The 45488-nt window shown below is 60.9% G+C and carries 41 protein-coding genes, 1 tRNA gene and 1 pseudogene; 18 read left to right on the top strand and 25 right to left on the bottom strand.

The window, feature by feature from the left end; genetic code table 11:
- Nucleotides 1–279 precede the first annotated feature (279 nt).
- From NKJ90_RS29945 to NKJ90_RS29975, 7 genes are all read right to left on the bottom strand, one after another.
- A complete protein-coding gene (locus NKJ90_RS29945; protein ID WP_023757832.1) occupies nucleotides 280–1101 on the bottom strand; it encodes an MBL fold metallo-hydrolase in 822 nt (273 codons plus the stop codon).
- Entirely contained in the window at nucleotides 1098–1907 is an 810-nt protein-coding gene (locus NKJ90_RS29950; RefSeq protein WP_023757831.1) for a TatD family hydrolase, read from the bottom strand. The genes NKJ90_RS29945 and NKJ90_RS29950 overlap by 4 nt, the downstream gene beginning before the upstream one ends.
- The gene (gene metG, locus NKJ90_RS29955; RefSeq protein WP_023757830.1) at nucleotides 1907–3457 is read right to left on the bottom strand and encodes a methionine--tRNA ligase; all 1551 of its coding nucleotides are present in this window, start codon (nucleotides 3455–3457) and stop codon (nucleotides 1907–1909) included. Before metG ends, NKJ90_RS29950 begins: the two co-directional genes overlap by 1 nt.
- A gap of 140 nt (nucleotides 3458–3597) precedes the next feature.
- Nucleotides 3598–4653, bottom strand: a complete 1056-nt coding sequence (locus NKJ90_RS29960) for a DNA polymerase III subunit delta' (RefSeq protein ID WP_352487497.1) — start codon at nucleotides 4651–4653, stop codon at nucleotides 3598–3600.
- Nucleotides 4650–5324: a dTMP kinase gene (gene tmk / locus NKJ90_RS29965; RefSeq protein ID WP_023757828.1), complete on the bottom strand. Its 675-nt coding sequence runs from the start codon at nucleotides 5322–5324 to the stop codon at nucleotides 4650–4652. The genes NKJ90_RS29960 and tmk overlap by 4 nt, the downstream gene beginning before the upstream one ends.
- Nucleotides 5325–5466: 142 nt before the next feature.
- Nucleotides 5467–6633, bottom strand: a complete 1167-nt coding sequence (locus NKJ90_RS29970; protein ID WP_023757827.1) for a D-alanyl-D-alanine carboxypeptidase family protein — start codon at nucleotides 6631–6633, stop codon at nucleotides 5467–5469.
- A 103-nt stretch (nucleotides 6634–6736) separates the two neighbouring features.
- The gene (locus NKJ90_RS29975) at nucleotides 6737–7963 is read right to left on the bottom strand and encodes a septal ring lytic transglycosylase RlpA family protein (RefSeq protein ID WP_023757826.1); all 1227 of its coding nucleotides are present in this window, start codon (nucleotides 7961–7963) and stop codon (nucleotides 6737–6739) included.
- A 466-nt stretch (nucleotides 7964–8429) separates the two neighbouring features.
- Here NKJ90_RS29975 and NKJ90_RS29980 point away from each other — a divergent pair, with 466 nt between their 5' ends.
- The gene (locus NKJ90_RS29980) at nucleotides 8430–8633 is read left to right on the top strand and encodes a hypothetical protein (RefSeq protein WP_032907011.1); all 204 of its coding nucleotides are present in this window, start codon (nucleotides 8430–8432) and stop codon (nucleotides 8631–8633) included.
- 500 nt (nucleotides 8634–9133) lie between these two features.
- On the opposite strand, the gene NKJ90_RS29985 is transcribed toward NKJ90_RS29980, so the two are convergent.
- Complete coding sequence (locus NKJ90_RS29985) at nucleotides 9134–9298, bottom strand: hypothetical protein (protein ID WP_023757824.1); 165 nt, start codon at nucleotides 9296–9298, stop codon at nucleotides 9134–9136.
- 462 nt (nucleotides 9299–9760) lie between these two features.
- On the opposite strand from NKJ90_RS29985, the gene NKJ90_RS29990 reads away from it, so the two are divergent.
- Nucleotides 9761–9850: transfer RNA gene (locus NKJ90_RS29990), tRNA-Ser, on the top strand.
- A gap of 170 nt (nucleotides 9851–10020) precedes the next feature.
- On the opposite strand, the gene NKJ90_RS29995 is transcribed toward NKJ90_RS29990, so the two are convergent.
- The 4 genes from NKJ90_RS29995 to NKJ90_RS30010 form a co-directional block, all read right to left on the bottom strand.
- Nucleotides 10021–10975, bottom strand: a protein-coding gene (locus NKJ90_RS29995; RefSeq protein ID WP_502904955.1) for an IS630 family transposase whose coding sequence is annotated in 2 segments (ribosomal slippage) — nucleotides 10021–10635 and nucleotides 10637–10975 — 954 coding nt in all. Because the reading frame shifts where the segments join, the coding sequence is not laid out codon by codon here.
- A gap of 220 nt (nucleotides 10976–11195) precedes the next feature.
- Nucleotides 11196–11846, bottom strand: a complete 651-nt coding sequence (locus tag NKJ90_RS30000) for a class I SAM-dependent methyltransferase (RefSeq protein ID WP_032907009.1) — start codon at nucleotides 11844–11846, stop codon at nucleotides 11196–11198.
- Nucleotides 11843–13876 carry a glycosyltransferase gene (locus NKJ90_RS30005; protein WP_050589480.1) on the bottom strand — a complete coding sequence of 678 codons (2034 nt, stop codon included), beginning with the start codon at nucleotides 13874–13876 and terminating at the stop codon, nucleotides 11843–11845. Before NKJ90_RS30005 ends, NKJ90_RS30000 begins: the two co-directional genes overlap by 4 nt.
- Nucleotides 13877–13889: 13 nt before the next feature.
- Nucleotides 13890–14648, bottom strand: a complete 759-nt coding sequence (locus tag NKJ90_RS30010) for a TylF/MycF/NovP-related O-methyltransferase (RefSeq protein WP_023757820.1) — start codon at nucleotides 14646–14648, stop codon at nucleotides 13890–13892.
- A gap of 152 nt (nucleotides 14649–14800) precedes the next feature.
- On the opposite strand from NKJ90_RS30010, the gene NKJ90_RS30015 reads away from it, so the two are divergent.
- From NKJ90_RS30015 to NKJ90_RS30055, 9 genes are all read left to right on the top strand, one after another.
- Nucleotides 14801–15724 (top strand): class I SAM-dependent methyltransferase, encoded by a 924-nt coding sequence (locus NKJ90_RS30015; protein WP_023757819.1) that lies wholly within the window; start codon nucleotides 14801–14803, stop codon nucleotides 15722–15724.
- A gap of 164 nt (nucleotides 15725–15888) precedes the next feature.
- The gene (locus NKJ90_RS30020) at nucleotides 15889–16686 is read left to right on the top strand and encodes a sterol desaturase family protein (protein WP_023757818.1); all 798 of its coding nucleotides are present in this window, start codon (nucleotides 15889–15891) and stop codon (nucleotides 16684–16686) included.
- Nucleotides 16687–16809: 123 nt separating this feature from the next.
- Entirely contained in the window at nucleotides 16810–17616 is an 807-nt protein-coding gene (locus tag NKJ90_RS30025; protein WP_023757817.1) for an alpha/beta fold hydrolase, read from the top strand.
- A 102-nt stretch (nucleotides 17617–17718) separates the two neighbouring features.
- On the top strand, nucleotides 17719–18378 hold the full coding sequence (locus tag NKJ90_RS30030; RefSeq protein WP_023757816.1) for a DUF2161 domain-containing phosphodiesterase: 660 nt from the start codon (nucleotides 17719–17721) through the stop codon (nucleotides 18376–18378).
- Nucleotides 18379–18470: 92 nt separating this feature from the next.
- Nucleotides 18471–18878: a DUF930 domain-containing protein gene (locus NKJ90_RS30035; protein ID WP_032907007.1), complete on the top strand. Its 408-nt coding sequence runs from the start codon at nucleotides 18471–18473 to the stop codon at nucleotides 18876–18878.
- A gap of 182 nt (nucleotides 18879–19060) precedes the next feature.
- Complete coding sequence (locus NKJ90_RS30040; protein WP_023757814.1) at nucleotides 19061–19720, top strand: TerC family protein; 660 nt, start codon at nucleotides 19061–19063, stop codon at nucleotides 19718–19720.
- Nucleotides 19721–19859: 139 nt separating this feature from the next.
- Entirely contained in the window at nucleotides 19860–21173 is a 1314-nt protein-coding gene (gene rimO, locus NKJ90_RS30045; protein ID WP_023757813.1) for a 30S ribosomal protein S12 methylthiotransferase RimO, read from the top strand.
- A 96-nt stretch (nucleotides 21174–21269) separates the two neighbouring features.
- Nucleotides 21270–22385 (top strand): acyltransferase family protein, encoded by a 1116-nt coding sequence (locus NKJ90_RS30050; RefSeq protein WP_023757812.1) that lies wholly within the window; start codon nucleotides 21270–21272, stop codon nucleotides 22383–22385.
- A 66-nt stretch (nucleotides 22386–22451) separates the two neighbouring features.
- Complete coding sequence (locus NKJ90_RS30055) at nucleotides 22452–22931, top strand: GNAT family N-acetyltransferase (protein ID WP_352487498.1); 480 nt, start codon at nucleotides 22452–22454, stop codon at nucleotides 22929–22931.
- Between the two features lie 137 nt (nucleotides 22932–23068).
- On the opposite strand, the gene NKJ90_RS30060 is transcribed toward NKJ90_RS30055, so the two are convergent.
- From NKJ90_RS30060 to NKJ90_RS30095, 8 genes are all read right to left on the bottom strand, one after another.
- Nucleotides 23069–24136, bottom strand: coding sequence for a BMP family ABC transporter substrate-binding protein (locus NKJ90_RS30060; RefSeq protein WP_023757810.1), 1068 nt, complete (start codon nucleotides 24134–24136; stop codon nucleotides 23069–23071).
- Between the two features lie 50 nt (nucleotides 24137–24186).
- Nucleotides 24187–25161 carry an ABC transporter permease gene (locus NKJ90_RS30065; RefSeq protein WP_031259678.1) on the bottom strand — a complete coding sequence of 325 codons (975 nt, stop codon included), beginning with the start codon at nucleotides 25159–25161 and terminating at the stop codon, nucleotides 24187–24189.
- Entirely contained in the window at nucleotides 25161–26291 is a 1131-nt protein-coding gene (locus NKJ90_RS30070) for an ABC transporter permease (RefSeq protein ID WP_031259677.1), read from the bottom strand. Before NKJ90_RS30070 ends, NKJ90_RS30065 begins: the two co-directional genes overlap by 1 nt.
- Nucleotides 26288–27865 carry an ABC transporter ATP-binding protein gene (locus NKJ90_RS30075; protein WP_023757807.1) on the bottom strand — a complete coding sequence of 526 codons (1578 nt, stop codon included), beginning with the start codon at nucleotides 27863–27865 and terminating at the stop codon, nucleotides 26288–26290. The genes NKJ90_RS30070 and NKJ90_RS30075 overlap by 4 nt, the downstream gene beginning before the upstream one ends.
- Nucleotides 27866–28043: 178 nt before the next feature.
- A complete protein-coding gene (locus NKJ90_RS30080) occupies nucleotides 28044–29021 on the bottom strand; it encodes a quinone oxidoreductase family protein (RefSeq protein ID WP_023757806.1) in 978 nt (325 codons plus the stop codon).
- Nucleotides 29022–29043: 22 nt separating this feature from the next.
- Nucleotides 29044–29862 carry a phosphatidylcholine synthase gene (pcsA, locus tag NKJ90_RS30085; protein ID WP_023757805.1) on the bottom strand — a complete coding sequence of 273 codons (819 nt, stop codon included), beginning with the start codon at nucleotides 29860–29862 and terminating at the stop codon, nucleotides 29044–29046.
- Nucleotides 29859–30473: a DUF1326 domain-containing protein gene (locus NKJ90_RS30090; protein ID WP_023757804.1), complete on the bottom strand. Its 615-nt coding sequence runs from the start codon at nucleotides 30471–30473 to the stop codon at nucleotides 29859–29861. The genes pcsA and NKJ90_RS30090 overlap by 4 nt, the downstream gene beginning before the upstream one ends.
- A gap of 14 nt (nucleotides 30474–30487) precedes the next feature.
- Entirely contained in the window at nucleotides 30488–31384 is an 897-nt protein-coding gene (locus NKJ90_RS30095; RefSeq protein WP_032907045.1) for a DUF2182 domain-containing protein, read from the bottom strand.
- A 111-nt stretch (nucleotides 31385–31495) separates the two neighbouring features.
- On the opposite strand from NKJ90_RS30095, the gene NKJ90_RS30100 reads away from it, so the two are divergent.
- A complete protein-coding gene (locus tag NKJ90_RS30100) occupies nucleotides 31496–32704 on the top strand; it encodes a UbiH/UbiF family hydroxylase (RefSeq protein ID WP_023757802.1) in 1209 nt (402 codons plus the stop codon).
- Nucleotides 32705–32879: 175 nt separating this feature from the next.
- A complete protein-coding gene (hspQ, locus tag NKJ90_RS30105) occupies nucleotides 32880–33203 on the top strand; it encodes a heat shock protein HspQ (RefSeq protein WP_023757801.1) in 324 nt (107 codons plus the stop codon).
- Between the two features lie 64 nt (nucleotides 33204–33267).
- Here hspQ and NKJ90_RS30110 read toward each other — a convergent pair whose 3' ends face one another.
- The gene (locus tag NKJ90_RS30110) at nucleotides 33268–33897 is read right to left on the bottom strand and encodes an invasion associated locus B family protein (RefSeq protein ID WP_023757800.1); all 630 of its coding nucleotides are present in this window, start codon (nucleotides 33895–33897) and stop codon (nucleotides 33268–33270) included.
- A 232-nt stretch (nucleotides 33898–34129) separates the two neighbouring features.
- On the opposite strand from NKJ90_RS30110, the gene NKJ90_RS30115 reads away from it, so the two are divergent.
- A complete protein-coding gene (locus NKJ90_RS30115; protein WP_023757799.1) occupies nucleotides 34130–35950 on the top strand; it encodes an extracellular solute-binding protein in 1821 nt (606 codons plus the stop codon).
- Nucleotides 35951–35966: 16 nt separating this feature from the next.
- A complete protein-coding gene (locus NKJ90_RS30120) occupies nucleotides 35967–36647 on the top strand; it encodes a DsbA family oxidoreductase (protein WP_023757798.1) in 681 nt (226 codons plus the stop codon).
- Between the two features lie 36 nt (nucleotides 36648–36683).
- On the opposite strand, the gene NKJ90_RS30125 is transcribed toward NKJ90_RS30120, so the two are convergent.
- Nucleotides 36684–37130, bottom strand: coding sequence for a hypothetical protein (locus tag NKJ90_RS30125; protein ID WP_023757797.1), 447 nt, complete (start codon nucleotides 37128–37130; stop codon nucleotides 36684–36686).
- A 600-nt stretch (nucleotides 37131–37730) separates the two neighbouring features.
- Between NKJ90_RS30125 and NKJ90_RS30130 the strand changes: the two genes are divergently transcribed.
- Both NKJ90_RS30130 and mgtE read left to right on the top strand, forming a co-directional pair.
- Complete coding sequence (locus tag NKJ90_RS30130) at nucleotides 37731–39623, top strand: ABC transporter ATP-binding protein/permease (RefSeq protein ID WP_023757796.1); 1893 nt, start codon at nucleotides 37731–37733, stop codon at nucleotides 39621–39623.
- Between the two features lie 270 nt (nucleotides 39624–39893).
- Nucleotides 39894–41250, top strand: a pseudogene (gene mgtE, locus NKJ90_RS30135) (magnesium transporter).
- A gap of 63 nt (nucleotides 41251–41313) precedes the next feature.
- On the opposite strand, the gene gor reads toward mgtE, so the two are convergent.
- The 3 genes from gor to rpiA all read right to left on the bottom strand — a co-directional run bounded on the left by gor (nucleotide 41314) and on the right by rpiA (nucleotide 44139).
- Entirely contained in the window at nucleotides 41314–42705 is a 1392-nt protein-coding gene (gene gor, locus NKJ90_RS30140) for a glutathione-disulfide reductase (protein WP_023757795.1), read from the bottom strand.
- A gap of 116 nt (nucleotides 42706–42821) precedes the next feature.
- Nucleotides 42822–43421, bottom strand: coding sequence for a DUF2059 domain-containing protein (locus NKJ90_RS30145; RefSeq protein WP_023757794.1), 600 nt, complete (start codon nucleotides 43419–43421; stop codon nucleotides 42822–42824).
- Nucleotides 43408–44139, bottom strand: coding sequence for a ribose-5-phosphate isomerase RpiA (rpiA, locus tag NKJ90_RS30150; RefSeq protein WP_023757793.1), 732 nt, complete (start codon nucleotides 44137–44139; stop codon nucleotides 43408–43410). The genes NKJ90_RS30145 and rpiA overlap by 14 nt, the downstream gene beginning before the upstream one ends.
- 398 nt (nucleotides 44140–44537) lie before the next feature.
- Between rpiA and NKJ90_RS30155 the strand changes: the two genes are divergently transcribed.
- Nucleotides 44538–45221 carry a phosphoglycolate phosphatase gene (locus NKJ90_RS30155; protein WP_352487499.1) on the top strand — a complete coding sequence of 228 codons (684 nt, stop codon included), beginning with the start codon at nucleotides 44538–44540 and terminating at the stop codon, nucleotides 45219–45221.
- Nucleotides 45222–45488 lie beyond the last annotated feature (267 nt).

A 45488-nucleotide genomic window follows, 5' to 3' on the forward strand; every position in this document is an offset into this window, starting at 1 on the left:
AGTTGGCCAGAGCATGAGCTGTGAAAGTCGGGGACTGTCGCATCTCTAAATTGCTCAAGTGTCGCATCTCTATATAGCTGCTACAACAGAAAGTCGCATAAGATAGATTATGGAACTTTCGCGTTGAGGTAAGGCTGGAAGAAATAATAGCCCGATGTTTTTCATACGCTGACGGACAGCCGCTTTTCGCCGTCGAAGCCGATCCAAGCCGACAAGATGATCTACCAGCCTTCGCCGCATACATTGCTGTCTGCACGGCATCGGTGTGAAGAGCCGTTCCTATTGCGCTGAGTCGTAAGGGATTTCGATCACCATTCCATCATAGGCCGGCTCGACATTGGCTGGGGTCTCAGCCATGACCGCGGCGTAGTCGAGCGGCACATGCATATGCGTCAGCACGGCGTTTTTTGGTGCCAGCCGCTCGACCCATTCAAGCGCCTCGCCAAGTGAGAAATGGCTTGGGTGCGTCCGGTACTGCAGCGCGTCGATGATCAGCACGTCGAGGTCGCTCAGCCGTTCGGCTGTGGCCTCCGGAAAGCCGCTGATATCAGGGCAATAAGCGAGCGCGCCGACGCGAAAGCCGAGCGATATGATGTCGCCATGGATCTGCGGCAACGGCTCGAGGGTGAGGGCACCCCCCTCTCCTTCGATGACCAATGCCCTGGCGTGATCGATGAGATGCGGCTTGACGATCGGCGGATAGGAACTGCCCTGCGGCGTCTCGAAACAGTAGCTAAACGCCTCCCGCAGCCGAAGCATTGTTGCGCTGTCGGCGTGGATATCGATCAACTGGCGCTGATCGAGCACGAAACCACGCAGGTCGTCGATACCGTGAATATGGTCGGCATGTGGGTGCGTATAGACGACCGCATCGATGCGCCTGACGCCGGCCAGCAGCATCTGCTGGCGGAAATCCGGCCCGGTGTCGATAACGACGGTTGTGCGGCTGCCATTGGCCGCGATCCGCTCGACCAGTGCGGCGGTGCGCATGCGGCGGTTCTTCGGATTGTCCGGATCGCAATTGCCCCAGTCGCCGGTGATGCGCGGCGTGCCTGGCGACGAGCCGCAGCCGAGAATGGTGAGGCGCAGCCGGTCGGTCATCGTTCAGGTGCTTTGCTCGGCCAAGCGGGAGGTCGCGGCATCTTGCCGAACAGGCGGAAGAAATTGTTCGTTGTCAGCGCGGCGATTTCAGCCTCGCTGACGCCGATCGTTTCGGCCAGCACCTTGGCGGTATGGGCGACATAGGCCGGCTCGTTGCGCTTGCCGCGAAACGGCACGGGCGCCAGATAGGGCGCGTCGGTTTCGACCAGCAGTCGGTCATGCGGCACATCGGCGGCAATGGCGCGCAACTCAGCCGAATTCTTGAAGGTCAGGATGCCTGAGAACGACACGTAACCACCGAGCGCAACACCGATTTCAGCAAGCCGGCGCCCTGAGGAAAAGCAATGCAGGATGAACGGGAAGGCGCCCTTCCCTGTTTCGTCTTCGAGGATGGCTGCCATGTCTTCATCGGCATCGCGCGAATGGATGACCAGCGGCAATCCTGTCTCACGCGCCGCGGCGATGTGATTGCGAAAGCCCCGTGCCTGCACATCGCGCGGCGCCTTGTCGTAGAAATAGTCGAGCCCGGCCTCGCCGATCGCCACCACTTTTGGATGAGCGGCCAGCCGTACGAGCTCGACCGACGTCACGTCCAATTCTTCCGCGACATTGTGCGGATGGGTGCCGACCGAACAGTAGACATCATCGAAAGTTTCGGCGATTTCAATGACTTGCTGGAATCGCTTCACACGGGTCGAGATCGTCACCATTCGGCCGATCCCGGCCGCCTTGGCGCGCGCGACAATGGCCTCCCGCTCCTCGGCGAAATCCGGAAAATCCAGATGGCAATGGCTGTCGACGAGCATCAGATGTTCGCGTCCGGCTGTTCGACATAACGCGGAAACACGCCTTCCGGCGGGGGCAATGCGGTGCCAGGCACCAGCGCATGATCCGCGTGGACATGTGCGAAATCGCGGCGCTCCGCCGGCACTGCCAGCAGGTCGAGCAGCTTGTTGGCCGATCCCGGGACGAAGGGCTGACACAGCAGCGCCACGCGACGCACGACCTCTGCGGTCGTCCACAGCACGGTTTCCATGCGCGCCGGATTGGTTTTCTTCAACGCCCATGGTGCCTCGCCGGCGAAGTATCGGTCGGCCTCCGCCACCACGCCGAAGATTGTCGCCAGCGCCAGATGGATAACCTGCTCGGCCATCGCCTTGCGCGCACTGTCCAGGGCAGCGACGGTCCGATCCAGGATCCCGCTATCGGCATCCGTAAGGTCGCCGCGCTGCGGCACCACGCCGTCGCAGTTCTTGGCGATCATCGACAGCGAGCGCTGCGCCAGATTACCGAGGCCGTTGGCAAGGTCGGCGTTTGTGCGATTGACGATCGCGTCATGGCTGTAGCTGCCATCCTGGCCGAACGGCACCTCGCGCAGGAAGAAGTAGCGCACCTGGTCGAGACCATAGTGCTCGACCATTGCGAATGGATCGACGACGTTGCCAACCGATTTCGACATTTTCTCGCCGCGGTTGAACAGGAAGCCATGCGCGAAAACGCGGCTTGGCAACTCGATGCCGGCCGACATCAGAAAGGCCGGCCAGTAGACCGCATGGAAGCGGACAATGTCCTTGCCGATGATATGCGTGGCCGGCCAATACTGCCATTTCCCGGCCTTTGTGTCGGGATAGCCGGCGGCGGTGATGTAATTGGTCAAGGCGTCCACCCAGACATACATCACATGCTTGTCGTCGCCTGGCACTGGCACGCCCCATTTGAAGGTCGTACGGGAGATCGACAGATCCTTCAGCCCGGACTTGACGAAGCTCAGCACCTCGTTGCGGCGTTCGGTCGGCCCGACGAAATCAGGCTGGCTGTCATAAAGGGCCAGCAATTTGTCCTGATAGGCAGAAAGCCGGAAGAAGTAGCTCTCTTCTTCATTCCATTCGACGGGCGAGCCAAGCGGTTCGCGCCGCACGCCATCCTCGCCGAGCGTCGTCTCACCTTCGTCGAAATAGGCTTCCTGGCGAACCGAATACCAGCCGCTATAGCGGTCGAGATAGATGTCGCCATTGGCGGCCATCGCTTTCCAGATTGCCTGGCACGATTCATAGTGTCGCGGTTCTGTCGTGCGAATGTACTCGTCATTCGAGCCGCCCATCGCCTCGGTCATCTCGCGGAAAATCGCCGAATTGCGATCGGCGAGCGCCAGAGGCGTAATGCCTTCCTTCTCGGCCGTTTGCTGCATCTTGAGGCCATGTTCGTCGGTGCCGGTCAGGAAAAAGACGTCCCTGCCGTCCAGGCGCTGGAAGCGAGCCAGTGCGTCGGTTGCAATGACCGTATAGGCATGACCGATATGCGGCTTGCCGTTCGGATAAAAGATCGGGGTGGTGATGTAGAATTTGTCGCGTGACATGAATGAACCGTCATGAATGTCTGAAAGGAAAGGCGTGGCGGTGGATATCGCATCGGGGGGGCGATTGCCATCCCGCTGCCATGCATGCCGTCCAAAAGTGGCCCCGCTTCCAGGGGCAACGGCATGCATCAAAAAGGCCGTCACATTCGCATTGCAGAATTCAGGCGGTCGATCATGGTCAAGGCGTGTTGCTTCTTGTCGAGATTGTAGGTGTCGGTCTCAGATATAGCGTCCAGCGCCTCATGCCAAGTGTCCGACAGGGTTTTGGCCCGCGCGAGGTCGCCCGCCAGCGCCGCCTGGCTTGCCGCGTCCGACAAAAGGTCAAGCGCCCGGCGGTTGAAGATATCGAACTGGATCGCCTGGTCGCGGCCGGCGACGGCTTCGGCAAGGCGGAAGGCGCCGCCGACATCGCTCTTTCTTCCGGTAACGAGAGCGTCGAGCGTGGAAGCGATCTCCAGCCCGCCATACTGCGTCAACAGGATGGCATTGCGCGCGCTACCCCCTGCCCGGCCGACCAAAGCCGCCCGCGCAGCCGGATCGTCAGGCGGCAATGGCTCAGTCGTTTCCAGCACCGCCATCAGGTCGTCGGCGTCGAGTGGCGTCAATCGCACCACCTGACAGCGCGACCGGATCGTCGGCAGCAGGCTGCCCGGAGCATGGACGATCAGGATGAACAGCGTTCGTGCCGGCGGCTCTTCAAGGTTTTTCAGCAAGGCATTGGCGGCATTGGTGTTCATGTCATCGGCCGGATCGACGATGACGACCCTGTAGCTGCCGTCATGCGAGGTCAGCGACAGGAAGCGGCTCACCTTGCGGATTTCATCGACGGTGACGACTGTCTTGAAACTCTTGGTCTTGTCGTTAAGCGGCCGGGTCAGATGCAGGACGGAAGGATGCGCCCCGGTGGCGATCTGGCGAAACAGCGACGACGCCGGATCGGGCGTGGCAAGGCTTTCCGGCGCCAGCGCGAAATCAGGGTGCTTCAGGAGATGGTGTGCAAGATGGAAGGCAAGCGTCGCCTTGCCGATGCCGATCGGTCCGGAGAAGATCAGCGCATGCGGCAGCTTTCCCGCGCGATAGGCGGCGGTGAGCATATCGGCGGCCTGCCGGTGTCCGACCAGGCGTGGCGTTTCGGATGGTTCGGGCACGCCGTCCAGTGTGTCGTGCTGCTCCGGCGCGATACGTTCGAAGATCATGCTGGCGTCGCCCGCATGTTGCGCGCCGGCGTTCTTGACGCCAGCGCCGCGAACACGGCAGCGGTGACGACATTCTCGACCGCATCCGGCTCGGCGGCCGCGTCGATCACGATACAGCGCTCTGGCTCGGCCGCGGCGATCGCCAGGAACGCTTCGCGGCGGGCCTGATGAATCGCCAGCGTCTCTTTTTCGAAGCGGTCGGCGTCTGCGTCGGCGCCGCGTCGCAGTGTTGCGCGTCTCAGGCCTTCGGCCGGATCGATGTCGAAGATCAGCGTCAGGTCGGGCATCATGCCATTGATGGCGACCTGCTCCAGCGCATTCATGAACGCTGGATCGATGCCACCGGTGACGCCCTGGTAGACGCGGGAGGAATCCAGGAAGCGGTCGCAAAGCACGATGGAGCCACGCTCGACCGCCGGTCGGATGACCTGTTCGACATGGTCGGACCGCGCCGCCGCAAAAAGCAGCGCTTCCATCTTCGGCCCAAACGGTTCGGCGGCCCCCGAAAGCAGCACGTGCCTGACCGCTTCGGCACCCGGCGAGCCGCCTGGCTCACGGGTAAGGAGGACATCGTATTTCTTGGCGCGCATCTTCCTGGCCAGCCGCTCGATCTGCGTCGACTTGCCTGCCCCTTCGCCGCCTTCGAAGGTGATGAAAAATCCGCGTGCCAACCGAGAGGCCTTCTTGTCCATGCTTGAATGGGCTTGTAGCGCTCTAGATAGTCCGCGTTCGACGAAACGTCCATGCCGTCGATTTTTTGCTTTTATGCATGTCGCTGCCCCAAAACCGGGGCGACTTTTGAGCGACATGCATTTAGCGCAGCCAGCCGACCGCCAGCTCCTTGACAGCATCGAGCGCGCGCTGCGGCAGCGTGCCGACGCCGATCGATTCGGCTGCGAAAAGCGGCGTCTCCTGACTGAGCGTATCGCCGATCCAGACCCGCAACGCCCCCACCGGCTGCCCCTCTTCCACGGGTGCGGCGACCGGGCCGTTGTAGACGATCCTGGCCGTCAGCTTGTCGCGGTTGGTGATCGGCAGGAAGATGTCGATCGGGCCCTTGGCCTTCAGCATCACCCCCGATTTGGCGCCGCCGAAAACCTGGGCTTCTCCAACGATCTCATCCTTTGCGAAGATTTCGGTCTTCTCGAAGGAGCGAACGCCCCAGTCGAGCAACTTTCGCGCCTCCTCGGCCCGCTCCTTGTCGCTGGCGAGCCCGCTCATCGCAGCGATCACCCGAGTGCCGTTATGGCTGACTGAACCGACGATGCCGAAGCCTGACGTCTCGCTGGCGCCGACCGCCAGGCCGTCGGCGCCGATATCCATCGCCAGCAGTGGATTGCGGTTCCTCTGTGAGATCTTGTTCCAGGTGAAATCCTTCTGGCCATAGTAGCGATAGAAATCCGGATAATCGCGCCACAGGTGCACGGCCAGCTGCGCCAGTTCACGCACAGTCGTCTGCTGGCCATCCGCCGGCAGGCCGGTCGAGTTGATGAAAGTCGATGTCTTGAGGCCGATCTGGCGGGCGCGCTCGGTCATCTGCGCGGCAAAACTGTCCTCGGACCCGGACATGCCTTCGGCGATGACGATGCAGCCATCATTGGCCGCCTGCACGACCACGCCCTGAATCAGGTCCTCGAGCCGGACCGCCGACTTGAGCTTGGCGAACATCGTCGATGTTCCCGAAGGCGCGCCACCCTTGCGCCAGGCGTTTTCGCTGACCACGAACGTATCGTCGAGCTTCAGGCGGCCCGACTTGATGGCGTTGAACACCACTTCCATGGTCATCAGCTTGGCCATCGAGGCCGGTGGTATCGGCTTGTCGGCATCCTTCGAAAACAGCACCGTCCCGGTCTCGGCATCGATCATGAAGACCTGCGTGGCCTTGGTCTCGAACAGCTGCGCACGCACTGGAGCCTGCGAAAACAGCAGCAGGCCAAAAACCAGAAGCCCGGCCAGAGGCTGGAGCAAGCGCAATTGCATGATATTCGACCCATTGGCCGGCCCGTCCGGCAAGCCCGCAAAAAGTATCAGGCCTTTTGCGGGCCGGATCAACCGCACAGCGGAAATCCGGCCTGGCCTCCGCTCAGTTGCGCACAGCCAGCGCATCCGGCGCGCCATGCGACCATGCTGCCTGCAGCAAATCATCCAGATTGCTGTGGCCGTCGGGATAGAGATTGACCGAATACCAATCCTCGCCATCGAGTTCCGAACGCTGGATCTCGATCTTGCCGAATGCGGCAAGCTGAGCGGCAATGCGCTTGGCCTCCGCTATACCCTCGAACGAACCGGCAGCGACGTAGTCGGTAGCCGAACCCTGCGGCTGTCGCTTCCATGATTGAAGGACATCGGCCGGCGACATACCATCGCCACCCAGTGCGGCGAACGCATTGGAGGCGCGTTCGACCCGCTCGTCCGCATAGGACAGCGAGGCCACGGCAAACGGAGATTGCCGCGGCAAATTGATTTCCGGGCGCTCCGGCACGATCGGGCCGAATTCGGGCAGCGTCAGATCGACGTAATCCGGCGCCTGCGCCGACATGTCCGGCTGGGCGACACCGGAATCGGTCAACTGACCCGGAAACGGCATGGCGGCAGCGCCGGCAGGCAGGCTTGGCGACGGTCCGTTCATGGCCACCATGACGCCGGTCGGCAATCCATCCGACGGATCCGGCGCCCTGTTGCCGGGGTGGTAGGAGGCCATCAGATACTGGTCGTCATCACCGTCGAGCGGTGCACGGCCGACATATTCGACCTTCACTTGAGCGGTGCCGGTGTTGGCGTAGTCAAGCATCTGGGCGGCGCGCTCCGACACATCGATGATGCGGCCTTCGTGATACGGGCCGCGATCGTTGACGCGAACGATGACCGAACTGCCGGTCGCGAGATTGGTGACGCGCGCATAGCTTGGCAGCGGCATGGTCGGATGCGCCGCCGTCAGGTGGGTCATGTCGTAGACTTCGCCGTTGGCGGTAAGCCGGCCGTGGAAGGCGTCGCCATACCAGGAAGCCAGGCCGACCTTGGCGTAGCGCTTGTCTTCCCGGGGGTAATACCACTTGCCGCGAACCTGATAGGGTTTGCCAAGCTGGTCACGGCCGCCGCCGCGTTGCATGCGCCCGTTCTTGGAGAACACGCGCGGGCTTGCCTTCACGCCATATTCGGATTCGGAAAAATATTCTTTGGAGCGGGTCTTCTTGTAGAGCATCGCTTTCGGCTCATGCTGCGACGCGCACGCCGCCAGCAAGGCGGCCGAAACGGCAAACAACGCAACTGTGGTAGCGCGACGAAGGCGCGGGTGCGTCGCAGCCTGCATTTTCCTGATGTCCCCTTCAGTCTCGACCTAGGACGCCGCGTTCAAGCATCAGAGGATGCCAAAACACTTACTCGACGAATATAAAAGACGCCTTGAACCCCGATCCCTTGTGCGCAGGAATTGTTTATCACGATATTAACCGATTGTGGCCAGAACCGGGCAAGATTGTGACGCTGCCGCCATGCCGACCACCCCGAAAAGTCACGGCTTTGCGTCGCTGCCTACGCGGCCCACATTGTCGACGCAATGAATGGCGAAGGCGCCGGCCTCATGGTTCGGACGTGGCCCAAAGTGACCACCTCCTTGCCCGACGGCGAGGCCGGCGTCATCGACAACAACAAGATGTAGCCGGGGCGGAGTTATATCGTTTTACACAACCCCTAATTGCTAGCTCGCGGGACACACCGGCTGTTAATTTAGCCTCAGGGCGAGGAGGGAAAGGTAGCGAACCGGGAGGATATAGCGCATGAATTACGATTTCGGCATCCATCGTTCTGAAGAGGATCAGCCTTACGAAGTTACCTCTTTCGCCAAAAAACATGGCTTGACGTTACGCGCTGCGGACGCCGTTCTTTTCGCCAAGGGCCCATCACGAACGGCCTGCGATGCGGCAGCATTGGCTTTCCTCTGTGCAGTCGCCGCACAAGCCAAGAAACAATCGACGCGCTAGCCTTCCGCGACCACGACTCGGCTCGATTTGTTTGGCCGGCGCCATCTCCAACCTGACTAGGTTGCCGGCCATTATCGTCTTGCTGAAGTCGCAAGCCGCTCCCTTTCCAGAAAGTGGCTTGTGGCTAACTGCGGCACGCGACCCTCGCGGCCGTAACAAGTCCAGGCCGCATCGACAGACCGCTTAATCGAAGGCCCGCCGCCTCATTTGCGAGGCGACGGGCCCTTCCCCACCCACAATCGCCTCGACGCAATTGCGGTGCCAAATTGATTGACCCATTATGGGTCACTAACCGCACCAGTGCTCGCCTCCCTTCCGCGATCACACCATAGGCTAACGCGATCTCGCAGTTCACAATACGACTACAAGCGGTCGATTCCTTAGGGATGTAGCCACTCCAAAAGCCCGCCGCAGGTCGCTCCCGTGGCGGGCTTTTCATCGATTAGGGGTTCGGGCCGGATTGCGGGCTTCCCATTGGATCGCCTATTGGGGCGGCCCCCTTAGCGCTTCTTCGGCTTCGGCGTAATTTCTTGAACTCGCACCTTGTCGCCGATCTCCTTGGCCATCGCCAGGGCTTTGGCCTTGTCCTTGGTGGTCAGCACGGTCCGCCAATGCGGTTTCTCGAACACGCTGACAACGTAGGTTGTTACCGGCGTGTCTTTCATCTTATGCCCTCCCCGGAACCCGCGCCATTTGCGGAGCCGATCGGACCTTGCGCATCCCGATCTTCAGCAGTGATGGGCTGAGCATCGCCTGCCGCAAGCACAACCGTTAGAGATCGCTAATGTTCCGTTAAGCCGTTTTGGCTCGCTCGAATGTTGGCTTCCAGTCCTGATTGCGCACCCTCTGTTGGCCTTCAGGAATGCATGTGAAGAACACCGGCCGGCCCGCGGCCTTACACGCCAAGCAGCCGAAGAGCCCGACCACGCAATCCGTCGGTACGCTGAATATTTATGCGCCCATGATGCCGGGCAGTTGGAAGGCACCGCAGCGGTGGTTGACGCAGCCCTCAATGCCGCACTACAGGAATGAAGCACGAACCAGTCGGCAACGCCTTCGGTGCCAATCCGGTGCCAACAGGTCAAAACCGGCCGGACGAGCAAGCCTAAGTGATGAAAAATCACGATGGAGGAATGGCCGAGCGGTTTAAGGCACCGGTCTTGAAAACCGGCGTGGGTGCAAGCTCACCGTGGGTTCGAATCCCACTTCCTCCGCCAGTCAACTTGTCCAGCCCGGAGACATGGGTAACAGTCTGTACCTAAGTGTGAGCTTTCAGAGGGTTGTCCATTCGGACCCTCCGGTGAGTGCTGCAGCTTGGTAACTCCAGTCTCCTCGGTCCGGTCCGAATGGACAACCCTTGAAAGCTCACAACTAGAGCGGCGGACTTTCATGTGAGTCCATACCCTGCGGCTGCGAAGTAATTTCTGCATTCTGTTGGAGAGAAGAGATTGCAGATATCGCCAATGGCCTGCCACAGGGCGTCGATGGTTCTGATGGCCTTTGCGCGCAGGTGCGCCTTGAGCTTGGCGAATGCCATTTCGATGGGATTGAGATCTGGGCTGTAGGGCGGCAGGAAGAGCAGCCATGCGCCTCTGGCCCGGATCGCTGCCTCGGCGGCCGGGCTCTTGTGGGCAGCGAGATTGTCGAGGATGACGACATCGCCCTTTGCCAGCGTCGGAGCGAGCTGCGTTTCGACATAGGTTTCGAAGATGCGCCGGTTCATCGGCATGTCGATACCAAAAGGGGCCGTGAGCCCATGACAGCGCAACCCGGCGATGAAGGTCTGCGTCTTCCAATGCCCGAACGGTGCCTTTGAGCGCAGCCGATGGCCCTTTAGGCAGCGGCCGCGCAGACGTGTCATCTTCGTAGTGGTCCCGGTTTCGTCGATGAACACCAGCCGATGTGGCTTAAGCCGCATCCGCGGCTGACGCCTGGTCTGCCACTCCTGCCGCGCCTTGCTGACGTCGGGACGATCTTGCTCGCTGGCCAGCAGCGTTTTTTTTTAAGCGATAGCCATTCCTGATGAGCCAGCGCGAGATCGAGGCAGGAGCGACCTGGACGTCTGTAGCAGCGGCCAGTTCGGCGGCAAGCTCCGGCATGGTGATGTCATCCTTCTCGGCCACAGGGCCAAGCAGGAACGCTCGATGCGGGTCGAGCTTGGAATGGCGGCGGCCACCGCTGGCCTTGGGCGCAAGGCTCTCGGTCTTTCGATAGTTCCTCATCAGGATCACGACAAACGAAACCGACACCCCAAAATGTGCCGCCGCCGCAGGCCGCGAGTGGCCAGCCTCGACAAACCGCACAACACGTTCACGCAAATCGAGCGAATAGGGCTTGGGCATGGCAAATCACCTCCTACAGGAAGTGAATCATGAACCACGCCTCACTGGAATCCCTCGCGATTCAAACTGAACGTCCGACGCTCTAGCTCAGATAAGATCATTTAAAGACAAATGCTTACGCGGATACTCCATGCGACGGCTTCCGCACCGTTTCGGTTCCTCCCCATGCCAGTTTCGTCGACCAGATAAGCCCAACTCGCAAATCCTGCCCGGAATAGATCTATCCCTGACCGGTCAAGAGAGACTGACGTCTGCCCTGCGGCCGTTTTTCAAAGACGACAATGCTGTCATAGACACAGATCGCGTCTGTTGTGTGGGTGAAAGCACTCGCCGCGAGGACGCCGCGTGCGTGATGTGCGTTGATCTCGTCGAGCTTTCCCTTGGCGAATTCCATGAACGAACCTACCTTGCGCAGTCCGCCACCGTAATCATCCCAATAGCTTGTGTGTGTGTCCTCGACGAAATAGACCCCGTTCGGCTGTACGTGATGGTAGAGATGCTCGAATGTCGCGATGACATGATCCATCATGTGGCTTCCGTCATCGATGACGATGTCGATAGGGCCATACTTTTCAACGATCCGATCGAGAAGTTGCGGATCATCTTGACTCCCAATGAAGACCTCTATTCCATCGGATTCGTGTACCTTGCATGTAGGATCGATATCGATGCCAACAATTCGCGCACCCTCGCCGAAATATGCGCGCCACATCTCAAGAGAACCTCCCTTATAGACGCCGATTTCAACAACGATTGGCCGTTGGTTCCGGAACCGTTCGAAATGACGTTCATAAACGTCGAAATAGTGCAGCCATTTGTACATCTCCTTGCCACTGTTGTTCAAAAAGTACTTGTGCAAGAACCCGCTCACCGCAGTCTTCTCCTCAGCCTCGCAACTTGCCGCCGCCAGCTGCTTTGATTGTGACTGTCACGCCCTTTGCCGACGAGGTTGGCTCTGAGCCGCGCAAACACGGGCTCCCATTCATTTGCGACCATGCAAAGGGATTCGTCGAGGCTTGGCTGGATCTCAACAAATTCCATATTTGCGAAGCGTTTGACCGCATCGACGATCCATGAACGATCGTATTTGTCCTTACCAAAGCCGGATATGACGCTGAGGCCGGTCCAGGGCGCGGCAATGGTGAACACGTCGAGATCCGGGCGAAGCGTCTTGAGCGCTGGAACCAATTTCCACACATCGCCGGTGTGGAATTGCGTTGTTGGCGGCACCCTTTGCGTCGCGTCGTCTAGCGGCGCTGTGTCATGTACGAGCAGAACCGAACTGGCGTCGCAGTAGCGTTCAAGGTTCGCAAAATCGCGCAGCACCTGGACGAAGGTGTGTAGCCCGTCGATGAACCCGACACCAACCCGGCGGCTGCCAAGCAGGAGGTCTGCAGCGCCACGATCAAAGAAGGCGTCGCTCGTCTCAGGAAAAATGTGCGTCTCCGCGCCGAGCGCCACTGTGGCACGTGGATTTGGATCGATGCCTATTGCAAGGGACGGAGCCTTGATCTTGGAAAGCGATACGCCGTCATAGACCCCTATCTCAACCACGACAGCGGGCTTCAGTTCTGCGTAGAGACGCTCCAGCCAATCGTAGTAAGAGGGTCCCGACATCCGTATGCTGGCCAACCCGATATGGGCGTCCACGCTATCAGCGGCAAGCGCTAGCGCGTTGCGGTATTGAACTTCAGCCGTCTCGTTCGCACCGATGGCGCGGTGTGCATCGCCGATCGCCATAAAGTAGGTGGCATCTCGTGCGTGGCTGCTCCGTGAAAGAACGCCGGCGGACAAAAGAAGTCGCGACGCTGCAAGATCGGCGGGTGCATGGCTGCTTGCCAGGCGAACGATGTCTGCCGCCGCCTTGTAGTTTCCGCGCTCGAATTGGACATTGGCCAACGTGACGAGTGCCGCCGAAGTCCGGTTCGTTGGAGCGGGCTCGTCCGATGGCTTTAATTGCGCCCTGAAGCCGGCGGCCGTGGCCGGTGCGACGCCGTGCGGAGACGCAATCATGGCACGGGCAAAGTGCGGAAGCAGCGACGCAGGCAAGGTTCCCACGAACGCCGAGGGGATGTGTAGGAGAAGATCCCCTGGCCCTCTCAATGCATCCCGTTCGGCTTTCCAGAGGGGCCAGTTTTTTGGTTGCATCTCGACGCTTGCATTGGTGGAGACACCGCCGTGCAATTGGTGAAATGTTGCCTCTCCCAGCGTGAGGATGAGCCTTGCCTGCGGCAGCTTCATTGCACGTTCCAGAGTGTCGAGGTTGACGAGGCCACCTCCCGGATAGCTGAAGCGTTCGTCCACGCCATGGATGGCATGCCAGCTCTCCCGGTGCATGAAAAGGGCATTCGCTTCGGCTATAGGCGAAAACCACGGATCCACCGACGATTCATCCATCGTCCCGATCTCGAACAGCCGATATCCATCATCCGGCCATCGGATTGATTGCAAAAGCGAATCCTCGATGGCCCTTGTATAACCGTTCCCAGGCGCATTCACCTGGACATCACTTCCAAGATACCAGCCGGGCGCTGCCACGACCGCCGTTGGGGCCATATCCACGCCGATGCGTGCGAAATGCACCAAACCGGGCGTCACGATGCGCGCGCCGTCAATCATCATGCCGATTTTGTCACCCCTGGCCGCCTTGATTCCGCGGTTGACGGCGGCCGCTGGCGAAGGTGATGCATCATCGATGCGCAGCAGGCGAAAGTTCGGCCCATATTCCGCGACCAGGCTCTCGCTGATGGCCGGTGACGATCCGTTGTCGACGACAATGACCTCGTAGTCATCCGATGTCACGCCTTGCTGGTAGGGCGACGCAAGCGAAAGTAAAGTTCGGGGCAGTTCTCGGGGAATGTTGTACGCGACAACAACGACGGACACGTGGTTCTGTTTCATCGCGCTTCCGTGCTTAATTGCCGGTGACTGGCTTTTGCCACCAACCGCCGGTCCAGTCTATCTCGTGTACCTCGGCTTCGATGGCGTTGCATGCGCGATAGTCATCGACCGCCTGCCGGCATGGTGGATGCGCAAGGTCGTCGATGATCGCGAACCCGCCGGGCGACAACCTCGGATAAAGCGCCTCAAGGCTATCCATTGTCGACTCGTACATGTCGCCGTCCAGACGGATGAGAGCTAATGGACCCGCCACCCGCTCAGGCAAGGTGTCACCAAACAGGCCTTTGACGAAGACCACCTGGTCATCCAAAAGGTCGTAGGCGGCAAAGTTGGATTCAACCTGCGCCTGATCGATCGCCAATTGGCGGTATTCGTGTAGCCGGTCACCACTGTCGGCTGGAAAATTCCCGGCATCCGGCGGTGGCAAACCGTCGAACGAGTCGGCAACATAGATCTTCCTGTTCTTGACCTCATTGGCAGCCAACACTCCCCTCATGAGGATACAGCAGCCACCTCGCCAGACGCCGGTTTCGATGAGATCTCCTGGCACATTCTCATCGATGACTCGCTGGACAAGGTCACGCACATTCGTCAAGCGTTTTATGCCCGCCATGGAATGGGCAACCGCCGGCCAATCGCGGCCCAGGAGACGATCTTCGCGATTGAAGGGGGTCGTCTCTCCCATTTTCGAGGGATCGATCACCTGCGAAGCGGAGCCGTAAATCGTATTGGCAATGACCTTGATAAGAAGATCTGTATAGAGGCGGTTCATAGTCGACCCTTCAAGGCGTCACGTTTTTCGAATTGAATATGCTGTTGCGGACTTCGAGCCAAAGTGCAACTGAGCTACAGTCATTTTTTGCGACGGTCTAACCAATTGCCCGTGCAAGCGAGCTGCAACCCAGTAATCCAGGGAGCTACCCAATGCCAACCGCAGATCAAGCGATAGGCATGATCGAGACGCTCGACATTGCTATTTTCCAAGTCAAAACCGAGAGCACCCTCTGTGACCGAACGAGTTTCCTGCGCGTGCAGAACTTTGCTCGTTCGGTGCTCGGCCATTATGTCTACCTTGAGGTTGGTTCACATATCGGCGGTAGCCTGTTCCCACACCTGCTCGATCCAGCCTGCGAGGCTGCGATATCGGTCGACCCGCGACCCGCGACGCAGCCTGACGAGCGTGCACAGGTCTTTCACTATCCTGAAAACTCGGCGGCTCGGATGATCGCCGTGCTTTCGGATTGGGTTCCCCCCACCGAAATGGCTAAACTTATCACAGTTGACCTAGATGTCTCCGATGTGCGGCCCGAGGTGATCGAGCCCAGGGCCACGCTCGCGCTGATCGACGGAGAACACACGAACACGGCCTGTTTTTCGGACTTTGTCGGTGTTTTACCGCTTATGAAATCGGAGTGCATTATTTCCTTCCACGACGCCAACCTGATCGCGGACGCTATTGTCAATGCGGAACGCTTCCTCGATCATCTAGGTATCACCCATGAGACGGTGTTCCTGCCGGACACGGTGGCCGTTATGGGTCTCGGGAAGCTCGCATCTGCAGTCCAGAATCAGCTTCAGCCTCACGCATTGGATCGGCAGAGTTACTTGGACCGATCACAACGGCAGCTATGGTCTCATATAGCCAGCGTGCACTCGCCCAAAATCCATGCTGAACTTGAGCGCCTGCGTTCTGAGAATTCGCAGCAGGCCGAGGAAATTGAACGTGCGCAAAAGGCGAGCCTGGACGCACAGACCCGCCTGGACGCCTTGATATCTAGCACGACCTGGCGCGCATCCGCCCCGGCAAGGGCGCTGGTCGATTGCATCAAGCGCGGCTTTGCGCCCTGACATGATGGTCACATAAATACAAATAAAATCAATAATTTAATAATGATTTCATGCTCACGGTTTGCGTTTGCGTTTTGCCTCTGCGCGAACACAGAACCTTTAGCCTTTGGAAAGGGGAGATGTGGTTCTTCTCAGAGGCGCAGGCGGCGCGCTGGGGCGAATGAATGGATATCTTTGGCATCAAGGCACTGTTGATCTGCGCGCTGATCTTCATTCCGTTCGAGAACCTGTTTGCCGAGCGGCCGCAGAAGGTTTTCCGCAAGGGCCTGATCGTCGATCTGATCTACATGCTGTTCAACGGCTTCTTCATAAAGATGGCCATGGCCATGATGGCGGCCGGTGTCCTCGGCTTCGCTGCGATCCTTGTCCCGCAATCGATAACCCAAGCCGTCAGTGGCCAGCGCGTCTGGCTGCAGGTTGCGGAAATCATCCTGATCACCGATATCGGCGTCTATTGGGCACATAGGGCTTTCCATAAAATCCCCGCGCTTTGGAAATTCCACGCAGTTCACCACGGCATCGAGGAACTGGACTGGCTTGGGGCTTTCCACAATCACCCGGTCGACATCATTGTCACCAAGGCGATATCGCTGACGCCGGTCTATTTCCTTGGGTTTTCCGATGCCTCGATCGCCGTTTTTTCGATGATCTACTTCGGCCACACAATGCTTGTTCATTCAAACGTGCGGATTCCTTTCGGCCCCTTGAAGTGGCTGATCGCCAGCCCGCAGTTCCATCGCTGGCACCATGCCAACCAGCGCGAAGCCTATGACAAGAATTTCGCCGGGCAGCTGCCTTTCCTCGACGTCATGTTCGGCACCTATAATGCCACCGGGGACAAAGTGCCGGAGAAGTACGGCGTCGACGATCCAATCCCCTCGACCTATATCGGTCAGACCGGCTATCCGTTCCTTCCCCGCAGGAAGCTGTCGAACCGACAAGCGCCGCGCACCGAAGCCTGACATCGATGGGTTGTCACGTCAGGGCGCTTGTCAACTCGGGAAGCACAGGTAAAACTCGCGAGAGCGCAATGCCGCGCCAGCGGTTATTGCGGGTTTTTCCCGTTTGCCTTGAGACCTTTCAGCATGGAATACCACGACGGCGACCTTCAGAAATTCGAAGCGTATGGCGCTGCCCCTCTTCCGGCCGCAAGTAACGAAGGCCAGGTGGAGCACGAAGGTGCGGAAATCTGGTACGCGACTTATGGGACAGGCTCTCCCGTGATTTTGTTGCATGGCGGCCTCGGCCACAGCGGCAATTGGGGATTCCAGGTTCCGGCATTGGTCGGGGCCGGCCACCGCGTCGTGGTGATCGACAGCCGGGGCCACGGGCGCAGCACGCGCGATGAGCGGCCGTACAAATACGAACTGATGGCCTCCGACGTTCTGGCCGTGATGGACCGTCTGGAGCTGAAGAAGGCGGCTGTGGTGGGCTGGAGCGACGGCGCATGCGTCGCTTTGATCCTAGGCATGATGGCCGCGGATCGCATCGCGGGTGTATTCTTCTTCGGCTGCAACATGGATCCCAGCGGCACGAAGGAAATCGAGCCAAGCCCGGTTCTCGACCGGTGTTTCGGCCGGCACGTCAAGGACTATGCCGCATTGTCGGCTACGCCGGACCGGTTCGCTGCATTTGTTGATGCCGTAGGCCTGATGATGAAGACCGAACCCAACTATTCCGCGGCCGACCTGGCACAAATACGCGTGCCTGTGGCGATCGTTCAAAGCGAGCATGACGAGTTCATCAAACACGAGCACGCCGATTATCTCGCCCGCTGCATCCCGGCGTCCGAGCTGATCATCCTGTCCGGCGTAAGCCATTTTGCCCCGTTGCAGCGGCCTGAGCAATTCAACAGCGTTCTGCTGGCTTTCCTCGAAAAAGTTCATTCTTGAGGACGCAGGACGCTGCATTTCCAGCCCGGGTGCTGGCGACGTGGCGTTGGACGATCGCACCGCGGGAGGCTTTTCGCGTCGAATCGGCTAGACCTTCGCGGCATGAACGAGACGTCACTCTATGCGCCGGTGAAGCTGTTCCTCGAAAGCCTCGACTTTGTCGTCAAAGGCGAGATCGGCGGCTGCGACATCGTCGCACTGCGCGAGGGTGAGCCGCCCGTCGTCGTCATCTGCGAACTGAAGCTGCAGTTCAATCTCGAGCTGGTGCTGCAAGGTGTCGATCGTGCTGCGGCCTGCGACGAGGTCTGGCTGGCCGCGCGCATGTCGGCCCGGGGCAAGGGCCGCGAAAGCGATGCACGGTTTCGCAATCTCTGCCGCCGCCTTGGCTTCGGCCTGCTTGGCGTGACCGCGACCGACCGCGTTGAAGTGCTTCTCAGTCCGATCGCGCAGGCGCCGCGCAAGAATGCGCGCCGGCGCTCCCGCCTGGTCGACGAGCACCAGCGCCGTCGCGGCGATCCCGTTGCGGGAGGGGGATCGCGCAATCCGATCATGACGGCCTACCGGCAAAGCGCCCTCGCCTGCGCTGCCGCCATGGTGGACGGACCCAAGCGGCCGCGCGACCTGAAGGCGCTGACGCCGATCGCGCCGAAAATCCTGCAGCACAATGTCTACGGCTGGTTCGCGCGCGTCGACCGCGGCCTCTACGATCTCACGGATGCCGGCCGTGCTTCGCTGGTCCGTTGGCCACAGGGCGCACGATGAATCCCGACACGCAATTTTGAACGCATCGAGCATTTGATTGATCATGCCTGCGGGGTCCAAGGTGGTCCCTTGGTTGATTCCTCCGACAAAATATGGTGCTTGTCCCGCCCATGAAGAAGCTCTGCATGATCGCCTTGGCGTCTGTGACATTGAGTTTTCCGGCCAGCGCAATGGACAGTGCATTGCGCGCAGGCCTGTTGAAACTCGATCTCCAGACCCGTCTTGAACAGCGTTGTGACGCCGAAGTGCTCGACCGGATCACCCACGATGACCGCAAGTTCAAAGCCGATCGCGTCGTCGCCTACGCCTTCGCGACACCCGAGATGGACGCTGATGCAATCAAAAGCCCGGGCGCTGCGTTTCGGAGCAACGGGCAATGGTACCGGCTGAAATTCAAGTGCGAGACGGCGCCCGACCATATGGAAGTTTTGCAACTGCGCTACCGGATCGGCGACGAGATACCGGAAGCCGATTGGGCCAAATATAATCTCTACGATTGATTTGTGATCGGCCATGGTTTTGCCCAGCTATCGACGAGTGCCGCGGAGCCTCTGATCCAGATTTGACGTAACGATGCTTCGGTGATGTCGCCACGAGCGATCCCTTGACGCCAAGGGACCGCCAAGTTAGGCCCTCGGGATAATCGAGGATCACTCGGCAAATCAGCAAGGGCTTCCGGTCGATGGACATTTTCAGCGCTGCCAGCCTGACGGCCCTGCTGCAGGTCATAGCCATCGACCTTGTGCTTGCCGGCGACAATGCGATCGTCATCGGCCTCGCCGCAGCCGGCCTGCCGGCCGAACAACGCAAGAATGCGATCCTCATCGGTGTGCTGGCGGCAACCGTGCTGCGCATCGGTTTTGCCGCGGTTACCGTCAAACTGCTGGCGATCGTAGGCCTGCTGCTGGCCGGCGGTATCCTGCTGCTGTGGGTCTGCTGGAAGATGTACCGCGAGCTGCGCACATCCCAAGCCGATGAGCTGGAAGCGACCGAGGCGCTGTCGAACCTCGATCTCAACAGCGACAAGGCGGTGGCCGGAAAGGCGAAGCGCAAGACGCTCGGCCAGGCAGCCTTGCAGATTGTCGTCGCCGACGTGTCGATGTCGCTCGACAATGTGCTGGCGGTCGCGGGTGCTGCGCGCGACCATTTCCCTGTGCTGGTCATAGGTCTCGTGCTGTCGATCGCGCTGATGGGCCTCGCCGCGACTTTCATTGCCAAGCTGCTGCATCGCCACCGCTGGATCGCCTATGTCGGCCTGTTGATCATCCTCTATGTGGCGGTGGACATGGTCTATCGCGGGGCGGTGGAAGTCTGGCCGCATATAAACGGCGCGGTCAGCTGAGGCGGCTGTCCGCCGCGTCTTCGACCGAAAGCTCCGCAGTGCAAACGCCGTGCGTTTTGCCGCATCGCAGGCGTGCCCATACCATTGCCGTAATAAGTGTGGTACTGCGCCGGCAATCCTGAAAGCCCGGAAAACCTATATGTCCGCTCCCCGCGTGAGTTTTGTCAGTCTTGGATGCCCGAAGGCGCTGGTGGATTCGGAGCGTATCATCACGCGCTTGCGCGCCGAAGGCTACGAGATCGCACGCAAGCATGACGGTGCCGACCTTGTCGTCGTCAACACTTGCGGGTTTCTCGATTCCGCCCGCGACGAGTCGCTCAATGCCATCGGCTCAGCGCTTTCGGAAAACGGCAGGGTCATCGTCACCGGCTGCCTCGGTGCCGAGCCCGACGTCATTCGCGAGAAGCACCCCAATGTGCTGGCGATAACCGGACCGCAGGCCTATGAGAGCGTCATGGCCGCCGTGCATGAGGCCTCGCCGCCTTCGCACGACCCCTACATCGATCTCTTGCCGCCGCAAGGCGTCAAGCTGACGCCGCGCCACTACGCCTATCTCAAGATTTCCGAAGGCTGCAACAACCGCTGCACCTTCTGCATCATTCCCGCGTTGCGTGGCGACCTCGTCTCGCGGCCGGCGGCCGATGTGCTGCGCGAAGCCGAGAAACTGGCCAAGGCCGGCGTCAAGGAACTCCTGGTCATCTCGCAGGACACCAGCGCCTACGGCATCGACATCAAGTACCAGGCCAGCATGTTCGGCGACCGCGAAGTGCGCGCTAAGTTCCTCGACCTTTCCGAGGAACTGGGCAAGCTCGGCATCTGGGTGCGCATGCACTATGTCTACCCCTACCCGCATGTCGCCGACGTCATCCCGCTGATGGCCGATGGCAAGATCCTCCCCTATCTCGATATTCCGTTCCAGCACGCTTCGCCGCAGGTGCTGAAGAACATGCGCCGGCCGGCACATGGCGAAAAGACGCTGGAGCGCATCCGCGGCTGGCGCGAGATCTGCCCGGATCTCGCCATCCGCTCGACCTTCATCGTCGGCTTTCCCGGCGAGACCGACGACGATTTCCAGATGCTGCTTGACTGGCTCGACGAGGCCAAGATCGATCGCGCCGGCTGCTTCAAATACGAGCCGGTCCGGGGCGCCCGCTCCAACGAGCTCGGCCTCGAACAGGTCCCGCAGGAAATCAAGGAGGCGCGCTGGCACCGCTTCATGCAGCGCCAGCAGAAGATTTCAGCGGCGCAGCTAGCCAAAAAGGTCGGCAAGCGCTTGCCGGTGCTGATCGACGAGGCGCACGGCACATCGGCAAAGGGCCGCACCAAATACGACGCGCCCGAGATCGACGGCTCCGTGCACATCCAGTCGCGCCGTCCGCTGCGTCAAGGTGACATCGTCACCGTCAAGATCGACCGCGCCGATGCTTATGACCTCTATGGTTCGGCGGTTTGACGGGCGCTATTTACTACATCCGGCGATAGTTGGGGCCCTTAACCCGTCCAACCGCGATCCGCAGTAGAGTTTCCGTACTATAAATACGGAACGCGGATGGACGCCAAACCTTCGGGGCAGGATTATATCGCGACGCTGGACCTGCTCAGGCTGGCGGCAGCACTTGCTGTCGTGCTCTTTCACTATTTCTTTCGCGGCGCGGCCGCCGAAGGCTTTCTTGCCGAGGGTTATCCGCTTGCAGCGCCGTTCGCCCTCTACGGCTATCTCGGCGTCAATCTGTTCTTTCTGATCAGCGGTTTCGTCATTGCCTGGTCGGCGGAAAACCGCAGATGGGGCGAGTTTGCGGTCGCACGTTTCGTTCGCCTTTATCCTGGCTTCCTGCTCTGCATGACGCTCACCTTCACGATGGTCATCCTTGCCGGCACACCACTGATTCCAGCCTCTTTCAGTCAGTATGCCGCCAATCTGTCGATGTTCGCACCGGCCCTCGGCCAACCCTTCATGGACGGCGTGTATTGGTCGATTGTGCTTGAGCTGGTTTTCTACGGTTGGGTGACGCTGGCGCTTTTCACCGGGCTCTTCCAGAAACGCAAGCTAGAGCTGATTTTCGTCTGGCTGGCGGTGTCGGCGTTGAACGAGTTTTTCGTAGGCAGCGGCGCGGCAAGGCTGCTGTTCATCACCGAGTTCGGACCGTTCTTCGCCGCTGGCGTGGTGTTTCATCACATCCACGCACACGGCCGTTCACTACCGGCTTTGCTGCTGCTTGTCGCATCATTCCTGATGTCCTGCGGCACACTGTCGGTGACGCAGCGCTGGATGCAGGGCCACTACGGCATCGCAGTTACATCGGCCAATCTCGTCCTCGCCAATGTCGTCATGCACGCGGCCTTGATCGGCGCGGTGCTGTTGCGCAACCGTGTCAGGCCGTCGGCGCTCACCCTGGCGCTGGGCGGCCTGACCTACCCACTCTATCTGCTGCATCAGAAGATCGGTTATCTCGCGATCAATGCCGCTGCACCCCTGATCGGCAAATGGTTTGCCGCCCTCGGCTGCATCGCGCTCATGCTGGTTGTTTCATGGCTGATCTGGCGAACGTGCGAACGACCGGCTCAGCGGCTGCTCAGGATCTGGCTCGGCCTCGCGGTCGATCGGTTACGACGTGGCCGCGATATTCAAAGAGACGGGCTCCGGGACGAAGCTAGATCGTGTTGAGCGCAAAAAACTTCATGGCTCTTGCACAAGCCAGACAGTCGGCAAATTCGATAAAGGAGTTACTCAATGATTTCGTTAAGGCCAATGCTAGACAGCGAGTTTTTAGCTTATCTCGACTATTTTATTCCTGACTACGCATCCGAGATCGCCTCGAACTACCGGCTTTCCGATAATGAGTCTCTTGCACAAGCGAAACAGGAAATCGCATCTGACTTACCTGACGGCGTCGATACGACCGGGCACGTCTTGCTGTGCCTGGTCGATCCGACCGGAACCCCTGAAAGGCTTATTGGGTACCTATGGTACAAACAGGATCCGACGATGCGCGCGGCATTCATCAGTGATTTTCACATCTTTCCTGCCTATCAGGGTCAAGGCCTCGGTAAGCGGGCCTTAGAAGTTCTTGAAAACGACCTGAAACGCAAAGGTTTTCAACAAATAAAGCTCCGAGTGGCTGATGATAACAAACGCGCCAGGCATGTTTATGAAGCCACGGGCTTTCGGGTAACCGGAATCAACATGAGCAAACCGCTCGTGTCGAAGTGAACCCCATTTCGCCCCCTACCGGAACCGACCCCTTCTATGTCGGGCTCGCGAGATTTCGTCACACATAAGCCGGGGCACAACCTGCCGAATGAAAAAGGGCGCCTCGCGGCGCCCTCCTCATTTGTATCGCTCGCTGCTCACTGCGGCAGCTTGTCGTCGACACCCTTCACATAGAAGTTCATGCCGAGCAGCGTGCCGTCATCGGCGACTTCGCCATCCTTCAGCCACGGCGTGCCGTCCTGCTTGGCGATCGGTCCGGTGAAGGGATTCCAGCCGCCGGCGATCTTCTTTTCGGTGGCTTCCGCCATCGCCTTCACGTCGTCGGGCATGTTGGTGAAAGGCGCGAGCTTGACCGCGCCATCCTTGATGCCGAGCCAGACATTGTCGGGCTTCCAGGTGCCGTCGAGGGCTGCCTGGACCCGGCTGATATAGTACGGACCCCATTCGTCGGTCAGCGCGGTCAGCTGCGCGTTCGGCGCGAACTTGATCATGTCGGAGGATTGGCCGAACCCGTGCAGCTTGCGCTCCTCGGCCACCTGCAGGGCAGCGGTCGAATCGGTGTGTTGGACGATGATGTCGGCGCCTTGGTCGAACAGCGCCTTGGCGGCATCGGCTTCCTTGCCCGGATCGAACCACGAGTTCACCCAGACGATCTTGGCCTTGAAGTTCGGGTTGATCGACTGTGCGCCGAGCATGAAGGAGTTGATGCCCATCACCACTTCGGGGATCGGGAACGAAACGATGTAACCGGCGACGCCGGACTTGGATTCCTTGGCGGCAATCTGGCCAAGCACATAGCGGCCTTCGTAGAACCGCGCATTGTAAATGCCGAGATTGTCGCCGGTCTTGTAGCCGGTCGCGTGCTCGAACATCACCTTGGGGAATTTCTTGGCAACCTTCACTTCGGCGTCCATGAAGCCGAACGATGTGCCGAAGATCAGCTTGCAGCCTTCGCGCGCCAGACGCTCGAAAGCACGGTCGGCATCGGGGCCTTCGGAGACGTTTTCAAGATAAGCGGTCTCGACCTTGTCGCCCAGCGCCTTCTCCACCTCGAGACGGCCCTGATCATGCTGGTAGGAATAGCCGAAGTCGCCGATAGGACCGGTATAGACCCAGCACGCCTTCAGCTTGTCCGCAGCCTCGGCGGTTGCCGCCAGCGATAGGGCGGCGGTTGTTGTCATCAGGGCAATAAGCAGTTTTTTCATTGTGTTACCTCTCTGAGTTAAGCCTTGGAGCTTCCCGTTTGTTTTTGTTGTCAACGATCCGGAACGAATGGCTGCCCCAAGGAAGCCGGCGTGTTCATCATCGTCAGACGCTTGTTGCGCGAGATTAGAACGAGAACCACGACGGTTGCCAGATAGGGCAGAGAAGAAAGCAGTTGAGACGGAAATGATTTTAGGAAAGCGATGACCTTGTAGATCACCCAGGGAGCATCGACGAAGTCTTGGAGGTTGATTGCCTGCACGTGAAGCTGGCCAACCCAAATGGCGCCGAAGATATAGGCGCCGGCCAGCACCCGCCATGGCCGCCACGAGGCAAACACGACCAGTGCCAGCGCGATCCAGCCGCGGCCGGCAGTCATATTCTCAACCCATTGCGGCGTGTAGACCAACGACAGATGGCCGCCGGCAAGACCGGCGCAGGCGCCACCGAAGATGACGGAGAGATAGCGGTAGCGAATGACCTTGATGCCAAGCGCATGCGCCGACGTATGGCTGTCGCCGATGGAGCGCAGTGTCAGCCCGGTCCGGGTCTTGAACAAGAACCACGTGACGGCAGCTGTGAGCGCAATCGAAATGTAAAAGATCGGGTCCTGGCCGAACAGCAATCGGCCGATCACCGGGATCGAGGTCAGGCCGGGAATGTCGAGGTTGGGCAGCCGTTCGCCGGGCTGACCGACGAAGCTCGTCCCCATCATGCCGGAGAGGCCGAGCCCGAGCAGCGTCAGCGACAGGCCGGTCGCCACCTGGTTGGTGGCCAGGGACAGCGTCATGACGGCAAACAGCAGCGAGAACACGGCGCCCATGGCAATTGCCGCCAGCAGCCCGATCCAGGGTGATCCCGTGAGATAACTGACGCCAAACCCGCCAACGGCGCCCATGATCATCATGCCTTCGACGCCCAGGTTGAGCACGCCGGAGCGCTCGACCACCAGTTCACCGATCGCTGCGATCAGCAGCGGCGTTGCTGCCGTGGCGATGGTCAGAAGGATGTTTACGGTGATGTCCATCAACGGGCTTCCTTCAGCTTGGGCTCCGGATCGAGTTTCGCGGCACCCTCCGGTTTTGTCAGCGCCAGGCCGACCAGCCGGATGCGGTAGTGGATGAGCGTGTCGCAGCCGAGCACGAAGAACAAAAGCATGCCCTGGAAGACCCGCGCCACCTTGTCTGAGATGCCGAGTGCGCTCTGCACCGCTTCACCGCCGAGATAGGTCAGCGCCAGCACCAGGCCGGCGGCGACGATGCCGAGCGGGTTGAGGCGGCCGAGGAACGCCACGATGATGGCGGTGAAGCCGTAGCCGGGCGAAATGACAGGCTGCAGCTGGCCGATAGCGCCCGAGACTTCCGAGATGCCGGCAAGCCCTGCCAACGCGCCCGACAGCAGGAAGGCGAAGAACACCATGCGTTTGAGGCCGAAGCCGGCGAAACGCCCTGCCCGCGGGCTTGAGCCCAGCACGCGCACCTCGAAGCCCTTCAGCATGCGGCTCATCAGGATCCAGATCAGCACCGCAGCGACCAACGCGAAGACAAATCCCCAATTCGCCCGACCGGCGTCCGGCAGCAGTTCCGGCAATACGGCCGAGTCGCCGAACTGGATCGTCTGCGGGAAACCATGGCCTTGCGGATCGCGCCAAGGACCGCGCACCAGCCAGTCGAGGAAAAGCTGGGCGACATAGACCAGCATCAGGCTGGTCAGGATCTCGTTGGTATTGAACCGGGTCTTCAGGAAGGCGGGGATCGCCGCATAGACCGCACCGCCGACCATGCCGAGCAAAAGCATCAACGGCAGCACCAGCGGCCCTTCGAATTGCGGAAACAGCACCGGAATGATTGAGCCGAAGATGGCGCCGAAGATGAACTGTCCTTCGGCACCAATGTTCCAGACATTGGCCTTGTAGCAGACCGACAGGCCGACAGCGATCAGGATGAGCGGAGCTGCCTTGATCGCCAGCTCGTGCAATTGCCAGACCTGGCTGATCGGCTCGATGAAATAGATATTGAACGCGGTCAGCGGGTTGACGCCGAGCAGTGCGAACATGATGGCGCCGGCGATGATCGTCAGCGCGAAGGCGATGAACGGCGACAGGGCTGAAAACAGCGCCGAGCGTTGCGGGCGTTTGACGAGTTCGAGGCGCATCATGCCGTCTCCATCGTGTGTTCGGCGTGACCGGGTTCGGCGCCGCCCATCAGCAAGCCGACTTTCTCGAAGGTCGCTTCGGCGATCGGCATCGGCTCGGACAGCGCGCCATTGTGCATGACCGCGATCGCATCCGATATCTCGAACAGCTCGTCGAGATCCTGGCTGATCACCAGCACCGCCGATCCGCTGCGCGACAACTCGATCAAGGCTTGGCGGATGTGGGCGGCGGCACCTGCGTCGACGCCCCAGGTCGGCTGGTTCACGACCATGACGCTTGGCCGGCGGTCGAGTTCGCGGCCGACGATGAACTTCTGCAGATTGCCGCCCGAAAGTGCCGCCGCCTCCGGATCCGGCGCGCTCTTGCGCACGTCCATCGCCTCGATGATGCGTTGAGCGGCGGCGTAGATGGCCGCGCTGTCGACCATTCCGCCGCCGCCGACGAAGGCCTTGCCGTCGGTGGCATGGCGCGACAGCAGCAGGTTTTCCGAAAGCTTCATGCGCGGCGCGGCGCCATGGCCGAGGCGTTCTTCCGGGACGAAAGCGGCGCCCAGCAGGCGCCGTCCGGTGATGGAGAGATTGCCTGCATTCTTGCCGCGGATCCGCACCGAGCCGGCATCCTGCTGCAACACCTCGCCGGAGACGGATTCAAAGAACTCGCCCTGGCCGTTGCCGGCGACACCCGCGATGCCGATCACCTCGCCGGCCCGAACATTCAGGTCGATGCTCTTGAGCGGGATCGAGAACGGCGTCGCCGGCTTGCGGCTGAGGTTGCGGATTTCGAGAAGTGGCTGTGCCGTGGCGATGCCCTCGACGGGTGCGCGCACCACCGCCTGCACTTCGTTGCCGACCATCATGCGCGCCAGGGATGAGGCGGTTTCCGCACGTGGGTTGCAGTGGCCGACGACCTTGCCATGCCGCAGCACGGTGGCCCGGTCGCAGATGCGTTTGACCTCTTCGAGCCGGTGCGAAATGTAGAGGATGGATTTGCCTTCCGAACGCAGACGATCCAGCGTCTCGAACAGTTTGTCGGCTTCCTGCGGCGTCAGCACCGAAGTCGGCTCGTCAAGGATGATGAGCTGCGGCGTTTGCAGCAGGCAGCGGATGATCTCGATACGCTGGCGCTCGCCCACCGACAGGTCGCCGACCAGCGATTCAGGATCGAGCGGCAGGCCATAGCTGAAGGAAAGCGCCCTCGCCTTCGCCGCAATGCTGCTGATCGGCGAACCGTCGTCCAGCGATAGCGCAATGTTCTCGGCCGCAGTCAGCGCCTCGAACAGCGAAAAATGCTGGAACACCATGCCGATGCCGAGTTTTTTGGCCACGCCGGGGCTGGAAATCCTGACCGCCTGGCCGTTCCAGAAGATCTCGCCGGAATTGGGCTCCAGCGAACCGAACAGCATCTTGACCAGCGTCGATTTGCCGGCGCCGTTTTCGCCGAGCAAAGCGTGGATTTCACCCCTGGCGATGTCGAGATCGATATGATCGCACGCCGTCAGCGTGCCGAATATCTTGGTGAGGCCACGGACCTCGAGCAGGTTTGTGCCGTCCTGATTTGCACTCACAGTGCCTCCCATCTGGTTAGCCAGACATGTTCTGTGTTCCCGAAAGCATGGTAGGCGCGGCCGGCTCCCATCGGAAAGCGGCACGCGTCTTGAAAGAGCTTCAAGAATTTCAGCGGAAATTCAAGCAATAGCAAGGAAGAACGGACTAAGGGACTGTTTTGGCCGACAGAGTAGAGTTTGTAATCGGTCTCTAGGGAATGAGAATGGTCGTTCCCGTTGTCCTGCGGCCCTCGAGGTCGGAATGCGCCCTGCCCACGTCCTTGAGCGCGTAGCGCTGATTGATCTTGATCTTGACGGCGCCACTGAGCACGACCTCGAACAAGGCTGCGGCGGAGGCTTCGAGGTCCTCGCGCTTTGCATTGTAGACGAACAGCGTCGGCCGGGTTGCGAACAACGAGCCCTTCTGCGCCAGCAACGACATGCTGAATGGCGGGATCGGCCCCGAGGACTGGCCGAAGCTGACGAACATGCCAAGTGGCCTCAAACAGTCGAGCGAAGCCGGAAACGTGTCGTTGCCGACCGAATCGTAGACGACGTCGCACTTCCTGCCGTCGGTGATGGCGGCGACCCCGGCGACGAAATCCTGCTCCTTGTAGTTGATGACATGGTCGAAGCCGTGTTCCTTGGCGAGCTCGATCTTATCGGACGAACTGGCGGTGCCGATGACCGTCGCGCCGAGATATCTTGCCCATTGGCCGAGGATCAGCCCGACGCCGCCTGCAGCGGCATGGAATAGGATCGTGTCGCCCGCCTTCACCTTGAACGTCCGGCGCAGCAGATACTCAGCGGTCATGCCTTTCAGCATCATCGCGGCGGCCTGTTCGTCGCTGATGCCATCCGGCACCTTGACGACGCGGCTGGCGTCGATGACGCGCTCTTGCGCGTAGGCTCCAGTCGTCACGGCGTAGGCGATCCGGTCGCCGGGCTTCAGCCACTCGACGCCTTTGCCGACCCCCAGCACGACGCCGGCGGCTTCGCCGCCAGGAACAAGCGGGAACCCGCCGGGCGGCGGGTAAAGGCCCGAGCGATGATAGACATCGATGAAATTGAGGCCGATCGCCGTGTGCCGGATCAGGATCTGCCCTGCTCCGGGCTGGCCTGGATCGGCGTCCTCATAGGTCAGGACTTCCGGGCCACCATGGGCGTGAATGCGGATCGCTTTGGACATAGGCTGGGCTTCCTCTGGCTGATCAGGCCTTCTTGGCACCGAGATTGGGAAAGAACTGCATGATGCCACCAATGCTGGCGAGGTAAAGCCCCGTGATGGTGATGCCGATCTTGGTGAAGGTGCCGACTTGTTCTCCCAGCACGCCGATCTGATCGTAGAAGGCGGCGAGTGCCGCCTGTGCAAGGGCAAGCGCGCCGAAAGCACACCATAAGAGGGTCATCGCAAGGTTGATACGGCGCAGCCGCACCACCCGCACCGGATGGATGAAGTTGATCGGGACGAAAGTCAGAATGCCGGCCACCACCACCACCGCGAACGAAACCCATTGTCCGGGCTCGATGACGAACAGCGTGAACACCACCATGTTCCAGACCACGGGGAATCCCTTGAAGAAATTCTCCTTCGTCTTCATGCCGGTGTCGGCATAATAGATGGCGCTGGAGACGACGATGATCGCCGCCGACAGGAACGACAGGCCCTCGCCCATGAAGCCTCGCTGATACAGCGCGAAGGCCGGGATCAGGACATAGGTCACGTAGTCGATGATGTTGTCGAGCAGTTCGCCCGACCATGTAGGCAGGATTTCCTTGACCTCGAGCTTGCGCGCGATCGGCCCATCGATGCCGTCGACGAACAGCGCCAGCCCGAGCCACCAGAACATCGCGGTCCAGCGCTCTTCGCTTGCCGCCACCAGCGACAGGAAAGCCAGGAACGAGCCCGACGCGGTCAAGAGATGGACGGAGAACGCCCTCGCCTGCGGCCAGGTGACTTTCTTCTTCGGCCGCGGAATCCGGTCGGTGATCTTTTTGGCGGCTTTCCGGGCCGTTGTGTTCTTGCTCACGGGCCCCGCCAATCCAGCTTGCAGATTTCGGCCGAACGGCCGGCAAAATTCCAGTTGCGGCCGAAGGCCCGCATCTTGCTCTTGTCTGACCTGGCGACGATGATCTCGGGCGCGATCCAGTATTCCGAGTTGCTGATCACCGTATCCTTGTCACGATCCTTGCCGGGGACCGGTGTCACCGCACCGTCGATGATCTTCGGTATCTGGAAGATACGCGTCTTGTCACGCGTCTCATAGGTGATAGGCACTTGCTCGACGCCGAGGAATTTGCCGACGAGGATGGAGAGCAGCGATGTGGTTCCGCCTGCCTTGCCGGTGAAGATCTTCGTCAGCGCCTTGACCGCATAGACTGAGGCACGCTTGTCGATGAACAGGCCGGCGGTCCAGTTGCCGCGGCTCATGTAACCTGGGATTTCCATGACCAGCCCAAGATTGAGGCCGGATAGGTCGACGTCCCCGAAATGGCCGGCATCGATGCGAAACCCCGCCCAGGTCTGACAATAGCCTTCGGTCGGCGGATGATTGCCGAGCGACAATACGCAAGGGCAAAAAACCGTGCAATTACAGGAGAGTACTAGCTCTCCTTTCATCGCCCAGTCCTGATCTGCCATTGATTTTCCCCCACTCAGAGTGAGACTACTAGCAGCGCGGCTGCCCAGACAAGCAGTATCGCACCGGCCAGCCGGGTTGGAACCCTGCTCGCTGTTTGTTTTTCGATCAGGGTGAACAGCCCGATCAACGCCATCCAGAAGACGTTCATGACGCCGACAGCGAACATCACCATCATCAGCGCCCAGCAGCAGCCGAGGCACCAGAGGCCTTGCTTGACCCCAAGCCGGAAGATGCCGACCGGCCTTGCGCTCCAGTTCGCGAAAAGGATCGAGAACGGGTTCTTGCACTTTGTCAGGCAGGCTTCTTTCAAGCCGCTGAACTGGTAGAGGCCGGCAGTCAGAAGCGCCAGCGCACCGGCAATGCCGACGACCGGGTCCAGCATCCCGTCTGGCGAGCCGAATGCGTGGGCGGCCAAGGTCGGTGCGGCAAACGTCACAGAGGCGCCGAGCCAGACACTGAGGTAGCCGGCGACCAGCACCAGCGGATGGACGGCCGGCTCGCCCTTGATGCGTGCCGTATCGGCGATTTCGCAGTAAGTCCGGATCATCGGCGCGGCTGAAGGCAGCATCGTCGCGATCGCCATCAGGAACCACATCGAAACGAGCCCACCGGCCTGCAGGGCGAGGCTTGCATCCAGCGGCGCCGGCGACAGGCAAAGCGCAAAGAACCGTTCCAGGAAATCGGGCAGCGGCGGTTGCGGCAGCTTGCGCAGGATCGTGTCGCCGGGGGCGCTGACGCTTGCAATCCCGGCTTCGGCGCCGCGGATTGCCATCGCGGCAAGCAATAGCCAGGCGAGCAGGATACAAGCGCCGACAGCGACGTTTACCGTGACGCGAGGATTGCGCGCGATGGTGGCCGTTGCGCGGCCGGCGCGATCGAGGTGGCTGAAGTCGTCCTGCTGGCCGGTCATGTCATCCGATTGGGCCGAATCGCCGCGTTGATCAAGCGGCATGATCTGCCCTATATGCTCATCGACGGGCAGGCCGGGTGGCCGCCTCGCATTGCAAGCCGGAAGCCGATCTTGGAGCATGAGCGAACTGCGCGGATACTGGTTGCTGGCACGGGGCCGGCGGGACTGATCGCGGCGCTCGGTTTTGCCGCTGCCGGTTTCCCGGTGACGCTGGTCGGCCCCGAGGCCTCTGCCCCCGATGGTCGCACGACGGCGCTGATGAACCCTGCCGTGAAAATGCTTGAGCGGCTGGGCGTGCTCGAAGGGATCAAGTCCAAGGCGGCGCCCTTGAAGGTGATGCGCATCGTCGACGCGACCAGTCGGTTGATCCGCAGTCCGGTCGTCACCTTCCGCGCCAGCGAGATAGACGAGGACCAGTTCGGGCTAAACCTGCCCAACAGCGTCCTCAATCCGGCGCTCGCCAGTGCCGTCGCCACGGATGCCGGCATCGAATGGCACAGGGTTATGGTGGCGAACTGGCAGCTCGACGCCGCACACGCCCGTGCCGTCCTGGCCGATGGCAGCACGGTGGACGCATCGCTGGGGGTGGCAGCCGACGGCCGCTTGTCGCCGGCCCGCCAGGCTGCCGGCATCTCGACCTCGGCTCGCTCCTATCCGCAGGCAGCCCTTGTCCTCAATTTCGGTCACAGTGGCGACCATGCCTTCACATCGACGGAATTCCACACCGAGACCGGTCCGTTCACACAGGTCCCCCTGCCCGGCAATCGCTCGAGTCTGGTCTGGGTGGTGAAACCCGAGACCGCGGCCGAACTCGCGGCGTTGGACGATGCAACGCTTTCGATGCGGATCGAACAGCAGATGCAGTCGATGCTGGGTCGGGTGACGGTCGAGCCGGGCCGGCAGATCTACCCGCTTTCGGCTGTGACGCCGCTGCGTTTTGCGCGAAACCGGATGGCGTTGATCGGCGAAGCCGCCCACGTGTTTCCCCCGATCGGCGCGCAGGGCCTCAATCTCGGTATCAGGGATGTCGAAGATCTAATTGGAATCGCGTGTGAAAATCGTAGTGACCCGGGAGCTGCCAAGGCCCTGGCGGCATATGATTTCAAGCGTCGGCCCGATATTCTGGCGCGCAGCAGCGCGGTCAATCTGCTCAACATGTCGCTGCTTTCCGGCATGCTGCCGGCACAGATGGCCCGCGTTGCCGGGCTCGGCGCGCTTGGCGGCTTCGCGCCGCTCCGCGCTTTTTTCATGCGCGAGGGCCTTCGTCCCGGCAGCGGCTTCGCGGCGCTGGCCGGCGGTCGGCGAAGGCCGACACGCTGACAGCGATCTTCCCGTTTCCGACAAGCTGCGTCATCGACGATCATCGACATCGGCCGCATGCGGCAAAACCTTTGCGCCTCGTCTTGCGTAGCTTCGGAGCGCGCTGAAGCGCTTCGGGATTGAATTGAGGCCCAGTCTGCGCCAAATAAAGCCAAGGAATTCAGTGGTGAGTACGATGAAAACAGCCAAATTCGCAATCGGACAGGTGGTTCGCCACCGGCTGTTTCCATTCAGGGGCATCATTTTCGACGTCGATCCGCAATTCGCCAACACCGACGAATGGTACGAAGCCATTCCTGCCGACGTGCGGCCGCGCAAGGATCAGCCTTTCTACCATTTGCTCGCCGAGAATTCGGAGACTGAGTACGTCGCCTATGTCTCCGAACAGAATCTGCTCGAGGATCAGTCGGGGGAACCCGTCCGGCATCCACAGATCAAGGAGATGTTCGACAAGAAGCCGGATGGGGGCTACCAGCCGAAACGGCAGTCCAGGCATTAAGCGACGGTCATAAAAAAAGCGGGGCATGACCCCGCTTCTTTGTTTGGCCTGCGATATCGACCGGTCAGTTGGCGGTCTTCGCCTTGTCCTGCTCTTCCTTGAGCTTCTTGGCGAAATCCTGGTTGTTCTTGGCGACAAAATCCTGGAGCTTCTTCTGCCGGTCCTCGATATCCGACTGCTGCAGCGCCGGGCCGTCATAGGCGCCACTGAAGCCCTGCAGGGCGACCTTGATCGGGTTGGGCTGGTTCTGGAAATTGACGGAGGTCAGCGTAATCGCCTGGCCTTTCTTGAACGCGGCGACGAGCTGATCGGTCAGCGGCACTTCCGCCACGCAACGATCAGGAAAGCAGATTACATAGTCGAGCTTCTGCGCCTTGCCGGTATCGATCTGCAGGCCGATGCCGGGAGGCACCAGACGACCGGTCGGGACCGTGACCTGGAACACCTTGCGGTTCACCTTGCCCTTCAGTTCGATCAGGCTGACGCCGGTGACCAACTGGCCGTTGCCGGCGGTGGTGATGTTCTGGACATTGCAGATGTCGACGTCTTCCTGCTTGGTGCAGGCCTTGAACCAGCCTTGCGGAATCTGCTGTTGCTGCTGTGCGGAAGCAGCGGAAAGTCCTGCGCAGAGAAAGCCGACCACGCCAGCGGCCATGACCGACAGGCGGTACGCGTTGCTGTTCAGGCTCGTCATGTCGTGCACTTCCTCTCAAATGATCCCGGAACCGGCTTCTTCGTGCCGTGTGGTCCAGCTACCTGTTGCCGAAATGAGGCAACAGAATGACTTCGGAGGGCGTGTTACACTGCAAGCGGTGTCGAATCCAGCCCGATGTCAGCAATTGTTGAAAGCACGATTGGCCGGCGCGCAGCTGCGTCATGCTAGGGTACGCACCGAATCATCAAGCCGACCCATTAAGGAGACGGTCATGGGCCGCGTTCTTGTTTGGCTGATCACCGCGATATCGTTTCTCGCACTTTCGCACCAGCCGGCCGCATCCGAGCCGAAGCACGCCATCGCCATGCAGGGCGAGCCGGCGCTGCCGCCCGACTACACGCATTTCAACTATGTCAATCCCGATGCGCCCAAAGGTGGCAACATCACCTATTGCGTCGTCGGCAGCTTCGACAATCTCAATCCTTTCATCCTCAAGAGCCTGCGCACGACGGCGCGCGGCATGATGGATACGATCTATGGCAATCTGGTCTTCGAGCCGCTGATGCAGCGCAACTACGACGAGCCGTTTAGCCTTTACGGCCTGCTGGCCGAGACCGCCGACATGGATCCCGAGCGCAAGAGCATCGAGTTCCACCTCAACCCGAAGGCCAAATGGTCCGATGGTGAGCCAGTGACGCCGGAAGATGTGCTGTTCAGCTATGACGTCTTTACGGAGAAAGGCCGCCCGCCTTACAGCGACCGCATGGCCAGGGTCGCCAAGCTCGAAAAGACCGGCGACCACAGCGTACGTTTCACCTTCAATGACAAGGCCGATCGCGAATTCCCGCTGATCATCGCGCTGACGCCGATTGTCCCGAAGCACGCATTCGACAAGGAAACCTTCGACAAGACGACGCTGAAGCCGGTGATCGGCAGTGGTCCCTATACGATCGCGCAGGTGCAGCCCGGCCAGCGCATCGTCTTCAAGCGCAACCCGGATTACTGGGCCAAGGATGTCCCTGCCAAGCGCGGTTTCGACAATTACGACCAGATCACCATAGAGTATTTCCTCAACGCCAACGCCAAGCTCGAAGCGTTCAAGAAAGGGCTTTGCGCCATCGACGACGACGGCGATCCGGTAAAGCGCGAGCGCGATCTCGATTTTCCCGCGTTCCACAAAGGCGACGTGGTTGCCGAAACCTTCGACACCGGCATTCCGCCCGTGGTGACCGGTTTCCTGTTCAACACGAGGCTGCAGAAATTCGCCAACCCGGTCGTGCGGCGCGCGCTCGGCATGCTCTACGACTTCGAATGGGCCAACAAGAACCTGTTCGGCGGCAAATACACGCGCACGATGAGTTACTGGCAGAATTCCGAGCTCTCCGCGCTCGGCCATCCGGCCGACGACAGGGAGAAGTCGCTTCTGGCGCCCTATCCCGGCCGCGTGCCGGCCGATGTGATGGACGGCTCTTACCGGCCGCCGGTGACTGACGGATCCGGCCAGGATCGCCGCGTGTTGAAGGCAGCTTTCGACCTGCTGAAAGGCGCCGGCTACCACGTGCAGAATGGAACGATGCTCGATCCTGACGACAAACCTTTCGGCTTCGAGATCCTGACCGCCTCGCAGGATGAGGAGCGCCTCGCCGGCATCTACCAACGCACGCTGGAGAAGATCGGCGTCAATGTCACCATTCGCGGCCTCGACGGCGATCAGATCCAGTCGCGCAAGCAGCGCTTCGATTTCGAGGTTCTGGTCGGTTCGAGCGGCTTCAACAATTCGCTGTCGCCCGGCATCGAACAGACCGGGCGTTGGAGTTCGGCCGCGGCCAGGACGGAAGGCTCGTTCAATCTTGCCGGCGTCGCCGATCCGGCGGTGGACGCGACAATCGAAGCGATGCTGCGCGCGCGCACGAAGGAGGATTATGTTGCCGCGGTTCGTGTTCTCGACCGGCTGCTGATATCCGGCAACTACATGGTACCGATGCAGCACAACACGCAGCAATGGATTGCCTACTGGAACTATCTGGAACATCCGCGAAAGACGCCCATATTTGGGTATCAACTGCCGACCTGGTGGCGCAAACCGAAGTGAAATTCAGGAGATCGAGATGAGCGAACCGAACGCCGTCACCGTCGATGTGGTGTCCGACGTCGTCTGCCCATGGTGCTTTATCGGTCAGAAGCGGCTGGACAAGGCAATTGCCGCTGTCGGCGATATCGACGTGCATATCCGGTGGCGCCCCTTCCAACTCGATCCGTCCATTCCGCCGCAGGGCAAGAATCGCCACGAATACATGCTGGCCAAGTTCGGCAGCGACACGCGTATCCGCGAGATTCATGACCGCATCGAGCCGCTGGGCGAGGCTGAGGGCATTTCCTTTGCCTTCGACGCCATCAAGGTGGCGGCCAACACGCTCGATGCGCACCGCCTGATCCGCTGGGCCGGTGCTGCCGGCGAAGCCGTGCAGAACAGGCTTGTGCGCCGGCTGTTCCAACTGAATTTCGAGGAAGGCGCCAACATCGGCGACCATGGCGTGTTGACCGAAGCCGCGCGCGAAGCCGGCATGGATGCGTCCGTGGTCGCCACGCTTTTGCCGACGGACGCCGATGTCGAGGCGGTTCGCACCGAGATCGCCACCGCGTCGCGCATGGGCATAACAGGCGTGCCGTGTTTTCTGCTCGAAGACAGGTACGCGGTCATGGGCGCGCAGGATGCCGATACCCTGGCTGATGCCATTCGTCAGGTGGCGGCTGCCAAGGCGCGTGGCGAATTGGAGAAGGTCGGCTGAGGCCGGCCATCCCTCGCCTTCCCGACAAGGCAAGCGTTACTTCACCGTCGCCTTGGCCTTGCTTATAAAAAATCCATGTCCGTTCGTGGCCGTGCAGGTCAGTCCCTTGGTTGACGACTGGCACGAGAACGGCCCCGCACTCCAGCTGTGGCCGTAGCCAAGCTTGTCGACGTCGCTGCAGCAACCCTGCTCGCCCGGGTTCTTGATCAGCGTGGCCGGCCCCTTGGGTCCGAGGATGATGGTGATATAGCTCGGTTCGATGCGCGAGCAGCTCAGCTCCGGGCCGCCGTCCCGCGGCTCATAGGTGCCGGTGCCGCCCTTCGGTGTGTAGATGCAGCCGATGTTGGCGGACGGCGTGTTGAACTCGATCTGGCCTTCGGCGCTTGACGGGATGCCCTGCGAGGCGGCATGCGCCGGAGGTACCCAGGCAAAGAGAGGCAGCCCGGCGAAGAGGGACAGGATTGCGGCCGCGCGTGCAAGCATTGGAAACTTCCTTGTTGGAGAACCGGACATGCATGGGTGTCGACAACGCCAGGCAAGGTTCAATTCCGAACGATGAATTGTCAAACGCAGTTCCCCCTCCTCCTCGACAGGAGGGGACGCACCGCTCAGATGATTCCGGTCACTTCCTCCTCAGGAAAGGATCGTGACGGCGTCCCCCGGCGAGATCACGAACGGAAAATTTTCGGGTGCTCAGGTCAACCCGCAGTGAGAAAATCGGTCGGTTCGTGTGATTTCGAGTTCACAAAACCGTGTGAGGACCTTCCCTTGGGGAAGCTGCCGTGACAGCTGGTCGCTGCAGGTCAATTCCTTGAAATCAATCACTATATCCTGATTTCTGCCGACCGTTGCCGTCGTATTTCAGCGTGCACTCTGTTGCCTCACGGCAACGGCTGCCGGGGTAATCCAGTCGGCCGGGTTTTAAATTAATGGAAAATGATCAATTGGTGTTACCATCCGTAACAAAAGAAAAAAGGTTTGGGCGGGATCGTGATTCGGGTCGGTAGACCATCGCAAGAGTCAGTACCGGAAAAAACACCTCGCGATGCCTCAGGGCGATCGCTTCTGACGCCGGTATCGTCGATGCGCAGCTTCTGGGGCCTGATGCGGGCCTACTGGGTCTCCGACCGCTGGAAGGAAGCCTGGACACTGACGCTGGTGATTGCGCTGCTCACGGCGCTGTCCAGCAAGGCCGGTGTCTGGTTCGCCGAGGCCTCCGGCGAACTGGTCAACTCGATCGCCTTCTTCCATGACGCCGCCAACACCACGCCGCTTCGCTCGCTGCTGGTCAATGCCGGCATCCTCGTGCTGCTGGTCTTGCTCAAGGACGCCGGCTTTACCGGCATCCGCAATCTTGTCTCGGCGACATTGCACCGCAAATGGCGCGGCTGGCTCGACAGTCGCTTCAATGAAGCGTTGCTGGATGGCAATCATACCCATTTCCATGCTCAGCATGCGGCGACCGGCAGCGGCGCACCGGCCCCCGACAACATCGACCAACGCGTCCAGGAATCCATCAAGGACATGACCGGCGGCGCCATCGGCCTCGCCATGGGCGTGCTTGGCGTCGCCACTTCGCTCTATTTCGTCGGCCAGAAGCTGCTCGAAAACTCCGTCGAGGTGAAAGGCCTGGAGTTCCTCGGCAACTATGGCAGCGCCATCCTCGCCTTCCTGGGCGTCGCCACCTACGTGCCGCTGAACACATGGATCGCGGTCAAGCTCGGCAGCCTGCTCGAGCGCCTCAACGTCAGGATGCAGCAGGCGGAAGGCAGCTATCGCGGCGAGCTGACGACGTTCCTGCGCCGCAGCTTCCATGTCGCGGCGTCTCAGGGCGAAGGCGTACAGAGGACTATGCATGGCCGGCTCTATGTCGATATCGACGGCACCTGGACGCGGCTGAACATCGTCAACACGGTCTACATGTCGTTCGAACTGATCTACAATTTCATCGGCGCCCGCATTGTCGCCTACGGACCTGGCCTGGTGCCGTTCATCCACAACGGCCTCGACCTCAAGGGCTACATAACCGGTTCCGAGCTGGTCAATTCGCTGATCGGCCAGTGTTCTTGGTTCATCCATGTCATGCCCGCCATCGCCACGCTGCGCGCCAACAGCCAGCGTGTCACCGAATTGGCCAACGCGATCGAGAATGTCCAGCATCCGCAGGAATTCTACAGCCAGACCGGCCGCTCCGACTTCCAGTATGCCAGCCAGAACGCGGTTTTCGGCCTGACCATCCAGAAATTGGAGCTGGCGCATCAGGGCGAGGATGCCACGCCGTTCCTTAGCGCCGCCAATCTGCGCTTCCGGCGCGGCGAATGGACCTTCCTGAAAGGCGAATCCGGTTGCGGCAAGACCTCGCTGATCAAGGCGATCAATGGCCTGTGGCCCTATGGCCGCGGCACCATCGTCTTCCCGGAAGGCGTCAAGAGTTTCTTTGCCGCCCAGGAGGTCAAGCTGCAGCCGGTGTCGCTGAAACAGCTGGCCTGCCTGCCCGGCTCCGACCACGACCATAGCGACGCGCAGGTCGCGTCGGCGCTGCACAAGGCCGGGCTTGGCGATTTCATCGAGCACATGGCCGACGAAAACCGCGAAGGCAAAAGCTGGGATCAGGTCCTGTCGGGCGGCCAGAAACAGAAGCTGGTGGTGGCCCGCATCGTGCTGCAGCAGCCGGGGCTGCTGTTCCTCGACGAGGCGACCGGAGCGCTCGACCCCGATGGCAAGGTTGCCTTCCACCAGGCCATCAAGGACAACTGCCCCGATGTCACGGTGATCAGCGTCATGCACGAGGCGGTGGCGCCGCGATCGATCACCGGCAGCGAATTCTATCACAGCATCGTCGCCATCGCCGACGGTGTCGCCACCAAGAAGCCGCTGGTTCCGACCTTGCCCGTCGAGCTCACAACCATTCTCGCACAGCCAAGGCCGGTCGAGGACAAGTGGCTACGCTTCTCGCGCCGGCTGAAGCAGAAATAGCGCCCCAGCGGTTTGAGTTGGCCGCAATGCGGCTGCCGACGATCACAGTCGCGCGATCTCGGCCGCTCGCCGGTATTATCCTTCCTCACCGCGATTGACACGGCAAGTTGCGCTCCTATGTTGCGCCCGCTTGCAGACAGTCAAACGCGAACCCGCAAGCAGAAAGGTCACCGCGCCATGCCTGGCGACAGTCACAGTCGAACGCAACCGCCGTCCGCCTGGACGTGACCTCCAATGGTTCATGTCCTGCCGGACGGCAAGGAGTGAGCCATGAACGAATTTACCACGGTGGCGAGCGACGAAGCCGTCGCCATCGCCCGCATCCTCGCCAATGATCACGTCGCCGACATCGTCGAGGCCCTGAACAGGGAGCCGCGGGAAACCGCGACGGAACTGCTTTGTGAAGTGACATTCGAGCGGCTTGTCGAGATCTTCGATCAGCCTGAACTCGACGGCGCGTCCGAACTCATGGAGGCGCTGCCGCGCGCCAAGGCGGGCAGACTTCTTACCGCCATGTCGGTTGACCGCGCCGCCGATATCCTGCGCGAGCTCGACGAGCCGGCCCGTTCCGAGCTGCTCGGCGGGCTTGCGCCGCCTCTGCGTGCCACGCTGCTTGCCATTCTCGGCTATCCTGAAGGCAGCGCCGCATCAATCATGACGACGGAGTTAGTCAGCGTGCCCGCGGACTGGACCGTCGGGCGCACGCTCGACTACATCCGCAAGGTCGAGCGGACGCGCGAGACCGTCTACGCGATCTATATCGTCGATCCGCAAACGCATCTCCTGGTGCGGTCGACCGGCCTGCGCCGGCTGATCACCGGACGATTCGATCATGACCGTGGCGCCGGATCGTGCGCCGGTGACGGTCACCCCGCTCACCGATCGCGAAACCCTGGCGCAGACGATCTCCAAATACGATTTGCTGGCCGTCCCGGTCGTCGACCACGGCAAAATCCTTGGCATCGTCACCATCGACGACATCATCGACACGATGATCGAGGAGACGACCGAGGACGCGCACCGCTTCGGCGGCATGGAAGCGCTCGACGAGCCGTACATGAAGATGAGCTTCCTCGCCATGATCAGGAAGCGCGGCGGCTGGCTGTGCGCGCTGTTCATCAGCGAGATGCTGACCGCCAACGCCATGCAGAGCTATGAGGGCGAGCTGGAGAAGGCGATCGTGCTGACGCTGTTCATCCCGCTGATCATGAGCTCGGGCGGCAATTCCGGCTCGCAGGCGACATCGCTCGTCATCCGGGCGCTGGCATTGCGCGAGATCGGTCTTGGCGACTGGTGGCGGGTGGCGCTGCGCGAGCTGCCCACCGGTCTCGTGCTCGGCGCCATGCTCGGCGTGGTCGGCATCTGCCGCATCGCGCTCTGGCAATATATGGGCTTCTACGATTACGGCCCGCATTGGCCGCTGATCGCGACCACAGTCGGCACGGCCCTGGTCGGCATCGTCACCTTCGGCTCGCTATCGGGATCGATGCTGCCATTCGCCTTGAAACGCATCGGCTTCGATCCGGCCAGCGCATCGGCACCGTTCGTCGCCACGCTGGTCGATGTCACCGGGCTGGTGATCTATTTCTCGCTGGCGCTAGTGATCCTGCGCGGGACATTGCTGTAGCGGCTTCCTGAACTCCGCCGTGACCGTGCCGCGGCGGAGTTCCTCAAGCCCGGGTTTTGCCCGTCAATCCACCCGCTCGCCGCCCTTCACGCGATAGGTCGGCTTGTACATGGTGACCAGTTCTTCCGCGGCTGTCGGATGCACCGCCATCGTGCGGTCGAAATCGTCCTTGGTCAGGCCGGCCTTCAGCGGAATGGCCAGAAGCTGCGCCATCTCGCCGGCGTCCGGCCCCAATATGTGGGCGCCAAGCACTTTCTTCGACGCGCCATCGACCACCAGCTTCATCAGCATCTTCTCGTCACGACCGGACAGCGTGTGCCGCATCGGCCGGAATGTCGCGCGGTAGATTTCGATCTCAGGGAACCGTTTGACCGCATCGTCCTCCGACAGGCCGACGGTGCCGATCTCGGGCTGCGAAAACACGGCCGTGGCGATCGTGTCGTGGTCGGGCGCGGTCGGATTTCCTTTGAAGGCAGTTTCGATGAAGCACATCGCCTCATGGATCGCCACCGGCGTCAGCTGCACGCGGTTGGTGACGTCGCCGATCGCCCAGATGTTGTCGAAATTGGTGCGCGAGTATTGGTCGACGGCGATCGCACCGGTCTTGGTCATCTCCAGGCCGATGCCTTCCAGCCCCATATTCTCGGTGTTGGGAATGCGGCCGATGGCCAGCATCACCTGGTCGACCGTCAGCACCTCGCCGCTGCTGAGAAGTGCGTCGAGCCGGCCGTCCGGCCGCTTGCGCACCCATTCGGACACGGAATGGCAGAGGATCCGTATTCCCTTCTTTTCCATCGTCTCGTGCAGCATGCGCCGCAGGTCCATGTCGAATCGGCTGAGGATCTCCTTGCCGCGATAGACAAGCGTGGTGTCGACGCCGAGACCGTGGAAGATGTTGGCGAACTCGACTGCGATGTAGCCGCCGCCTTCGATCATGATTGCCTTGGGCAGTTCCTTGAAGTCGAAGGCCTCGTTGGAAAAGATGCAATGTTCGTGGCCCGGCAAGGCCGGATGCGCCGCCGGGCGGCCACCAGTCGCGATCAGGATCTGATCGGCGGTGACGGTACGGTCTTCGCCGAGAAGATGCACGACATGCGGGTCGACGATCGTGGCCCGCGAATGGAAGGTCTCGCCGCCGGGGCCCTCGACATTACGCTTGTAGATCGCCTCCAGCCGGCTGATCTCGCGATCCTTGTTGGCGACCAGCGTCTGCCAGTCGAAACTGGCTTGCGGAACCGTCCAGCCATAGCCGGCGGCGTCAGCAAAATGCTCGGGAAATTGCGAGGCATAGACATAGAGTTTTTTCGGCACGCAGCCCCTGATGACACAGGTGCCGCCGAAACGGTATTCCTCGGCAATACCGACCCGCTTGCCGAGTGCCGCCGCCACGCGAGCCGCGCGCACTCCGCCGGAGCCGCCGCCGATGACGAAAAGATCGTAGTCGTAACCGGCCATGACGGCTCCTCGAGCTTCGGAAATTTGAGAGACAGGTAGGCTGCAAAACGCCAAAAGAAAAGCCCGGACAAGCCGGGCTTTGCTGATGGCCGCAAGGCCGTTTGAAATGCGGGGGGTCAGTTGTTGTCCGCGGGCGCCGCACCATCGGCGGGTGCGGCATCATCCGCAGGCGCGGCTCCGTCCGCGGGCGCGGCAGGCGCGGCAGGCGCCTTTGCCTTGGCGGCCGCGGCCAATGTTTCGCCGACCTGCTGGGCGAGGTCGCGGCCGACACCGTTCTGCCAGATGTCGGCTGCCTTAACCAGGTCGCGGGTCACCGTCGGGCCGCTATCGAGGAGCTTCTTGCCCGAATCGGAATTGTAGAAGTTGGCGATGTCGGTCAGTTCCTTTTCGGAGAACACTTTTGCGTAGGCGAGTGCTGCTTCCTTCTCGAGGTCGGCGCGGCGCGAAGCAAGCGCCAGAGCCTTCTCGCTGATCGTCTTGCCGATCAGTTCCTGCATGTCCGGGTTCTTCTGGATGAGCTGCGATTCAAGCGCGGCGGCTGCCTGCGGCAAGATGTTGTCGAACGGGTCGGTCGCGTGGATCGCGGCTACCGCGGCACGGGCGGCCTTCAGGTGCGATTCCGTCACATCCTGCGAAAACGCCGGCGACGAGAAGGCGAAAACGGCTGAGGCCGCCAGAAGGATGGAAAGGCTGCGAACCCGGTTATGCAACATCATGATCGGTAGAACTCCCTGGTTTTCGGGCGGCATGGACAGTTTCGATACCGTCGCCGCCGGCGATGATGGCCACTGACGCCAGCCCGATGAAAAGACCGTGCTCGACCACGCCCGGAATGGCGTGGAGAGCATTCGAAAGCGCTCTTGTATCCGGAATGCGGCCAAAAGATGCATCGAGGATAAAATGGCCGCCGTCTGTAACAAAAGCCTGCTCCCCCGTCATCCTCAATGTGACCGGACCGGAAAGACCGAGCTTTTCAGCCGCGGCGCCGATCGCGATTTCGGTTGCGCGAAGGCCGAACGGATTGACTTCGATCGGCAGGGGAAAACGGCCGAGTGTGGCGACCATCTTCGAGCGGTCGGCGATGACGATCATGCGCTGCGATGCCGCGGCGACGATCTTCTCGCGCAGCAGCGCGCCGCCGCCGCCCTTGATCAAGGTCAGTTCCGGGTCGACCTCGTCGGCGCCGTCGACGGTGAGATCGAGTTCGGGCGTTTCCTCCAGTGTCGACAGCGGCACGCCAAGCTCGCGGCAAAGCACGGCGGTGCGCTCCGAAGTCGGCACGCCGATGACAGTCATGCCGCCGGCGACCTTGTCGGCGAGCAGCCGCACGAACTCTTCGGCCGTGGTTCCGGTGCCGATGCCGAGCCGCATGCCGTCGCTCACATGGGCGAGTGCTGCCCGTGCGGCTTCGACCTTCAATTGCCTTGCATCCATGCCGCTTGCTGCCCCGAAACCCTGACGTTTGGGGCTCGTAGCATCTTTGCCGGTCCGGTCAAAGCCCCGGCCGCTGCGTGCCCCGGAGATGTGCAGCATCGCATCGATGTTGTGCATGCGCGGTCACCGGGCGACGCAGGGGCGACGGATATTAGGAATTATTTCCTTAAACGCGTTGACCGGTGACGGCAGCTGTGCTACATATTTGTCTATGGTGCTGATTTGCGCCAACAACCCGCCGCCATGGCGGGTTTTCCATTTCTGGCGGCTCGCCGCGAAATGCCCCGCCCGATATCTCCCTGAGCAGGCTGGCCCCGTGCGCTTGCCCAGTGAGCTTGCCTTGACGCGCCGCAGCCGCTATCGCCTGCCCATTGCATAAACTTGGCCCAGGACAGACCATGACCCGCCCGATCATCGTGTTCGACCTTGACGGTACGCTGATCGATACGGCGCCGGACCTGCTCGACAGCCTGAACCACAGCCTTGCCGCCAGCCAGATCTCGGCGGTCGACGAGGCCGGCTTCAGACGCTTTGTCGGCCACGGCGGCCGCGTGATGATCGAACGGGCGCACGCCGCCCAGCGGCGATCGCTTGATGTCGAGGAGCACGACCGGCTGCTCAAGCTTTTCCTCGATCACTACACCCTCAACATCCCCGGCAAATCACGCCCCTACCCCGGCGTCGTCGAAGCCATCGCGCGCTTCGAGGAAGCCGGCTATATCCTGGCCATCTGCACCAACAAATACGAAGCCAACTCACTTGCACTGATCGAGGCGCTCGGCATGACCAGGCATTTCGCGGCCATCGCCGGACAGGATACGTTCGCCTTCCGCAAGCCCGACCCGCGCCACCTCACCGAGACCATCAAGCTGGCCGGCGGCGATCCCCACCGCGCACTGATGGTCGGCGATTCGCAGACCGACATCGACACCGCAAAAGCGGCCGGCATTCCGGTGGTTGCGGTCGATTTCGGCTACACCGACCGCCACGTGCGCGAATTCGAACCGTCGGCTGTGATCTCGCATTTCGACGCCCTGACACTCGATCTGGCGCAAAAGCTGATCGCCGCTGCCGGTCAGTGAGGGGGAAGCCGCCAAGGCAATCGCAAAGGGGCAAAGGCGTGCGCCCTACGAATACCCCCACCCCTAACCCCTCCCCACAAGGGGGAGGGAAATTCTCGCAGGCGCGGATACCGGCAAACTACCGAAAGTCGACGCCGAGTATGATGAACAAAAGGCGCGCGGCAGCATTCCCTCCCCCTTGAGGGCAGGGCTATCGCATATGAGTAAAGAGCTGGAAGAGGAAGTCTCTGTTCCATCTGGCTCTTCGCATCTTGCTGGCGATGGGTT

It is taken from the genome of Mesorhizobium sp. M0051, assembly GCF_040323235.1.
Classification (GTDB): Bacteria; Pseudomonadota; Alphaproteobacteria; order Rhizobiales; family Rhizobiaceae; genus Mesorhizobium.

What these genes read in the sequence shown, in the direction of transcription:
- NKJ90_RS30035 (WP_032907007.1), top strand. Translation starts at nt 18,471, where the DNA reads ATGGTGCTTGTCCCGCCCATGAAGAAGCTCTGCATGATCGCCTTGGCG.
- NKJ90_RS30075 (WP_023757807.1), bottom strand. Translation starts at nt 27,865, where the DNA reads ATGGGAGGCACTGTGAGTGCAAATCAGGACGGCACAAACCTGCTCGAG.
- NKJ90_RS30115 (WP_023757799.1), top strand. Translation starts at nt 34,130, where the DNA reads ATGGGCCGCGTTCTTGTTTGGCTGATCACCGCGATATCGTTTCTCGCA.
- NKJ90_RS30120 (WP_023757798.1), top strand. Translation starts at nt 35,967, where the DNA reads ATGAGCGAACCGAACGCCGTCACCGTCGATGTGGTGTCCGACGTCGTC.
- metG (WP_023757830.1), bottom strand. Translation starts at nt 3,457, where the DNA reads ATGTCACGCGACAAATTCTACATCACCACCCCGATCTTTTATCCGAAC.
- NKJ90_RS30020 (WP_023757818.1), top strand. Translation starts at nt 15,889, where the DNA reads ATGGATATCTTTGGCATCAAGGCACTGTTGATCTGCGCGCTGATCTTC.
- rpiA (WP_023757793.1), bottom strand. Translation starts at nt 44,139, where the DNA reads ATGGATGCAAGGCAATTGAAGGTCGAAGCCGCACGGGCAGCACTCGCC.
- NKJ90_RS29960 (WP_352487497.1), bottom strand. Translation starts at nt 4,653, where the DNA reads ATGATCTTCGAACGTATCGCGCCGGAGCAGCACGACACACTGGACGGC.
- NKJ90_RS30005 (WP_050589480.1), bottom strand. Translation starts at nt 13,876, where the DNA reads ATGAAACAGAACCACGTGTCCGTCGTTGTTGTCGCGTACAACATTCCC.
- NKJ90_RS29975 (WP_023757826.1), bottom strand. Translation starts at nt 7,963, where the DNA reads ATGCAGGCTGCGACGCACCCGCGCCTTCGTCGCGCTACCACAGTTGCG.
- NKJ90_RS30040 (WP_023757814.1), top strand. Translation starts at nt 19,061, where the DNA reads ATGGACATTTTCAGCGCTGCCAGCCTGACGGCCCTGCTGCAGGTCATA.
- NKJ90_RS30110 (WP_023757800.1), bottom strand. Translation starts at nt 33,897, where the DNA reads ATGACGAGCCTGAACAGCAACGCGTACCGCCTGTCGGTCATGGCCGCT.
- NKJ90_RS30155 (WP_352487499.1), top strand. Translation starts at nt 44,538, where the DNA reads ATGACCCGCCCGATCATCGTGTTCGACCTTGACGGTACGCTGATCGAT.
- NKJ90_RS30080 (WP_023757806.1), bottom strand. Translation starts at nt 29,021, where the DNA reads ATGTCCAAAGCGATCCGCATTCACGCCCATGGTGGCCCGGAAGTCCTG.
- NKJ90_RS30130 (WP_023757796.1), top strand. Translation starts at nt 37,731, where the DNA reads ATGCGCAGCTTCTGGGGCCTGATGCGGGCCTACTGGGTCTCCGACCGC.
- rimO (WP_023757813.1), top strand. Translation starts at nt 19,860, where the DNA reads ATGTCCGCTCCCCGCGTGAGTTTTGTCAGTCTTGGATGCCCGAAGGCG.
- NKJ90_RS30030 (WP_023757816.1), top strand. Translation starts at nt 17,719, where the DNA reads ATGAACGAGACGTCACTCTATGCGCCGGTGAAGCTGTTCCTCGAAAGC.
- NKJ90_RS29950 (WP_023757831.1), bottom strand. Translation starts at nt 1,907, where the DNA reads ATGCTCGTCGACAGCCATTGCCATCTGGATTTTCCGGATTTCGCCGAG.
- NKJ90_RS30090 (WP_023757804.1), bottom strand. Translation starts at nt 30,473, where the DNA reads ATGGCAGATCAGGACTGGGCGATGAAAGGAGAGCTAGTACTCTCCTGT.
- NKJ90_RS29945 (WP_023757832.1), bottom strand. Translation starts at nt 1,101, where the DNA reads ATGACCGACCGGCTGCGCCTCACCATTCTCGGCTGCGGCTCGTCGCCA.
- NKJ90_RS30060 (WP_023757810.1), bottom strand. Translation starts at nt 24,136, where the DNA reads ATGAAAAAACTGCTTATTGCCCTGATGACAACAACCGCCGCCCTATCG.
- NKJ90_RS30070 (WP_031259677.1), bottom strand. Translation starts at nt 26,291, where the DNA reads ATGATGCGCCTCGAACTCGTCAAACGCCCGCAACGCTCGGCGCTGTTT.
- NKJ90_RS30015 (WP_023757819.1), top strand. Translation starts at nt 14,801, where the DNA reads ATGCCAACCGCAGATCAAGCGATAGGCATGATCGAGACGCTCGACATT.
- NKJ90_RS29980 (WP_032907011.1), top strand. Translation starts at nt 8,430, where the DNA reads ATGAATTACGATTTCGGCATCCATCGTTCTGAAGAGGATCAGCCTTAC.
- NKJ90_RS30065 (WP_031259678.1), bottom strand. Translation starts at nt 25,161, where the DNA reads ATGGACATCACCGTAAACATCCTTCTGACCATCGCCACGGCAGCAACG.
- NKJ90_RS30145 (WP_023757794.1), bottom strand. Translation starts at nt 43,421, where the DNA reads ATGATGTTGCATAACCGGGTTCGCAGCCTTTCCATCCTTCTGGCGGCC.
- NKJ90_RS30095 (WP_032907045.1), bottom strand. Translation starts at nt 31,384, where the DNA reads ATGACCGGCCAGCAGGACGACTTCAGCCACCTCGATCGCGCCGGCCGC.
- NKJ90_RS29970 (WP_023757827.1), bottom strand. Translation starts at nt 6,633, where the DNA reads ATGCAATTGCGCTTGCTCCAGCCTCTGGCCGGGCTTCTGGTTTTTGGC.
- NKJ90_RS30055 (WP_352487498.1), top strand. Translation starts at nt 22,452, where the DNA reads ATGATTTCGTTAAGGCCAATGCTAGACAGCGAGTTTTTAGCTTATCTC.
- NKJ90_RS29985 (WP_023757824.1), bottom strand. Translation starts at nt 9,298, where the DNA reads ATGAAAGACACGCCGGTAACAACCTACGTTGTCAGCGTGTTCGAGAAA.
- NKJ90_RS30025 (WP_023757817.1), top strand. Translation starts at nt 16,810, where the DNA reads ATGGAATACCACGACGGCGACCTTCAGAAATTCGAAGCGTATGGCGCT.
- NKJ90_RS30125 (WP_023757797.1), bottom strand. Translation starts at nt 37,130, where the DNA reads ATGCTTGCACGCGCGGCCGCAATCCTGTCCCTCTTCGCCGGGCTGCCT.
- NKJ90_RS30010 (WP_023757820.1), bottom strand. Translation starts at nt 14,648, where the DNA reads ATGAACCGCCTCTATACAGATCTTCTTATCAAGGTCATTGCCAATACG.
- hspQ (WP_023757801.1), top strand. Translation starts at nt 32,880, where the DNA reads ATGAAAACAGCCAAATTCGCAATCGGACAGGTGGTTCGCCACCGGCTG.
- gor (WP_023757795.1), bottom strand. Translation starts at nt 42,705, where the DNA reads ATGGCCGGTTACGACTACGATCTTTTCGTCATCGGCGGCGGCTCCGGC.
- NKJ90_RS30050 (WP_023757812.1), top strand. Translation starts at nt 21,270, where the DNA reads ATGGACGCCAAACCTTCGGGGCAGGATTATATCGCGACGCTGGACCTG.